A 57,671-nucleotide genomic window follows, 5' to 3' on the forward strand; every position below is an offset into this window, starting at 1 on the left:
CAAGCGAAGCCCTTGCGGCGGAGAAGGCGAAGCGGTCGAGGCGTGCGAAGAAGGCGGCATTGTCCGTGGGCGCAGTGAACGACGGGACTGCCTCGCAGACCGTCGATCCTGAGCATGAGGAGGCGGCACCGTGGAACGGCTGACGGCACCGACCCGGGACTTGCGCCAGCGCCCCAGTGCCCCCTCGCCCGCAGGGAGCGCAGCGACCGAGGACGAGGGCCAGCGATTCTTGGAGGGCATGAGCGCCAGCGAAATGTCCGACAAGAACCCTGCTGGCCGTCTTCCGTACGCCCCGGAGAACGAGCCCGACTCCCCAAGCAGCGCTGGTCGGGATCGGTCGGAGGGGGGTGCGGAAGACCCGGCCCTGTCAGCGGAGCAGCACCACGACTCCCAGGTGAACACCGGTCGTGGTGCTGCGCAGAGGGCAGGGTCGGCCGAGGTTCCGGTGGAGCCTCGGAACAGCCGTCGTCGAGAGGTCTCTCTCGACGTGCGGCTGACGGTGGCTGACCGCAATGCGATCCGCCACCGCGCCCGCGTGCTCGGCGTCAAGCCGAGCGCGTGGGGCCGTGCCGTCATGCTCGACGCGCTGGACTCTAGGTCCTCGAAGGTCGAGCGGTTGGAAAGCAGTGCCGGAGAGAAGGAGGCGGCGCCGCCCTCTCTTGTTCGCGCAGTCGAGCAGCTGCGCCGAGTTGGTGTGAACCTGAACCAGGCGTTGCGCAAGGGCGCTGCCGTCGATGACGGCCTCCTTCACGAGGTGATGGCTGCGGTGGACGAGGTGCGTGCCTCACTCGGCGATCGGACGCGGACATGAGCACCGTGAACGTCCGCCCCTCGACCAACGCTGCAGGAGCCGTTGGGTACATCCTCTACGGGCGTGACCCTGAGGTGCGAAAGGAGCTCCTCAAGGGCGGGTCGACACGTGCAGCCGCGTATGCGATGTCGATGATCGATGGTGGGGCGACTCCGGCGGAGTTCATAGCGTGTGCTGAGGCGCACGCCGCTGCTCATGGTCGGACGAACCAGCTTCAGAGCTATGTGCTGGCATTCCACCCGGACGAGTTCGACGTGACCTCGCAAGCTGACCTTGAGCGCATCCGGGACGTGGCCGTCGAACTTGCGGAACGCATGCATAGCGCTGACTACATGGTCGCGGTGCACTCGGACTCCGCCGGAGGTCACGGGCACGCGCACATCCTCGTCATCAACCACGACAACCTCACCGGTAAGAGCCTCCAGCGGTACACGTCGTGGAAGCACGGACTGCGCCAGCTGAACGACGAGCTGATGGCAGATGAGGGCCTGCGGGTGCTCCCCGATCCCGAGGAGCCGAAGCCCGGCTGGGAGCTGCGCCGCGAGGTATTCGCTCCGGGCGGGTTCGAGCAGGTCCTCGGTGACAAGGTCTACGACGCACTGACCGACTCACGCTCGTCGAATCGTGAGGCGTTCGAGCGCGTCCTCGCCGAGCACAAGGTCACGCTCGCGGTGACGAACCGCGACGGCTGGAGCTACAAGATGCGCCGGGACGACAACGGGAAGCTCGGAAGGAAGAAGGCCTCGGCGCTGACACCCGAGTTCACCGCCGAAGGTGTGCAAGAGATTTTCGACTACCACCAGCAGAAGGAGCAGGCTCATGGGGGCGTTGGACAGGGTCAAGCAGGCCGACGAGCAGCAGCGGACTACGGAGATGCTGGAGACCTTGATCTCGCAGCGCGACGCCGACAGGCAGCAAATCGCGAATCTGACGAAGACCGTCGCCGACCTGACCGGGTACGTGAAGATCATGGACGAGGAGCAGGCGACGCGACTGGATCGTCTGTCGACCTCGCAGCAGCACGAGCTGCCCTCCACGCTGCCGCTCGACGCCGAGTCGAAGAACAGGCTGAACGAGATCGAGAAGACAATCGAAATCATCGCGCAGCAGCTCGGCAGCAGCGAGGTCGTGAAACTGCCCGACGGGTCCTCGGTGACCAGGGCGGACCTGGCCGCGCACTCGATGACGAGGAAGATCAGCGAGGAGCTGAAGACGACGGCCTCGGCCTCGGCTGACCTCGCCGACGCCGTGCGCAAGCGCGGCAACGTCCGTATCGACACGGACAAGCTCACCGAACACGCCGTGAAGGTACTCGATGACCGGCTTGCGAAGGCCGTCGAAGCTCCCATCCAGAGGGTCGAGAAGACCGTCGCGGGGCTCGAAGGGCGTGTGAGCAAGCTCGGTACCGAGAAGCTCGCCGAGGTGACCGGCCGTGCCCACGAAGTGGTCAGCGCTGCTGGGCGGGCCGAGCGCCGGGTCGAGCAGCTCTCGGCGAAGGTCACCTGGGCGACGGTCGGGCGAATGTGCCTTGCACTCATCCCGTTCACCGTCGCGTTCATCATGCTCACGGGGATGGTCGGTGGGATCACGCAGATGCTCGGCCTCGGACCGCTGCTCGGATGGGCCTGGCACTCGTTCGCCGCCGCGAGCGTCTGGTGGACGAAGGGGCTCATTGCCCTCGCCGCCCTCGGCGGATGCGCTCTGTTCGGCTGGTTGCTCTGGTGGCTCGGCAAGAAGCTGTACGAGAGCTATCGAGGCTGGTAGTCGACGAAAAGTGAGTGCCCCGCAGCCGAAGCTACGGGGCACTCTGCTATCAGTCCAAGTCGGGGTCATCACCGAACAGCTCGGCATCGGTGTCGTAGTACCCGAGGAGGTCCCGCTGCTGATGGATCAGCTCGACGGTGGCCTTGTGCAAGGCGAGCAGGTCATGGAGATGGGCCTCCTCATCGCTCATCTCGGGGTCGCCGACCCACCAGCGAAACGACTCGGCGTGGCTGTAGGCGTTGGACTCCGCGCTCATGATCGCCCCCTCACAGGTCCCGGAAGATGAACACGGAGATCGCGTCGGCTCGGACGACCGTGTAGTCGTATTCGAGGTCGCGTGTCCAGGCATCCCAGTTGAAATAGCGCACAAGCTCTTCCGGCGCGTCTTCAGGGGTGACGCCGATCTCCTCGGCGAGGGTCTCGGCGTAGTCCCGGAAGCTGCCCCACGTACCGCAGAAGCGCTCCTCAAAATCGCTGACCGACGGAAGTTCTCCGGTGCCCTCGGCGACGTAGCTACCGGAGACCACCCAAGCGCGTAGAGCCTCGCGCTGGTGCTCGGGGACCGCGAGGAGGACACGAGCCCACTCGGCAGCCTCAGAGGGGCTCACCTCGCCCGAGACGGGAATGTTCTCGTGGTCCATGACCCACAGCTCCTCACAGCCGCTACGGACGCGGTGAGCACCGCCGTGGACGTCGGCAAGGGTGACTTCGTCGGCGTTCTCGGCGTCGAACCACTCGCCGACGAGGCGTCCTGAGTTGTGGCAGTGCAGGCAGCCGATCCAGGCTCGGGGTGTGGTGTCTGCGTTCGTTCGGGTGGTCATGGCGGGCCTCCTCCGTGGTCGAGGAGAGCGGCGGGCGCGACAGGCAGTCGTGCTCGGTGAATCGACGCGCTTACGCCACGTCGCCGCTCTCAAGAGGTCTCCCGGCCACGCTCCGCGTGGCTAGCCAATCGGGAGGGCTACCTCCAGTCGACGACGACCGACTCGGTCCTGAACCCCTTGCGCCCGCGTGGCTGCGGCAGGAGGGTGACGGTGGCAAGGGTGTCGATGGTCTGGCGACGGAGGTCGAGCGAGGCCTCCCGGAACGCCGTGGCGGGGTCCTCGACGCCCAGGATCGGCGACAGTGCACCCGCACGCCCCTGCATGAGCCTCTCGGCCTCCAGCTCCTGGATACGAGCTTCTGCGGCGTCCCGAACGCGCTTGAGGTCACGTGCCTCAATGATCTCGGCATCGTAGTCGGCCTCGGCTCGCAGAATGCGCGCCCTTTGATCGCTGATCGCCGCGTCGAGGCCTGCTGCGTGCGGCCCGCCGTCCGCGACCTCGACCATCGCCCTCGCGTCCTTGCGTGCAAGACGCTTGGCGACGACACTCGTGACGAAATCGTCGATGGCGGCGCCCGAGCGAACGATGTGGCCCGCGCACTTGTACCCGCGCGGTGCCCCGGTCACCTTCCGCCCGCACATCTGCCCGGTCTCCTCGTCGACATAGCCGCACCGGTAGAGCCCGCTGCCGAGGTGCTTGCGCTTGGTCGAGCCAGAGGTGTTCGTGACCCGCTCCGTGTCGTCGAGGACGTGCTGAGCCTTCCACCAGGCCTCGTCGTCGACGATCGGCTCCCACTGCCCTCGGATCGGCTCTCCGGCATCGTCGCGGAGGATCTGCGCCTTCCACATCCGGCGGCGCTTCCCGTCCGCCTGAGCGAACTTCGGTGTGTACGTGCTCAGCGCGGCGTAGCGCGGATTCCGCAAGATGCCGAGCACCGTCGAGGGCGGCCACGGACCGTCCTCGACGATGGGCCGGGGTTCGAGGCCCTGCTCCTCGCGGGCGGCGGCGCGCTCGACGCTCACGGTGTGCGTGTGCTTGGGAAGGGGCGAGAGCCCTTCAACCTCCTCGGTACCGCTGAGCGCCCGAGCAAGCGAGCGCAGTGACTCAGGTTGCTCGATCCTCGTGAACAGGTCGTAGATCGCCTTCACGGCCTCGGCTTCGTGGGAAATCACCTCGCCATCGACGGCATAGCCGAGCGGACGCATGCCCTTCGGAGCACGCCCCTGCATGGCGCGCTGCCTCTGCGCGGCGGACTGACGGGCGCTCTTGCGCTCCATCTCGGCTCGTGCCACGGCGGCCTTGATGCGGGCGTACATGCGGCCGCCATCAGTGGAAAGATCCGCGTCGCCGTTGGCAGTGACGAGGGCGAGGCCGCGCAGCTCAGCGGCATCGATCCAGTCCTCCAGCTGCCGGGGCTGCCTGGTGAGCCTATCGAGGTCGTAACAGATGATCGCGTCGAACCGTCCGAGCAGGTAGTCGGCGACCATACGGTCGTAGTCCGGGCGGATCGCGCTCCGGTCGGTGGCGCTCCTCGACTGGTCGACGTAGGTCTCGACGACCTCCCAGCGCCGGAACCGTGCAAGGTTCTCGCAGTCCTCACGCTGGCGATCGATGGCGAGCCCGTCCATCTCGCGATCCTGCGAAATGCGGAGGTAGATGGCAGCCTTGCGTGGTGCAGTGGAGCGCTCGTTCATGACTCAAGGCTACCGTTAGACATAAGCGCTGTACATCACTATGGGTGTCTCACTCTTACCTCATGACCATAGTTGTGTCCCAGCGGGGTCACTGGCTGGCATAACGTACCGACGAGCCCTAGTCGATCTGTCAGCGCTGTTCCGTTTGTCCAAATCTCGGCGAGAAGTGTACCTGCGTGTTGCGTTGCAACCACCGCGGAGAACGCAAGCCCGGCACGAGTCCAGGCCAGACTTCAGCGCTTCTTTCTAGCCTTCCTGGCATTGTGTTCGTTGTACTCGACGACCGCTGCTTGGATGTCCAATCCGTCGTCCAGTGCTTTCCGCGCGCGCTCCAGGGCTCGATTACTCAGACCCTGCCATGCGATGTTTCCCTTGGAAGTCGTCTTGCACCTGTAGCACGCCGGATCTGATTTGAGACCGAGGTGATGAACCACTGCGTAAGCCTGGTGCCGCGTCAGTCCGAGCTTCTCCCCCAGCTTGCTCAGCTTGAGCGAGTACCGGTCGAAAGTGTCGACCTCGCGGTATGCGGCAGCTTCTTCACCCTCACGCGCTGGTCGAACAGGCACCTCCCCTCGCTTGGGGTCGACCCTGAGGCTGATTTCCTGGACCTGATCCGAAGGACGTGGCGAACCGACGAGCTGCAGGCCAACCACCCCAGGGAATGCCAAGGTCCAGTCGGAGCTCTCTTTCAGCTCCCGCAAAGCGCGATTGATCTCCGCTTCGGTTGGCGGCTCGGTCTCCCCGCGAGCGGCACGGTCGAGGGACATGAGCGGCAACAGGCGCGCCCGCGCCTCGGCGCTGCGCCGCTTGCCGGGACGCAATAGCTCTGCGATTTGCTCGACCTCCTTGCCGACCACGAGGCCGACGTCGGTGGGCGGGGTGGCCGATACAGGGAGCACTCGCCCGGGCATCACGTCGGTGAGGTCCTGACCGGTGAGTCCGAGCAGCACCTTGCGGAAGATTGTCACAGCCGACCGCAAGTGCAGCCACAGCACGTCATCGCTCATCACAATGACGTCGTGGGTCGCCGTGTCCCGATCATTCTTAAGAGCGAGCAGCACGACTCGGTCCCCCTCGTCGATGATGCCCAACGACGTCTCCGCGACGGTGACGCACTTGCCGAGGTCGAAGGAACGGTCGCTTCCGGAGAACTTGACTTTCTTGCGCTGCTCATAGATCGCCGCCTTCAGCAGCATCTCGAAGGCGTGGGCGGCCATCATGACCGTCGCGTGCTCACGCCCTGTCGGACTCGGCCGATTGAATAGCTCGATGGCGAGGGTCAGCGACTCGACGGCGGTCTCGACGTACTGCTTCGTTTTTCGCGCGACCATGTGCAGGGAACCTACTCACTCCGCCAGCACTTGCTTGATCAGGTCGGCGATGTCGTCGCGCTGGACCTGATCTCGGAACGTGACCTTGATGTCATCGGTACTCATGAGCTCGAAGAACCGCTTCGCGGCCTCCATCTTGAGCTTCTCGCTACCACGGAGGTCAGAGCGCTTCTTGACGTCCTTGGTCTCGATGATGAAGTTCAGGGACAGCCCGCCGTCCTCCCGCTTGAGGACATACATGAAGTCAGGGCTCGTGGTGCCACCAAAGTACAGGGGCACGCGGATCGACCGACGCGGGATCTTTCCGAAGACGATCACCTCGTCGAGCGAGGAGTCACGAATGGTTTCGCGCTCCTTGTCGGAGTCGTAGACGATGGTGTCGTACAGGAATGTTTCGGGCACCTTCGCGTTGTCGTCGCGATGCACGCCGACGTTCCCCTGCGTGATGTTCTTCAGTGGGACGCCGTCGGCATCGGTGAGTTCGGTGCCGAGCACGAGGCCATCGATCTTCTCGTAGGAGAAGCGCTCGAAGTAGTGCTGCTCCATCCACTCTTCGAACCGCGCGACGAACTCCTGCAGTGTCGTCTTGTTGAAGAAGTCGGCCGGCAGCTTCGCCTTCGAGTCATGCCGCACGAGGCCCGCGTGGATGCGTTCGATGGGCAGCGCCGTCTGGGCATGGGCGCGCTTCAGCCACTCGCCGTACGGCACCGTCTCTGTTGCGTTGAACCGCGCCTTAACCTCCGTGCGGACCTTAAGGGACGAGTCTTCATCTTTCATGATGACGTCCTGAGCGAACCGTCCGAACGTCTGCTTGTAGACGCCTATGCCCAGCACCGAATCGATGCACTCGTCGATCTCGTCCGGGGCCAACTCGTCCAGAGAGAGGTAGTACTTGGCGTTTAGGGTCTCCCAGAGATCCTTGAGCTCGGCGTAGCGCTCAGGGCGGATGCCGACCTTCACCTTCTGCTTCTTCGGCAGGACCTTGTCGGGCTTGAGCCCACCCTTGTTGAACGCTGGGTAGGCAGCGAACAGCTCGTCTTCGCGTCCCGGGACGACGTTCTTGTCCGGGTCGACGAGGCCCTGCTGCAGGAGTTCGATGAAGAGCTCCGTCACGGACTTACCGAGTTCGTCAGCGACCTGCGCGAGCAGATCCTTCACTTCCGCACGGCCGGTCGCCGCGTCGGAGTTGATCTCGTTGACGAGCGAGGCCGCGAACTCCTCCTCGGTGTAGTCGATGAGGTAGGTGAGGTAAAACTGCTCGCCCGCGAGGCGGGTTCCTCGTGAGTCGACGGGGAGCCGGAGTCCGCGACCGACCTCCTGGAGCTTCGAGATGTCCGAGCCGGATGACCGAAGCTTCACGATCTGGAACACGTTGGGGTTGTCCCACCCCTCGCGCAGCGTCCACTTCGAGAACAGGAAGCGACGCGTGTTCGGCTCGCCGTTCGGGGTCTGGAAGGAGAGCATCGCCTCCTTGTTGCGGAGGATGTCGTCTACCTCGCGCTGGATGGCCTCATCGGAGGTCGAGTTGTCGGCAGAGAAGTACCCGCCATTCGTGGCCTCGACGTCGGCGAGGGAGGCCCTCAGGTATGCGACGTAATCCTTTGCGACAAGCGATGCGTCATCCTTACGGCTCTCGATCTCCCGCTTGAGCCGTGCAATGAGGAGTTCTTCGAAGCGCTGTCTGAGATGGCCCTTCGATCCGTCTTCGCCGCGATAGGAAGCGATCGAGTCGATGAAGAAGAGAGTGAGGGTCTTCACCTTCGAGGAGCGACGGAAGTTCTCCCACTCAGTCTCGAAGTGGTTGTCGAGCGCCTGCCGCATCATCAGGGCCTGGTATGTGTCGGAGTACACCTTCGCGGAGAGGATGTCCCCTACGGCCAGCGCCTGGCTGTTCGACAGCGTGACGCCGGACTTGATCGCAGGATTGTCCGTCTTGCCGATGCCCTCGATCGTGATGCCGGAGAACGCACCGTCAGCGAGACCGAGCGACTCGCCAGCGTCGAACGTGTACGACCTCCCGGTGGAGACGTCTTGGAGCGTCGCCTGCTTCGGCTTGCGCGCCGAGAGACCTGTGAGCTTGAGGCGCGTCGTGTCCTTGGTGGCGTCGTCCGGGTACTGGACCTGGACTCCCTTGACGAGCTGATCATTGAACGACTCGACGGCACCGAGGTTAAAGACGAGGTTGTTGTAGTCGGTCTTGCTCGTCTTCGCGAGCTCCGGGAAGGTCGCTCCGAACCGGAAGACTGCCTGCGGCTGGATCTCGTCGACGAGCGCCTGGTACGCCTTGTTGTCGCGCCGGAACCGGTGCGGCTCATCGATGATGACAATCGGTCGTGTCTCTCGCAGCGCCTCGTAGGGGACGCTGGCGGTGCCCATGACGGTTTGGTCGTAGTCCGCTGCCATCGTCTTCTTCGACAGGAGCATCCCGTCGGTCATGAGGAGAGCGGATATACGTCCAGGAGCGAGCCGTGAGCTCTGAGCAAAACTCACGATGGATTTGGGCATCATCTTGCGACCCCTGGACCGCTTCTGCGCGTCGAGCACGTCCAGACGTAGGTCCATCTGCTGGCCGTAGGCGTCGTCGAAGTACCTGCGAGCGTAATCCGACTGGATGAACGCCTTCGCGCCTTCCTTGATCGGCGTCGACGGCACGAGGACGATGAACTTCGTGAACCTGTAGAGCCTGTTTAGCTCGTACATGAGCTGCGTGTAGACCAGGGTCTTCCCGGTTCCGGTCTCCATCTTGGCGTCGACGCCGAGCACACCGTCGTCAACGCGGCTCCGCCAGGCCTTCGGGATCGCCGCGATGCCGTCGCCGACCCCAGACTGGATCTCCGCGATGTTCTCGCGGATCTGCGGGTCGGCCGGGTCGAAACCGACGTTGGCCTCGAGCGGCGTGCTCGTGTCGAGTTCGACGCCCTTGAAGACGTGGGTCAGCGCCGTCAGGGCACGCTGCTGGTGCTCCAGCGTCTGAAGTCGGATCTGCATCGGTCAGTACCGCTCGATCACGGTGACGGTCTGCCCCGACCGGAGCGATCGCAGGTTCTGCTTCAGCTCGTGCATGACCGAGAACGACACCGAGTAGCCGAAAATGACGAGTCGCTTGAGGTCGAGCTCACCGGCCTCGAGCTTCGCCACGAGAGCCATCGCATCCGCGCTCGACAGCCCGGGCTCGATGACGTACCCAGTGTCGTCGCACACCTGGAGCTCGTACTCGTCGAGCTCGACACAGGTGACCTCAGCAGTCAGACCGAAGCCGTCTTCGACCAGCCACGTCGCGAGTGCCACCTGGGCACCGGGCGTGCCGTCGAAAGCGAACTTCGACACGAAGTCATCTAGGAGCAGGGTCTCCTCGTTCGGATCGAACGACTGCATCTCGTCGAGAGTCTTGACACTCGGTTCCTGCAGACGGAAGAGCTTGAAACCTGTATCGATGGCAGCACCAGTCTCGTTCTTGACTTTGATCGCAGCCTTCGTGATTCTTGCTCGCCCGATTTCATCAATGGTGCGGTAGCCGGCGGCATAGGCCGCATCCCCACTGTCAATCACGTCAGGAATCTGCACCATGATGAACTTCCGCGAACCATCATCGAAGGCGTTCGCGCGCATGACCGCCTCAGCGGTTGTACCTGACCCTGAAAAGAAGTCCATGACTATATCCTGGGGCCCCGCCCCAAGTTGTACGACCTCTTCGAGAAGTGGTGTGGGCTTCGGATAGCTTGCGATATCACCCGCAAGAAGTTCCTTGACCTCCTGCGTCCCTACCTGTTGATTGAAGCCCTTATCATCCCAGATTGTGAAGGACTTCTTTGTTCGCTCAATCAGACCGTCCCGATTGAGGTAGTCCTTCACCGAGATGTCATACTCGCCGCGTCGAGCAACGAACTTCGCGACGAGACGATCTGTCTCAGCGAGGCATTTGACCTTCCCCCACATCCAGCGGCCATCCCGGCCATCGGACTTACGGGGTAGCACTTCATGCCACCCCGCCTGCTCCGCCAACGAGATCTCCTCAGATTCAGGATTCACGTAGATCGGAAAAAACATGTCCGGACGATCCTCACGCAACGAGGCTACGCCGCGTTGACGAAGACCTAGGAGACGATAGTTTCCGTTCTCATCCTCAAACTTGTATTCATCGCGTTGCGCCTGGGTGAGCCGCTTTCCCCCGATACCTGCAGTCGCAGCAGCCTTTGAGTAGATCAGGATGTAGTCATGGACAGGAGCAATAGATGTATTTGACTGTCGGCCACGCGGGTTATTCTTGACAGCCACTGTTGCGACGAACCCCTGCTCGCCGAAGACCTCGTCGCACAACGCCTTGAGGTTGGCCTGCTCGTTGTCATCGATACTGACGAAGATGACGCCGTCATCGGTGAGGAGTTCCTTCGCAAGATCAAGGCGTGGGTACATAAACGTGAGCCACGCTGAGTGCGAAGACTTACCCTGGAGCGCTATCACGCGCTGGGCTTCGTCCTCGTCAAGACCCACCTTCTCGACCAAGTCCTTCGCCGTGAAGCCGAAGTCGTCAACATAGACGAAGCCGTCAGAGCCGGTGTTGTACGGAGGATCGATGTAGATGCACTTGACCTTGCCGGCGTACGAACCCAGCAGATGCTTGAGTGCATCCAGGTTGTCCCCGACGATGTAGAGGTTCTCCGACCCGGCGTTCGTCGCCTCGGCGTTGTGCTCGACGTCAGGAACCACGACCGTCTCGGTCCGCGTCGATGTCAGATACTTGGCGTACGACTTCCCCAGGAACTTGAGCTCGTAGCCTTCGCGCGTCATCGACACGTCGGCCGAGCTCAGCGCCTCCTGAAGGCGGTCGAGCCTGAAGTCGCCGTCCTTGTCGAAGTACCCTGGCAAGGCCGCACGGAGACGCGTCAGCTCGAAGTCGTTCGGCCTCGCGGCCTCGTTCGCCTCGTGCGCATCCCTGATCACTTCTTACCCCCAGATGTAAGACCTGTCCTAAACTCCACCACGTCGCCGTCCTGCATGACGTAGTCCTTGCCCTCCAGGCGCGCCTTGCCGGCCTCGCGGGCGGCCTTGACTGAGCCCAGGTCGACGAGGTCCTGGTAGCTGATCACCTCGGCCTTGATGAAGCCCTTCTGGAAGTCGGTGTGGATCACGCCGGCGGCCTCGGGGGCTGTGGCGCCCTTGGGGATGGTCCAGGCGCGGCACTCCTTGGGGCCTGCGGTCAGGTAGCTCTGCAGGCCGAGGGTGTCGTAGCCGACGCGGGCCAGCACATCCAGGCCGGGTTCGGTGACGCCGGCCTCCTCCAGGAATTCGCGGGCCTCGTCCTCTTCCATCTCGGTCAGCTCGGCCTCGAACTTGGCGTCCAGGAAGATGGCCTCGGCGGGGGCGACGACGGCCCGCATCTTCTCCTTGAGCTCGTCATTGGCCAGTTCGTCCTGGTCGCAGTTGAAGACGTAGATGAAGGGCTTGGCCGTAAGCAGCATCAGTTCGCGCAGCTCTTCGGTGTCCATGCCGGAGGCGAAGATGGTCTGCCCGGAGTTGAGGACTTCCTGTGCCTTGAGCATCGCCTCCAGCTTGGGGCGCGTCTCCTTCTTGATCCGCGCCTCCTTCTCCACTCGCGGCACGGCCTTCTCCAGCGTCTGGAGGTCCGCGAGGATCAGCTCGGTGGTGACGGTGTCGATGTCATTGGCGGGGTTGACCCGGCCGTCGACGTGGGTGACGTCCTCGTCGACGAAGACGCGGGTCACCTGGCAGATGGCGTCGGCCTCGCGGATGTTGGCGAGGAAGGCATTGCCCATGCCCTCGCCCTGCGAGGCACCCTTCACGATGCCGGCGATGTCCACGAAGCTCACGGTGGCAGGCAGAAGCGCCTTGGAACCGTAGATCTTGGCCAGCTCGGCCAGGCGCGGCTCGGGCACACCCACCACGCCGACATTGGGCTCGATCGTGGCGAACGGGTAGTTCGCAGCGAGCACATTGTTGCGGGTCAGCGCGTTGAACAGCGTTGACTTGCCCGCATTGGGGAGACCGACGATTCCGATGGTGAGTGCCACGTCGCACAAGCCTAGTTGGTCGGATGCCCGGGGCACGAACCGGCTGGCTGCACCCGTCAGCAGGCTCAGCCCCGCAATTGCGCGTCCACAAGGCCGTTCACCACGCGTTCACCTTCTGGGCGGAGGGTGCCCCGGCTTTCACAAAAGTTAAATGGTCCATCTATTCTGATTGACGTCCTAAAGAATCTCGGGGGAGATCATGAACGAACATCCTGAACCCAGGCGCGCCCTGCCTGACGAGGGTCCACATCTGCGCAAGCCTCTGTTGGCACTCGGTGCCGGCCTCGCCGTCGCCGCCGTCGCCGGTGGCACCTTCTTGGCACTGCAGTCCGCGACGAAGCAGCCGGCAATGCCCCGGAGCGGGGATGCCCCAAGACGGCGACCCTGCTGGTCGATCCCGCGTGGGTGGACTCCGTATCGGAGGCCGCCGACGCGTGGGGCCGTTCGACGGACGACGACGGATGCCATCCCGTCGAGGTGACGCCGCAGCTGTCGGCCATCGTCGCCCGCGACGGCTTCGGTAGTGCCGACGGTTGGATCCCGGAAGACCTCAGCGTGCAGCAGGGCGCCACGGATGCCGGCCTGCGTCAGGTGAAGGCCACCACCCTGGGCACCTCTCCCCTCGTCCTGGTGAACACGCCCGAGGCGGGCGAGGCCCTCAAGGGCGGCCTGCAGGGTGAGACGCTGCGCCGAATGGTCACGCTCGACGAGACGTGGGCCAACCATGGTCACAAGGAGTGGGGCCGGTTCAAGCTGGTGCTGCCCAATCCGGACATCACCGCCTCGGGTGCCGCCGCCTTCGCCAGTCTGATGGGTCAGGCGGGCCGCGGCACGACGCCACCCACCAATCCCGTCACGGCCCCCCGGACCAGCGCAACATGGCCAAGGTGGAGCAGCGCATCGTGGCCCGCACCGAGCTGACCGACGTCCTCAACTCACTGGCCAGCGATCCCGCCGACGAGAACGGCCGAACCCCGGCGGGGCCCCGGACGGGGGTCACCACGCTGACTCTGGCGCTTCGCTCGGGTGGTCTGCAGGCCAGCTATCTGGACACCCGCACGGGCCTGACGATGGCCCTGGCCAATGCGACGGGTCATGACACGTTGAAGTCCTTCGCCACCTGGCTGGGTACAGGCGAGGGCAGCAGGGCCCTTGCGATGGGCGGTGTCACCACCCGGAGTGCGGCCCCTGCCCAGGATCGCGTCGCCGCGCTGGGTCTGCCGGTCAAGGCGCCCACCGTCGTCCCTTTGGCCGGCAAGGACCTGCAGGCGAGTCGGATGGCGCTGCAGGCCTTCTCCAAGCGGACCTCGGCCTTGATGGTGCTGGACACCTCGGGCTCGATGCAGGAGCCGTTGGGGCCCGGTGGCCCCCGTCGGATCGACGCCGTGACACGGCTGGCCCTGGGCAGCTCGGACAGCTGCCCGCCGGGCATGGCCAATGGTCTGATCACCTTCAACTCCAGCAATGACGCCGCCCAGAAGCCCAATGTGCAGACCGTCGTCCCCTTGGAGCGGGACACCACCAAGACGTGGGTGGCCGCCCAGCCCAAGTACCAGCAGGCGTTGATGACGATGCAGACCGGCGGTGGCACTCCCCTGTACGAGGCGATTGCGACGGCGTGGCGGCACAACACCACGAACTTCCAGGCGGGTCTGGACAACCGGATCTTCGTGATCACCGATGGCCGCAATGAGGATGCCAAGGGCAGCTTGAACTGGAAGCAGTTGATGAAGGCGTTGCCCAAGGAGCCGGACCCTGAGCGCCCCATCAAGGTGACCTATGTAGCGCTGGGCCCGGATGCGGACTTCGCTGCGCTGCAGAGGATTGCGCAGGCCACCGGCCAGACCGCGATGCGGGTCAATTCCGTCGACGAGCTGCAGACCAAGATGACCCAGCTGGTGGCCGGCTGATCCTCGGCCTTAGGACTCCCCGGTGGCTCACGCCGGGGTCTGCACGGCAGCTGAAGTCTCTCGGGCCGCGGTGGTTTCCGGCTTCGGGGCCACGCTGGGGGCCGGCTGGGTGGTCTGCGGGGGCGGTGCGCCTCCCGTGGATTCCTGCGGCGGGGCGGGCTGGCTCGCGGGCGGCCTGGTCACGGGGTCGGGCGCCACGGAGCTGGTCTCGGTTTCCGCCGGCCTGGTATTCGCCGGCTGGGTGTCCACCGGCTGGGGGTTCACCGGTTGCCGGTGCACGGGCCGTCGGGTGGAGGGCGCGGTCGCGGGCTGGGTCCAGCGCGGAGCCGTGGAGGTGGCCGTCGGTTCCGATCGGTTGTCCGCCTCGGTGTCCTTGGGCACGTAGCCACCGTTCCCGTTCGTCTCGGCCTCGCGAGTCCAACTCGGGCTGGGTGTCGGGGTCGGTGTCGGGGTCGGCTTGGGAGTGGGCTTCGGGCTCGGGGTGGCCTTCTTGCTGGCGACGGGGCTCTCGCTCGGCGTCGACGCCGGGATGGCGACGATGGGATCGTCGTGGCCGCCGCGGAGCAGCTCCGGGTGGGCTGTCCACAGGTATCCGCCGGTACTCATGGCCACTCCGGCCAATCCCAGCGCCCACGCCTGCCGGCGTCGGGCGGACACGGCCCGGGCGATCGCCAGCACCATCAGCGCAAGTCCGCCGAAGAAGAGCGGGAACCACAGCCCGGCCACCAATCCGGCGATGACGAGATAGGTCGCCAGCAGCGGGATCAGGATCTTGGGGCGCATCAGCCGACGCATGGTCCTCCTTGGTCAGGAAAATCGGGAGATGCACCTGGGTGCATCTCCCGATCTCGTCAGTACGTCAGCGCCACAGGCCCTTGGTGTCGATCACGACGTGATCGGCAAGGCGGGTACGGTCCAGGTTCTTGAAGACTGTGTGGTCCACCAGCAGGACCACGACGTCGGCCTGCTCCAGCGCCTCGTCAAGACCCATCAGGTCCACGCCACGGCCGGCCAGTGACTTGGGCAGCGCATCCACGTGCGGCTCGACGGCAATGACCTTGGCGTCGGTGAGTTCCTTGGCCAGTGTCTGCACGATGGCGATCGACGGGGACTCGCGCAGGTCGTCGATGTCGGCCTTGAAGGCCAGGCCGAGGCAGGCGACGACGGCACCGGGGCGCCCTTCGACGGCCTTGCGCACCTGCTCGACGACCCATGCGGGCTTGCCGTCGTTCACCTCGCGGGCGGTGCGGATCAGTCGGGCTTCCTCGGGGGTGGTGGAGACGATGAACCACGGGTCGACGGCGATGCAGTGTCCGCCGACGCCGGGGCCGGGCTGCAGGATGTTCACCCGGGGGTGCTTGTTGGCCAGTTCGATCAGTTCCCACACGTCGATGCCCAGCTTGTCGCTGATCAGCGAGAGCTCGTTGGCGAAGGCGATGTTCACGTCGCGGAAGGCGTTCTCGGTGAGCTTGGCCATCTCGGCGGTGGTGGCGTCGGTCTGGTGCAGGTCACCATCACCGCCAGCCTGCTGCGTGTACTGGACCCGAGCTTTCGCGTCGAGCTGCCCGCGCTGCGCCGACGTTCCGCATGGGAGCCCGGCCGGGTGCTGCACGTGCTGACGAACCACCTGCCGCAAACACGTTCGGGCTACACACTGCGCTCCAATGCGATCCTTCGCGCCCAGGCAGAGCTTGGCTGGCAGGTGGAGGCGGCCACCCGGATCGGCTATCCGGTGACGGTGGGCCATCTGGGCAATCCGGAGGTGCAGTACGTCGACGGCATTGCAGTGCACCGGCTGATTCCGTGGGTGATGCCCGCGGAGGAGGACGAGCGGCTGGCCGCGTATGCGCGGCTGCTGGACCGCGTCGCCGAGCACCGACGTCCCAGCATCCTGCAGACGCTGCAGCCCCTGATCGGCGTCCCGATCGACCACGTCGCCAAGGTTGACTTCGACGGCTTCAAGAACATGACCGACGCCCTGGGCGGCGTCACGCTGAAGACCGACGAGGGTCAGCAGACGATGAACGGTACGGAGGCCCTCAAGTGGGTACGCGAACGCAAGAGCCTGAGCCAGGGTGACATCAGCCGTGGCCAGCGCCAGATGCAGTTCATCCGCGCCGTGCTGATGAAGGGGCTGAGCAAGGAGACGCTCAGCAACCCCGCCGAGGTTGCCCGCTTCCTCGACGCCGGCACCCAGAACATGGTGGTGGATGATGCCTTGACCACCAACAAGATGCAGTCCATCGCGCTGAGCATGCGCAATGTTGGCAGCAACAGCATCAAGATGAACACGGCCCCGTGGACCGGTGTCGACACCGGCCCCTACGGCATGAGCATCGTCAACATGAGCGAGCCCCAGATGAAGGTGCTGGCCGAGCACCTGTCCAATGACACGATGGGCAGCTACGTGGACAACGTCTCCCCCAAGTCCGGCTTCGGCGGCTGAGACAGTCACTCGGGCCGCTGCAGATGCCCCATGGCGTCTGCAGCGGCCCTTGTCTGTCACTGGACGGACGCATCGCGACGCCTCACCCATATGCGCGAACACCTCGTAGTCTTGTGGAACATCGACGAAGGAGCTCCCATGTCCACACCCAAGAAGGCAGCCGGGGGCGTCGTGGGCGCCTTCCTCGTCGAGCAGGCCGGCCGGATTGCGCAGGACCCAGACGTTCACAAGGCCGTGGCCGAAGCGGCTCGGCCGGCGGCCGCCAGGATGGGTGAGGCCGCCAAGAGCGCCAAGGGCAAGGTGAAACTCCCCCACCGGGCGGATCCCTTCGCCCAGCTGGAGGCCTCCCTCGACGTCGTCGCCCGACTCGTCGAGCAGCACTCCCCCGGTGCAGACCCTGCCGCCACCGCCGAGTGGCGTCGACGGATCACGTCACTGCGCAACGCCATCCCGCTCGCCAAGGCAGACCAGGGCAAGGGCCGCAAGACCAAGCTGAAGGACCTGCAGGCCCGCCAGAAGGCCCTGCTGGACGAGGTCTACACCGCCGTGGTGGAGGCTCAGGCGCCTGCCCAATAGGCCTCAAGCGCACGCTTCAGGAACCACGGATCCTCCACGCCACACAGCTCGCGGGCCGAATGCATGCTCAGCAGCGGGATCCCGACGTCGACGGTGGTGATCCCCAGCCGCGTGGCCGTCAGGGAACCGATCGTCGAACCGCACGGCACCGCGTTGTTGCTGACGAAGGGCTGCGTGGGCACATCGGCCACCTCACAGGCCCGCTTCCACAGCGCTCCCCCCAAACCGTCGGTGGCGTAGCGCTGGTTGGCGTTGATCTTCAACAGCGGGCCCGCATTGAGCTGGGGATGGTTGTTCGGGTCGTGCAGGTGCACGTAGTTCGGGTGCACCGCGTGCCCGGCATCGGCGCTGATGCAGCTGGAACGGGCCATCAGGGCGCGCAGATCCGCACCCTCGACGCCCAGCCCGGCGGCGATCCGCACCAAGACGTCCTCCAGGAAGGGGCCGCAGGCACCAGACCGGCTGTTGCTGCCCACCTCCTCGTGGTCGAAGGCCGCCAGCACCACGACGTCGTCGCCGGGCTCCACGTCCAGGAAGGCCTGCAGGCTGGCGTGAACGCTGGACAGGTTGTCCATCCGTGAGGCGGCGAAGAACTCCTCGTCCGGCCCGAAGACGGCCGGGGCCTCCGTCGGGAAGGCAAACACGTCATGGTGGGCCAGGTCACTGATGTCGACGCGTGCCACCCGGCACAGGTACTCCTCGATGTCCAGCTTCGGATCGAGCGAGTAGAAGGGCATCAGGTGCTGCTGGCGGTCCAGGTGCAGGTTGTCATTGACGCTCCGGTCCAGGTGCGGCGCCAGTTGCGGAATCCGCGCGATGGGCCCGGTGCGGACCAGCGTCACGGTGCCATCGATGGCCACCAGACGCCCCGCCAGGCCCAGCTCACGGTCCAGCCACGAATTGTTCAGCCCACCGCCGTAGACCTCCATGCCCGCCTGCTGCCATCCCGCGGAATGCGTGGTGGGGTTGGGCTTCAGCTTGAAACTGGGGGAATCGGTGTGCGAGCCGACGATCCGGAAGCCGGACTCCGGGCCGTAGGTGTCCGGAACCATCCAGGCCATCAGGGCGCCGTCGCGGATCACGAAGCAACCGCCGCGCACCTCCTGCCACGCCTGCTTCTCGTCCAGCTGGGTGAAGCCGGCCCCCCTCAGTTGCTCCGCCATCGCCGCCACCGCGTGATAGCTGGTGGGCGAGGCGGTGATGAAGTCGGCGAAGGTACCGATGAAGTCGAGGGCAGCGTCACTGGGCATGTGTCCAGTATTTCAGGATGAACCAGGACTCTGCTACGGCAGACAGGGACCGTGTCGGAGGCCAAACATGCAGCCCAACATGAGCGGAGGACCAAACCCCCAGACCTCCACCCAGCAGCGCGGGAGCGCTGCAAGACTGGGGTCATGACCCGCCTGCTCGACCTGTCCGGAGACCAGCTGACCAGCCTGCGCGGCCGGTCCCTCGTCGAATCCATCCACGCGTGTGAGGGACGCGTCGTCGCCGCCGAGGTGATCGGGCTGATGATGCCGCTGTTGCACGAGGTCACCAACGCGGAACTGGTGGCCGCCATGGGTGCGGACCTGGTGATCCTCAACCTCTTCGACGTCGACGAGCCCTTCGTGCGTGGTCTTCCGGCCTGCCCACCGGACGAGGTGGTTCGGACACTGCAGCGGCTCACCGGCCGCGTGATCGGCATCAATCTGGAACCCGTGGGGGTTCCCGCGGGACGGCTGGCCACGTCGGACAATGCCCGACGGGCGGCCGAAATGGGCGTGCAGTTCATCGTGGTCACCGCGAACCCGTCGACGGGTGCCGACAATGCCTCCATCCAGTCCGCGATCCGCGCGGTGAGCCAGGCCGTGGGCGACGACGTGATGGTGGTGGGAGGCCGGATGCACGGATCGGGTGCACTGCAGGAGCAAGGCAGCCGGATCGTGGGGCCGGAGGACGTGCACGGCTTCGTGGAGGCCGGTGCGGACGTCGTGTTGCTCCCAGCCCCAGGAACGGTGCCCGGGATCACCGCTGACCATGTGCATGGACTGGTGGAGGTGGCCCATGACCTGGGTGCGCTGGTGCTGACCAGTATTGGCACCAGCCAGGAGGGTGCCGATGCCCAGACCATCCGCGCCATCGCCCTGGCCTGCAAGCAGGCGGGGGCCGACATCCACCATCTGGGCGACGGTGGCTATTCGGGCATCGCGGAGCCGCGGAACATCCACGACTACTCCATCGCCATCCGCGGTGTCCGGCACACGTGGCGACGGATGGCGGCCTCCATCAACCGCTGATGCCGGGGCGCCTGGGGAAAATTGTCAGAGGCGTCGTGCAGAGTGGTGGGCATGGAAACCACTGCCGTCATCATGCTGCTGGCCGGGTTGGTGCTGGGTCTGCTCGTGGGCGCCTTCGCCGCCCTCCAGGTGGCCCGCGCCAAGACGTCCGCGCTCGAGTCCGCGGGCCAGGCCGCGCTGGCCGAGGCCCGCACCGAGGCCGCCAGCGCCCGCGCCGAGGTGGCCAATGTGCGTGCCGACGCCTCCAAGGCGTGGAACCAGATGTCGGAGGTCCGTGCAGACCTGGAACGCGCCAAGGCGGAGACCGAGCGTGCCCGCACCGACGCGGCCCTGGTCCGCGCCGAGGTGAGCGATGCCGAGACCCAGGTGGCGCAGGCCAATGCCCTCACCGCCCAAGCGCTGAGTGAGAAGGCCGACGTGCAGGCCCGGCTGACCGGCATGACGGCGGAACGCGACGCCGCCGTTCGTCGCGCCGAGGAACTGGCGGCAGACCGTGAATCCATCGAGAACCGCTTCAAAGTGCTCTCCCACGAGACGCTGGAGAAGCAGGGCAAGCAGGCCGACGTGGTCGCCGAGGCGCGGCTGAAGGCCACCGCTGACCTGATGACACCGGTTGCGGAGAGCCTCAAGCTGATGAACGACCGCATCAACCAGGTGGAGCGCGAGCGTGCCAGCGCCACGGCAGAGATGCGCGAGCAGATCAACAGCGTCCTGGTGACCAGCGAGAACCTGCGCCGGGAGACCAACTCGCTGGTCAGCGCCCTGCGCAAGCCGCAGGTTCGCGGCACGTGGGGCGAGACCCAACTCAAGCGCGTCGCCGAGCTGGCTGGCATGGTGGAACGCTGCGACTTCGACCTGCAGACCTCCACCACCACCGAGGACGGCACACTGCGCCCGGACATGAAGGTGAACCTGGCCGACGGCAAGTGCCTCTTCGTCGACTCCAAGGTGCCGCTGAGCGCCTTCCTCGACGCCTACGAGGCCGCCGATGATTCCCTGCGCGACGCCCACCTGGCCACCTTCGCCCGGCACGTGCGCACCCACATCGACCAGCTGTCCAGCAAGCAGTACTGGAAGCTGGAGAAGAACACCCCGGAGTTCACCATCCTGTTCATGCCCAGCGAGGCCTTCCTGCAGGCAGCCCACGAACAGATGCCGGACCTGCACGAATACGCCGCCCGCAAGAACATCACCCTGGCAACCCCCAGCATCCTGATCCCGCTGCTGCGTGCCGTCGCCCACGGCTGGCAGCAGGCTGCCCTGGCCGAGTCGGCCGCCCAGGTGGCCGAGCTGGGCCGGGAACTCTACGAGCGCCTGGGCACCATGGGCGAGCATCTGGACCGGGTGGGCAAGGGCCTGACCAGCGCCGTCGGCGCCTACAACAAGGCGGTCGGTTCGCTGGAGTCCCGCGTCATGGTCACCGCCCGCAAGTTCAAGGACCTGCAGGTCACCTCGAAGCCCCTGACCTCTCCGAAGGCCGTCGAGACCAATCCCAAGCCGCTCACCGCCGCCGAGCTGACCGCCGGCCCGGAGCCGGAATCCCCTCGACAAGCTCGGGGAACGGAGATGGAGACGCCGGCCGAGCCCACCCTCACGCCGGCCGAGCCTGTCGAGGCCCCTGAGCTGCCCGAGCGCGCCCACCTCACCCGCCAACAGCCCACACTTGACGACCTGGTGGAAGACCAGTCCAGCGTCCTGCCGCTGGACGCGCGACGTCGCACTTCCTGAGCAAGGCAATAATGGGGCTGGTGAGCTCCCTTGCCGAACTGTCCGTCCTTGTTGATGACGCCGCCACCCGCCTCTACGGGGTGGCCAACCGCACCCCGCTGCAGCGCAACGCCCGGCTCAGCGAAGCCACCGGTGCCGAGGTCTGGCTCAAGCGCGAAGACCTGCAACCGGTCCGCTCCTACAAGCTGCGCGGTGCCTACAACCTGATCAGCACCCTGTCAGATGCGGAACGCCAAGCCGGCGTCGTGTGCGCCTCCGCCGGCAACCACGGTCAGGGCGTGGCATGGAGCTGCGCCAAGCTGGGCATCGAGGGCAAGATCTTCGTACCCTCCACCACCCCCCGCCAGAAGCGGGACCGGATGATCGCCCTGGGCGGCGAATGGGTGGAGCTGGTGGTCACCGGCGACACCTACGACGAGGCCGCCGCAGCCGCCAAGACCGTCTGCCAGGAGACCGGAGCCACCATGGTCCCCGCCTTCGACGACGTCCGCACCGCCGCCGGACAGGGCACCGTGGCCCGGGAGATCGTCGAGCAGCTCGGCCACACCCCGGACGTGCTCGTCGCCCCCGTGGGCGGTGGCGGCATGCTCGCCGGTTGCGCCGCCTGGTTGTCCAACCGCCCCGGAACCCACATCATCGGCGTCGAACCCGCCGGGGCCGCGTGCATGGCGGCAGCCGTCGAAGCCGGTGAGCCGGTCACCCTGAGCGGGATCGAGACCTTCTGCGACGGAGCAGCCGTGGCACGTGCCGGTGAGGTCACCTTCCCGCTGGTGCGCGACGCCGGGGTGGAGCTGGTCACCTCACCCGAGGGCGAGATCTGCACCGAGATGCTCGCCATGTACCAGACCGACGGCATCATCGCCGAGCCAGCCGGAGCCCTGGCCGCCTCCGCGCTGCGCTCCGCCAACGGCCAGGCTCCCGTCCAGGTCAAGCCCGGTCAGAGCGTCGTGGTGATCGTCAGCGGCGGCAACAACGACGTCTCCCGCTATGCCGAGATCGTTGAACGCTCCCTGATCCAGGAGGGCCGCAAGCACTACCTGCTGGTCAACTTCCCGCAGGAGCCGGGCGCGCTGCGTCGCTTCCTGGACGAGGTACTGGGCAGCGACGACGACATCACCTACTTCGAGTACGTGAAGCGCTCCAACCGGGAGATCGGCCCGGCCCTTGTGGGCATCGAGCTGGGTGACCCGGCCAGCTACCCGGACCTGATGCAGCGGCTGTCCGCGTCGGGCATCACCACCGAGGTGGTCAGCCCCGACTCTCCCTTCTACCGCTTCTTGATCTGAGCGGGTATCCGGAACACACGACGCCCGAGCTTGTCGAGGCCCCTCGACAAGCTCGGGAAACGAGGTGGCTGCGCCGTCAGTGGCGAGCGGCGTGCTTCGGGAGGTCCTTGCGCAGCTCGGGCGGCAGGGCGAAGGTCAGCGACTCCTCGATCAGGCGCTCCTCAACAGCCTTCGGGAATCCCTTGCCCTCCAGGTACTCCAGCACGCCGTCGACGAGCACCTCGGGAACCGAGGCACCGCTGGTGACGCCCACATTGTTGACGCCCTCCAGCCAGGCCTCGTCAATCTCGTCGGCATTGTCCACCCGGTAGGCGGCCTTCGCGCCAGCCTCCAGCGCCACCTCCACCAGACGCACCGAGTTCGACGAGTTCTGCGAGCCGACGACGATCACCAGGTCCGAGTGGGCGGCAATCTGCTTCACGGCCAGCTGACGGTTCTGGGTGGCGTAGCAGATGTCGTCGCTGGGCGGGCTCTCCAGCAGCGGGAACTTGGTCTTGAGCCGGTTGACCGTCTCCATGGTCTCGTCGACGCTCAGCGTGGTCTGGCTGAGCCAGACGATCGGCTTGTCGGTGGGCAGGTCCACGGAGTCGACGTCGTCGGGGGTCTCCACCAACGTCATGTGCTCCGGTGCCTCGCCCATGGTGCCCTCCACCTCTTCGTGGCCGGCGTGGCCAATCAGGACGATGGGCAGGTCCTGCTTGGCGAAGCGCTTGGCCTCGTGGTGCACCTTGGTGACCAGCGGGCAGGTGGCGTCGATGGTCTTGAGCTGGCGCTCGGCAGCCTCCGAGTGCACCATCGGGCTCACGCCATGGGCACTGAAGACGACGGTGGCGCCCTCGGGCACCTCGGTCAGTTCCTCGACGAAGATGGCGCCGCGCTGTTCCAGGGTCTCCACCACGTGCTTGTTGTGCACGATCTGCTTGCGCACGTAGACCGGGGCGCCGTAGGTGTCCAGCGCCTTCTCGACGGTGATCACGGCGCGGTCAACGCCCGCGCAATAGCCACGGGGAGCTGCGACGACGACGTGCTTGGCGGTTTCGCTCATGCACCCCAGTCTATGGGCCAGCCAACCCCTGGCGCCCGACGCACGTGCAGCACCCCGTCGCCCACGGTGCACGTCGGCGGGCCACCGTCGCCCCAGTTCACCCGTCGCCCCAGTTCACCCACCGCCCCACTCTGCACGTCGGCCATCCGCTGTGCCGCCCCTGCACGGCACGCCCAGTCGGACTCCGACGTGCACCGTCGCCGCCCGCACCCGGCTACGACGTGCACAGCCCGACGCCGACGTGCAGGGTCACCCGTCGCACTTTGCCGGGCGTCCCGCATCAAGTGCTGGCCCACTACCCATCCGTCACGCGGCGTCGGGAATCCCCCGCCGCAGGGCATCCTCAATCCGACGGCACAACACCGTGGGATACCTCACGTCGTGGTCATCCCAACGGATCTCCCGCCAGCCCAGGGCGGCAAGGTCATTGGCTCGTCGCTTCTCCTGCATCACTGCCCCCGACGGGGTCTGCCCCTTGGCCAGCAGGACGCCGTACTTCACCTGGCCGTCGCACTCGCCGTAGAGCATCTCCTCCTCCCAGGCGAAGTCCAGCCGAGCCAGCAGATGGCCGTTCCGGTCGAAGACCTCGCGCTGCAGGACGGGCATGGGCAGGTGGTGCCGCCACATCATCAAGCGACTCCGGGTCTCCAGCGGGCTCTCCGCACGGCCGTCGGCAAAGGCAAGGGCATCCCGGGCCATCTTGATCCCCGGCACCCGCCCGCAACGTCGGATCACCGCCTCGATGGCCGCTCGGCACTCCGTGGACTCCTTCCCCTGCCCGGCAGGATCCCGCAGGGCCGCATCCAGCAGGATCACGGCCGCGTCGAAACCCATGCCCCTCGCAAGGTCCACCACTGTTCGGGCCCTGCTGGTCACCACCAGGCCGTCGACGCACTCGATGTCCTCCGGGGGAAGCCGGACCATTCTGGTGTGCACCACCCCGTTGCGCTGACCTCCACCCTTGCTGCTGCGGGTGCGGATCACCTGCACCCGGGACGGCACGGCATGAGGCAGCTCGATGCCGTGCACCACCGCCGCCGAATGATGGCTGAGCACCGCATCCCTGAGCCCCGGCAGTGTCGCGTCGATCAGCTGCCGGTGCCTCTGCCGTGCATCGGGGGAGGCCGACGCCGCATAGGCACCGCGCCGGTCGCAGGTATTCGGAGGAATGCCCCTCGGCGAGCAGTTCCCGGGTGGTGCGTGTGTCCATGGCGTCATCCCACGCGGCGCCCCACGCCAACACAAGGCCTGCACGACAACGGACAACAATCGGACAACACCTCGTCGCCACTGTGCACGTCGGGCGTCGACTGTGCCGCCCCTGCACGGCCCGCCCAGTCGAACTCCGACGTGCACAGTGCCCGGTCGCTCCCGGCTCCGACGGGCACAGAGCTCGCCCGACGTGCAGCGTTCCAACCCGCGGGCTGCCCAGAACTGTCAGTGGCGCCGTCTACGCTGAAGGACATGGCAATGGAGAGCTCCCCCGAACAGCCGGTGGCACTGGGCCGGGTGGTCCAGGCGGTCAAGGGCTGGGTGGAGCGCTGCGGCGCTGTCTGGGTGGAGGCCCAGGTCATCCAGATCAACCGTCGGGCCGGCTCCTCGACGGTCTTCATGACCATGCGGGACACCCTGGCGCAGACCTCCGCGTCCATCTCCTGCTCGACGGCGGTGCTGGATGCCGCCGGCCCCCTCACCGAGGGCACCACCGTCACCGCGTGGATCAAGCCGACGGTCTGGAGCAAGAACGGGGCCCTGAGCTTCGAGTGCCGTGAGATGCGCATTGCCGGCGAGGGGCGTCTGCTGGCGCAGCTGGAACAGCGCAAACGCCTGCTGCAGGCCGAGGGGCTCTTCGATCCGGCGCGCAAGAAGCGGTTGCCCTTCCTCCCCCGCACCATCGGCCTGGTCACCGGCGCGGGCTCCGCGGCGGAACGCGACGTGCTGACCAACATTGCCCTGCGCTGGCCCGCCGCCCAGATCGAGGTCCGTCACGCCCTGGTCCAGGGGCCAAAGGCCGCCGAGGAAGTGATGGCCCGCCTCGCGGAGCTGGATGCGAACCCGGCAGTGGACGTCATCATCATCGCCCGGGGCGGCGGTTCGCTGGAGGACCTGCTGCCCTTCAGCGACGAGGGGCTGGTGCGCGCCGTCGCCGCCGCCCGTACCCCCGTCGTCACCGCCATCGGTCACGAACCGGACATCCCGATCGTGGACCTGGCAGCAGACCTGCGCGCCTCCACCCCCACCGACGCCGCCAAGCGCGTCGTGCCCGACGCCCGGGAGGAGTCCGAGCGCGTCACCCAGGCGATCGGCCGGATCCGCGGCGCCGTGGTGAACCGGGTCCGCGTGGAGCAGGAGCACCTCGACGCCCTGCGCTCCCGCCCGGTGCTGCGTGATCCGGCGGGCAGTTTCGACATCCACTACGACCGGCTGGAGAACCTGAGGCTGCGGCTCGACCACGCCATCGACCGCTCCCTGACCCAGCACGTCACCAGCCTGCAGCACGACCTGAGCCGGGTCCGGGCGATGAGCCCCAAGGCCACCCTGGAACGCGGCTACGCGGTCCTCGTCGACGGCGAGGGCGGCTCCGTGGCCTCCATCCACGACGTCGACCTGGACGACGACGTGATGGCCTACCTGGCCGACGGCAAGCTCACCCTGGGCGTGCGGGAGATCGATGACCCGACGGGCCAGGCCACCGCGAGCATGGACGACTTCGAATTCGACGAGGAGAACTGATGACCAACCCCACCCCCGAGATGCCCGGCACGTCGCCGGAGATCAGCCCCGAAGGGGCTGCTTCGCAGGCCCCGACCATTGGCTACGAGCAGGCTCGCGAGGAATTGGCCGAGGTGGTCCGTAAGCTGGAGTCCGGTGGCGTACCACTGGCCGACTCGATGGCCCTGTGGGAACGCGGCGAGAAGCTCGCCGCCATCTGCCAGCAGTGGCTGGACGGCGCCAAGGCCAAGATCGACGCTGCGCGCGCCCAGTCTGCCCAGTAGCCGCGCCAGCTCAGGGACAGCCGCACGAGGAGCGGTGCTCGATGTAGCAGTCCAGCCGCAGCGTGCGGGGCGGACGCCCTGGATCGGCAATGCGGTCCAGCGCCATCTTGACCGCCCTGCTGCCGATGGCGTGGAAGGGCTGGGACACAGCGGTGACGCCGAGCTCCATCAGTTCCGACCATTCCAGGTCGTCGAAGCTGACGAAGCCGATGTCACCGGGCGCCCTAACGCCCTCCACCTTGAGTGCTTCCATGAACCCCAGGGTCATGTTGTTGTTGCCGCACAGCACCCCAGCGGGCGGGTTCTTTCGGCGCAACAACTGCAACGCAGCCCGACGGCCACCCTCGACGGTGGAGCGACCGTCGACGATTGGGTCCTCATGCACCGGCAGACCCGCCCGGGCATGCGCGGCCCGGAAGCCGGCCTCGCGTTCGCGGGCACCAACACCAAGGCGTCCACCGGGTGCGCAAGCAGGGTGCGCACCGCCGAGACCTCCTTGACGGGATCCTCCCCCGAGACACCCATCCGCAGGGTCATGCCGGCTCTGGTTGCCTCGGCATCGAGGCCAGCAAGCATCTCCGCAAGGACAAGCATCTCCGCAAAGAAGGGACTGGCCGCGGAGGAACGACGACGCCCATGACACGCTGGCCAGGCTCCGCTCCGATGGCCTCCATCAGCCGTAGGTCCCGATAGCCCAGGGCCCTGCAGCCTCGAGCACCTTCGCCCTGGCGGCAGGCGCGACGTGCCGTGTCTGGTTCATGACGTGCGAGACGGTCGAGAGCGAGACTCCCGCAGCCTGTGCCACTTGGGTCATGGTGATCACTGCTACATTCAGCCCCTTGCCCAAGGGTTTGCGCAAGATCCTGCGCAAAACCGGCGCCGCGACGACCGCACTACGTACTGTCGTTCCACAACCAACGAAGGCGCCCGACCAGGAGAGTGATGCCACCATGACGAGTCCGCAAGACCATGGAGCGAAGACGGTGGTGGGCCTGCTCGCCCCCACGGCCATCCGGCTGGATGCCACGGCGCAGGACTGGGAGGACGCCGTGCGACAGGCCGGCGCCCTGCTCGAGTCCGAAGGGGTCGCGACGAGCGACTACACCCAGGCCATGGTGGACAGCATCCACACCAACGGCCCCTACATCGTCCTGGCACCCGGCTTCGCCTTCGCCCACGCACGCCCCTCCGAGGCCGTGCACCGCACGGGCCTGTCCTGGCTGCGGCTGGCAGAACCCGTCGAATTCGGGCACAAGCGCAATGACCCGGTGGAACTCGTCGTGGCGATGGCCGCCGCCGACAGCACCGAGCACCAGGCGGCCATGGCCCAGCTGGCCAAGGTGGTCAGCAGCAAGCCGACCATGGAGCGGCTGCGCACGGCGCCGGATGCGGAGGCAGTGTTGGCGATCCTGGCCGAAACCACCTCTCCGCGCACCACACCCGCACCGCAGCCCGCCAACCACGCGGAACAGCGGAGCACGAGGGGCCGCTCCCTCACCAAGGACCACATCATGACGGTGTGTGGCAATGGCGTGGGAACGAGCCTCTTCCTCAAGAACACCGTCGAGGGCGTCCTGCAGAAGTGGGGCTGGGGGCCCTTCATCACCGTCGAGGCCACCGACACCGTCTCGGCCAAGGGCAAGGCCAAGGAGTGCGACCTGATCATGACCTCGGGCGAGATCGGCAAGACCCTCGGTGACCTGGGCGTCCCGATGGTCATCATCGAGAACTTCACCAGCGAACAGGAAGTGGACGCGGCACTGCGCGAGATGTACGACATCTGAGCCTCGCCCCGTACGAACACTAGAAAGGTCCACCCATGAATTTCGTGATGGCGTTCGCCCAGTTCCTGGTGAACGAAATCCTCAGCGTGCCGGCATTCCTGATCGGCATCATCACCGCTGTCGGCCTGGCCGCCATGCGCAAGACCCGCGGGCAGGTGATTGGCAGCGCCCTGAAGGCGACGCTGGGCTTCCTGCTGATCGGCGCAGGTGCCGGACTCGTGGTCAGCTCGCTGGCCCCGCTCGGCATCATGATCCAGGGCGCCACCGGCGCCCACGGCGTGATCCCCACCAATGAGGCGATCGCCGGCATCGCCCAGGCCCAGTACGGCGGCATGGTCAGCTGGCTGATGATCCTCGGCTTCCTGCTCAGCCTGGTGCTGGCCCGTTTCACCCCCTTGCACTACGTCTTCCTCACCGGCCACCACATGCTGTTCATGGCGACGATGCTCACCATCGTGCTGGCCAGCGCGGGCTATGGCGCCCCCGTCGTGGTGAGCGTCGGTGGTCTCCTTCTTGCCATCCTGATGGTCAGCCTTCCGGCCCTGAGCCAGCCCTGGACCCGCCAGATCACCGGCGACGACACCATCGCCATCGGGCACTTCGGCACCGCCGGCTACATCGTCTCCGGCGCTGTCGGCAAGGCCGTCGGGAAGAAGAGCCGTTCCACCGAGGAGATGAACCTGCCCGAGTCGCTGCGCTTCCTGCGTGACTCGATGGTCTCCACTGCCCTGTCGATGGTGCTGATGTACCTGGTGCTGGCAGTCATGTTCCTGGTGCGCGGAGGCCGCGCCGCCGCCTTCAAGTCCTTCGAGAACGGCGCGACGGGCATTGGCAACTACCTGATGCAGTCCGTCACCCAGGGCCTGCAGTTCGGCGTCGCCGTCGCCGTGATCCTGTTCGGCGTGCGCACCATCCTTGGCGAGCTGGTCCCCGCCTTCCAGGGCATCGCCGCCAAGGTGGTTCCCGGCGCCATCCCCGCCCTGGATGCGCCGATCGTCTTCCCCTACGCCCAGAACGCGGTACTGATCGGCTTCATGGCGAGCTTCGTCGGTGGCCTGGTGATGCTGGCGCTGCAGAGCATCTGGCTCAGCCCAGCCTTCGGTCTGGCCCTGATCCTGCCCGGCCTCGTGCCGCACTTCTTCACCGGCGGCGCCGCGGGCGTCTACGGCAATGCCACCGGTGGCCGTCGCGGCGCCATTCTGGGCGCCTTCACCAATGGTCTGCTGATCACCTTCCTGCCCGCCCTGCTGCTGGGCGTGCTCGGCAGCTTCGGCGACGCCAACACCACCTTCGGCGATGCCGACTTCGGCTGGTTCGGCGCCCTGGTGGGCAGCGCGGCCAAGCTCGGGTCCGTCGCGGGCATCATCGCGATGCTGGTCATCGGCCTGGCTGTGATGGCCGCGGCCATCACCGTGCAGAAGAAGCTCGTCGAGACCGGTTGGGTCCCCGCCCCGTACCGGCTGGATGCCAAGAAGACCGGCGACGCGGGTCAGGCCCGCCCCGCCTCCGCCGGCAGCTACCCGAAGATCGCTCCGCCGCAGGGCGCGCCCAAGCCGCCCGCCTCCATCTGAGGCATCGGCCAGCACGCACAGACGCAGGGTGTGAGGATTCTCCTCACACCCTGCGTCTGTGTTCTTCGGGGCCTCAGGCCAGGGTCGAGGAGAAGGCCTCCACCCCCTCGTAGGGCACGTCACCACAGACGATCGTCGTCGACGGGCGCTTGCCCTCGACGGCGCGGACCAGGCAGTGACTGCGCTCGTCGCCGGTCAGGTAGCGCTTCCAGGTGCGCTTGACGCCGGAGGCCGTGGCCACCTCGGAGGTGCCATCCTCGACGCCTTCCCGGGTGACGGTGCTGACGAAACCGGGCTGGTTGGCGCCGACGCGCTGCTTCACCTCGAAGTAGACCTTCTCCGGGCTCAGGAAACCCAGCTGCAGTTCGTCATTGCCGTAGCGGGCGCGCACGGGCTTCCACGTCTCGGGCAGGTTGCTCGGGGCCAGGATGTCGTAGGGCGCCTCGGTGCGGGCATCGGCGACGACGGGCTTCCAGTCGGCCACCGGAACCTCCGGCTCGGCAGGGGTGCGGGAGAAGAAGTAGTAGATCGCCATCGCCGGGAGAAGGATCACGGCGAGGGAGATGATCATGTCGCGGCCCGTGGCCCTCTGGTTACGCACGCGCTGCATCCTACGTCAGTGCACGGGGGCATCATGTTCTCCATGCAGCAGTCCTGGTTCGACGACTCCGACGGTTTCGACATTGCCCTGCGCCGGCGGGAGTCATCCCGCGGGGAGGTCTTCGAGCTGATCGTCAACGGCATGTTCGCCATGGACAGTGTCGATGCCACCAGCGAGCTGGAGCTCGCACGGCTGGCCCCGCAGGCCTCACGCCGTGTGCTGGTGGGCGGGCTGGGGCTTGGTTTCACCGCCGGTGACCTGTTGGACCGGCTGCCCGACGTGGCGGTGACCGTCGCGGAGCTGTCGTCGGCGCTGATCGGTTGGGCGCGCGAGGGCATCGTCCCCGGCCTGGCCCGCGTCGCCCAGGACCCGCGAGCCACCCTGTGGCACGTCGACGTCGCCGAGGCCCTGCGCACAACCTCAGACTGGGACGCGATCCTGCTGGACGTGGACAACGGCCCCGGCTTCCTGATCCACGACAGCAATGCCGCGCTCTACGGTGGCAGCTTGCTGTCCGCGGCCCGCGATGCCCTGGCCCCCGGTGGCTTACTGGCCATCTGGTGCGAGAACGCCACGCCATCCCTGGACGCGGCCCTGCGTGAGCTGGGCGGGGATGTGTGGCAGGTGGAGGTGCCCGTCGAGCGCGACGGGCACCAGATCACCTACGCCATCCACTGCCTGCGTCGCTGAGGCCTCGACAAGCTCGGCCGTCGGGCGTATGCCGCGCGCTCGCCCGTCGGGTGTGCCACCAGCTCGCCGTCGGGCGTGTGCCGCACGCTCGGCCTGGCATCCGCTCGGGTTCCCGTCAGCCGCTCGGGTTCCCGTCATCCGCGTGTGTTGCAACCCGAGCGCCTTCCACAAACCCGAGCGCCTTCCACAAACCCGAGCGGACGACGCCTCGTGCGGGTCAGTCCTTGCCGGGGACCTCGATCCCGAAGGCCAGGGCGAGGTCCAGCAGACGCCGGGACCGCGCCAGCTTGGGCGTGTCGGAGGCGCTGCGGATCTGGTTGCAGCCGGCCTCGAAGTCGGCCAGGAAGGAACTGGCCCACTCGATGTCGTCGTGCGACGGGGAGAGCACCTCATTGACGATCGGGCACTGCTCCGGCGTGAGGCAGAGCTTGCCGCGCATCCCGAACTTCTGGGTGTTGTCCGCAGAATTGGCCAACTTGCCGCCCGTCGCACCCACGGCGGGTCCGTCGATCGGCCCCGGCAGCCCGGCGGCGCGTGACGCGATGGTCAGCTGCGAGCGGGTGTAGGCCAGCGCCATCTGGTCGTCGTCGATGCCGGTGTCGCGACGGAAGTCACCCAGCCCGAAGGCGATCCGGAAGGTGCCGCGGGACTGCGCGATACGGTCCAGCAGCATCATGGCGCGGGCCGTCTCGATCATCGCCACCACCTTCTGGTGGGGCTGCAACTTTTCCGCGGTCTTCTGCACGTGCTCGCTGGTCTCCACCATGGCCAGCATCACGCCGTGCATCCCGGGGAAACCGGCCAGGGCGTCCAGGTCTCCCTCCCACCACGCGGTGCCGAATCCGTTGATCCGCACCCAGGCCTCACCACCGCGCCGGAAGAAGTCGACGACATTCTCCCGTGCCTTCAGCTTGTCCGCGGCGGCGACGGAGTCCTCGACGTCCAGCACCACGGCATCGGCCTGGCTGGCGATGGCCGCGTCGAAGAGTTCCGGCCTGGAGGCGTTCACCAGCAGCCAGCTGCGGGCAATGTCCGGGCTGATCCGTTGCGAGGGCGTCGGCGTACTGGTCAAGGCTGTCTCCTTCGTCCACAGGCTTCCCGGCGGGGTGCCCTGGTGGTCACATTCTGCCCTGCGGATCAGAGACTGTCCTCCAACATCTCCGTCACCAGCGCGGCGATCGAGGAACGCTCGGAGCGGGTCAGCGTGACATGCCCGAACAGCGGGTTCCCCTTCAGCTTCTCGACGACGGCGGCGATCCCGTCGTGCCGGCCTACCCGCAGGTTGTCCCGCTGGGCGACGTCGTGGGTGAGCACCACGCGGGAGTTCTGCCCAATCCGGCTCAGCACCGTCAGCAGCACATTGCGCTCCAGGCTCTGCGCCTCGTCGACGATCACGAAGGAGTCGTGCAGGCTGCGGCCGCGGATGTGGGTCAGCGGCAGCACCTCCAACATGTCCTGGGCGATCACCTCGTCGATGACGTACTTGTTGGTGACGGCTCCGAGGGTGTCGAAGACGGCCTGGCCCCAGGGCGCCATCTTCTCGTTCTCGGTGCCGGGCAGGTATCCGAGCTCCTGACCGCCGACGGCGTACAGCGGGCGAAAGACGACGACCTTCTGGTGGAGCCGCTGCTCCAGCACTGCCTCCAGCCCGGCGCACAGGGCCAGGGCGGACTTGCCGGTGCCGGCCCGGCCTCCCAGGGAGACGATGCCCACCTCCTGGTCCAGCAGCAGGTCCAGGGCGACGCGCTGCTCGGCGGAGCGGCCGTGCAGGCCGAAGGCGGCCCGGTCCGTGCGGATCAGCTTCACCCGGCCATTGGGCATCTTGCGCGCCAGCGCAGAATTGCCGGTCTCCCCCAGCAACTTGAGGCCGGTATGGCAGGGCAGCTCGTCGGCCTCCAGCACCTCCACCTCGCCGGACTCGTAGAGCTGGTCCACCAGCGACGACGGCACGTGCAGCTCCCGCATCCCCGTCCAGCCGCTCTCGACGGCCAGTTCGGCGCGGTACTCCTGCGCCTCCAGCCCCATCACGGAGGCCTTCACCCGCATTGGAAGGTCCTTGCTGACCACCACGACGTCATTGCCCTCTGCGGCCAGGTTGATGGCCACCGCCAGGATCCGGGAGTCATTGTCGCCCAACCGGAAGCCGGCCGGGAGCCGCTCGGGGTTGGTGTGGTTGAGCTCGAGGTGCAGGGTTCCGCCCTGCTCGTTCACGTCGACGGGTTCGTCGAGGCGCCCATTGTCCACCCGCAGATCGTCGAGCAGCCGCAGCGCGGTGCGTGCGAAGTAGCCCAGCTCGGGGTGGTGTCGTTTGGCCTCCAGTTCCGCGATGACGACGATCGGGAGGACGACGTGGTGTTCGGCGAAGCGCAGGATGGCCCGCGGATCGCTGAGCAGCACGGAGGTGTCCACGACGTAGGTCTTCAGGCCGGTGGCGGCCGCTGCGGCGAGGACTGGCTCGGAGGGCTTGAGCACGAGAAGCTCCTTCACAGGTGAAGGGGTCGCCTCCCGTGGCAGCCGACCCCGGTCGATCGTCAGGGTGTCGGTGGTGCCGTGGAACGGAGCGGATGCCGTGAGGAGCAAGCTGCTCCCGGGCCAATCGTCGGTCCGTCCATGTCCCCCAAGCTACGACGCAGACGCCCCCACTTCCGGCTCGCGCGAGCCTCTTCACGCACTGTTCACCGCAACGTCAGACGGGGGCTGCCCAGGCGACGCCGGATCGTCGGGACAGCACTGGGACGGCGTGCGACTCCCCGCGGCGGACCCCCCAGCAGGCACGGGACCGGCCAGCGGCACACGAATCAATCGCTCTGCAAGTACTGCACCACAAGGACATTCGCCCAATTTGAGGGAATTTGGCTCCTATACTGTGTAGTAATTGGGTTCTGGGGTCACCGCCGATCCCTAGAGTGGACGTCATGACCATGCTGCCCCCGCACCTGCGGCTGGCCATCACACCGCTTGCCCCACCGGGCTCCGTCGTGGCCGGCGAGCATTTCCGATTCACCATTCTGACCGAGCACCTGATGCGTTGCGAGTACTCGCCGTCGGGGGTCTTCGAGGATCGCGCCACCCAGACAGTGGTCAACCGCAACCTGCCGACACCGGACTTCCGGGTGCATCGCGAGGGCGAACGGGTGCAGGTCTTCACCAACGCCTTCCACCTGGACTACTCCGGGGGTGAGTTCACTCCCACCAACCTGAGCGTCCAGGAACTCACGGGTGGCTACCACTCGGTGTGGCGCCCAGGAGAGGAGCCGGACAGCAAGTTCGCCGACTACCTCGGCCTGCGCACCCAGCTCGGTGGCACGGCCCGCACCCTGGACGCGGTGGACGGCGCCTGTGAGCTGGAGAAGGGCCTGGCCAATTCGCTGGGCATCACCAGCCTCGACGATTCGCACAGCCTCGCGCTGACCGACGACGGCTGGGTGGCACAACGCCCCGAGGGCAACCTGGACTTCTACGTCTTCGCCCACGGCCGCAACTATGGCGAGGCGGTGCGGGACTTCTACCGGATCTCCGGCCCGCAGCCCGTGCTCCCCCGCTACGCACTCGGCAACTGGTGGAGCCGCTACCACGACTACACCCAGGACGAGTACCAGCAGCTGGTCGAACGCTTCGAGGACGAGCGCTTGCCCTTCAGCGTCGCCGTGGTGGACATGGACTGGCACCTGACGGACATCGACGAGAAGTACGGGGCGGGCTGGACCGGTTACACCTGGAACACCGAACTCTTCCCGGACCACGTGGCTTTCCTGGCCTGGTTGCACGAGCACGGCCTGAAGGTCTCGCTGAACGTGCACCCCGCCGATGGCATCCGCGCCTTCGAGGAGGCCTATCCGGCCGTCGCGGAGGCGATGGGCATTGACCCGGCCTCTGAGCTGCCCGCGAGCTTCGACTTCGCCGATCCGCGCTTCATCCGGGCCTACTTCGAGCACGTCCACCACCCGATGGAGGCGGAGGGCGTCGACTTCTGGTGGCTGGACTGGCAGCAGGGCAGCCATTCCCGCATCCCGGGCCTGGACCCGCTGTGGATGCTGAACCACCTGCACTTCCTGGACTCGGGGCGCGACGGGCGCCGGCCGCTGACCTTCAGCCGCTACGCGGGGCCGGGTTCTCATCGCTACCCCGTGGGCTTCAGCGGGGACACGGTGATCAGCTGGGCGTCGCTGGACTTCCAGCCCTACTTCACGGCGACGGCCTCGAACATCGGCTACGGCTGGTGGAGCCACGACATCGGTGGCCACATGTTCGGCACCAAGGACGACGAGCTGGCCACCCGCTGGGTGCAGTTCGGCGCCTTCAGCCCGGTGAACCGCCTGCACTCGTCGAATGGCATCTTCAACGGCAAGGAGCCGTGGCGCTTCGGCCCCGTCGCCCGGCAGGTGATGGGTGACTTCCTGCGGCTCCGCCACCGGATGCTGCCGTGGCTGTTCACGGAGAATGTCGAGTCCTCCCGTGGCCTGTACCCGCTGGTGCGTCCCATGTACTGGAGCGATCCGGATGAGATCAGCGCCTACCAGTGCACCAACCAGTACTGGTTCGGGCGTGACCTGCTGGTCTGCCCCATCACGACGCCCGTCGTGTCCGGGACCCGCCGCGCGGCCGCGCGGATGTGGCTGCCGGAGGGATCGTGGACGGACCTGTTCACCAACCTCACCTACCGCGGTGGACGCGCCGTCACCATGCACCGGGCGATCCACCAGATCCCGGTCCTGGCCCGCGCCGGAGCCATCATCCCGATGACTCCCGAGGACGAGCTGGGCGTCCAGAACCCGTCGCGCCTGGAGCTGCACGTGGTGGCCGGCGCCGACGGCTCCTACACCCTCGTGGAGGACGACGAGCGTGCCCAGCCCCGCGAGGCCCGGACCCGGATCACGTGGTCGCAGACCACCGGCGATCTCGTGGTCCACCCCGCCGAGGGTGACCTCGACGTGGTCGCTGGGGTCCGGCACGTCACCGCACACCTGCACGGGGCCGGGGACGTCCAGGTCATCAACCTGGGTGAGGTGACGACGGCGGCCGGTGCCGCCGGCTGCTTCGACGGCGCCCTCGAGACCGACAACCAGACCGAGCAGCGCATCTTCGACTTCCTCGACGAGGCCGAGATCGCCATCTTCACCAAGGAACAGGCCCTGCAACTGGTCAAGCGCCACCCGACGCCGGGCTCCCGCTACGCCGCTCTGTGTGAACTGCGCGGCCTCGACCACGACACTCTCGCGGTGCTCCGCGAGCTCCTGCTGGCGGTGGAATGACATGAGTCCTTCCTCGCTGGCCCTGCTGACCCCTCAACGACTCCCCCTGGAAAGGCCAATGCTCATGCCCTGCTGTCCCGTACCCGTCGGTTTCTACATCGACTCGGCCGACCAGGCCGCCGCCGAACGGTGGCTACCCACCGGCATCTTCCGCGGCATCACGACGAACCCGACGATCCTGCGCGACGCCGGCCGCCACCTGTCCGAGTGTGCGGACATCTACTCCTTCGCCCGCGAACATGCCGCGGAGGAGGTCTTCTTCCAGACCTGGGGCGGCAACGCCGACGAGTTGTACGCCAATGCCCAGCGGCTGCTGGAGATGGCCCCCGAGTGCATCATCAAGGTGCCCACCACGGAGGCCGGGTCCCAGGCCACGGCCCGCCTGAAGCGCGACGGCGTTCCCGTCCTGATGACGGCCGTCTACTCCACCCGGCAGGCCCTGGTGGGCGCCGCGCTGGACGTCGAGTACATCGCCCCCTACTTCAACCGGATGTTCATGGCCGGCCGCAATGCCATGGGGGAGATCGGCCAGATGTGCCGCGCCATCCCCCAGGACGGCACCGGCCCGCTACTGGTGGCGGCCTCCATCAAGTCCGCACAGCATGTCGTGGCCCTCACGGACCTGGGCGTGCGCCGCTTCACCATCTCCCCGGACGTGATCGGCCAGCTCTTCGACGACGACCTGGCCCACAAGGCCGTCGACGTCTTCGAGGAGGACATGACCGACGTCCTCTGACCAACCGGACCCGGGGGAACGGGACGATTCCCTACCAGGCGACGAGGCCGTCCTGGTCGTACTCCCCCTGCGGCCACACGGCGCGCACGATCCCGGCTGCCGCGAGTGCCTTGCGGCAGCCGGGACACGGCTCGTCGGTGATGTATGCGGTGGCACCCTTGGTGTCACGAGTGGAGAAGAGCAGGGCGTTGACCTCGGCGTGGATGGCGATGCAGAAGCCGGGGCTGCCGGGGCGGTCGTAGTCGCCCAGCCCGGGCACCTGCTCATAGGTGAGCTGGCCGCGCGGGCATGCGCCCTCCAGACAGTCCGGACGGCCGGGGGCCGCACCGTTGTAACCCGTCGCGATGATGCGCCGGTCGATCACCAGCACCGCTCCCACCCGGCGTCGGGTGCACTTGGCGCGGGCGGCGACTGCTGTGGTGATGCCGAGGAAGTACTCGTCCCACCCGGGCACGATGGTGGAGACGGCCTGATCTGTCATGGGCACATCCTAGGGATCCCCCGTGACCGGGCCTCGGCCGGACCATTCCCCTGCCTCACAGCCGCTCGGGTTCCCCACAGCCGCTCGGGTTCCCCACAGCCGCTCGGGGTCCCCACAGCCGCTCGGGTTGCAACACACGCGGACCACTCAAACCCACGCGGACCGCTGGAACCGCCCCCAAGACCAGGGGCGAGGCCGCAGCGAGTCCGTGGTCAGCTGATCCCGAAGTCGTAGTCGTCGTAGGAGCGTGGGTCCTCGATCGGCTCGGAGTGGATCATCACGTGCAAGTCCGGGTATGCCTCCAGCAGGGCGTCGGTGATGTCCTCGACGAGGTCATGGGCCTGCTGCACGCTCCAGGCACCGGGCACCAGCAGGTGCATGTCCATGAAGCGACGGTGTCCCGACTCCCGGGTCCGCACCCCGTGGAACATGATGTTCTCCCCGGTGAAGGACTCAAGGATCTCGCGGATGCGACGGTTGTCCTCCTTGGGGAGGCTGACATCCATCAGGCCCATCCCGGACTCATGCATCAGCTTGCCTCCGGTGAACAGGATGTTGACCCCCACCGCGAAGGCGACGATCGAGTCCAACCGCGGCCAGTTGGTCAACCAGACCAGGCCGACACCCGCGACGACGCCGGCGCTGGTCCACACGTCGGTCATCAGGTGCTTGCCGTCGGCGGTCAGGGTCATGGAGCGGTACTGCTTGCCGGCACGCAGCAGCACCCACGCGACGCTTCCGTTCAGCACGGAGGCGACGACGGAGACCAGCAGGCCCACGCCGACATTCTCCAGCGGCTGCGGGTGCAGGAAGCGCTGCACGGCGGAGACCATGATCACGCCGGCGGCCACGAAGATCATCGCGCCCTCGACGGCGGCGGAGAAGTACTCGGCCTTGCTGTGGCCGAAGTTGTGGTCCTTGTCCGGCGGCTTGATGGCCACCCGCAGGGCAATCAGGGCGACGACGGCGGCCACCAGATTGACGACGGACTCGGCGGCATCGGACAGCAGGCCGACGGAGCCGGTGATCCGCCACGCAAAGGTCTTGAGGGCGATCGTCGCCACGGCTGCCGCGATGGACAGCCACGCGAAGCGGGTCAGGTCCACAGGTGCGCTGCTGCGCGTGTTGACGGGGGACGCCGCGGGGGCGGACTGGTTGCTCACATCGTCCAGTCTCCCACCAGCCTCGCCGGGCTGGAAGCCAAGCTCTGAGGGCCGGCTGGGTACGCTGGCGGCATGGCACGACGCACCTGGCTCGGGATCGGCGCCTCCCTGCGTCTGGGGCGCGAGGAGAGGCAAGGTCTGGTCCTGTCCGGAGGTGGCTCGAAGGCCAGTTTCCAGTTGGGCGCGCTCGCCTACCTGTACGAGGTGGTGGGCATCGAGCCGCAGGTCATCGTCGGCACCTCTGCCGGCTCGATCCTGGGGGCCATGCTCGCCCAGTCCGCGGACCGTGAGCAGCAGGTGGCCGCGCTGCGTGACCTGGACGCCCTGTGGCTGGACATGACCCAGCAGAGTGACATGTTCACCGAGCGCACCTGGTTCCGCCGCTTCCGTTCCCGAGGGCAGGACCTGGTGCAACTACTGAACCGGGACACTCGCAGCGGCTGGTTGAGCGGCGGTCTGCACAGGATCCAACTGCCCTTCGCGAAGGCAGCGGAGTCACCCGGATCCCCAGACGAACCGGGCTCGCCAGCCGAGGCGCAGGAGGAGCTCACCGGCCAGATGGAGACCCTGGCGATGGCGACGCTGGATCCCACCGCGGAGGGCCCGGAACTGACCCCCAGCCAGGTGATGGCGATCCTGGCGGGCCTGAGCCGTATGCGTGGGATGGGCAATGACCTCGGCGTGATCATGTCCGGCGCGGAGAAGACCCGTTCCATGTACATCCCGGGCCCGCTGCTGCGCGCCCTGCTGGGCGAGGGCGCCCTGTTCGACTCCTCCAGGGTGACCTCCTCCGGGATGACGGTGAGGATCGCCATGGTGAGCCTGGAGAGCGGTGAACTGCGCTTCATGCGCGAGGACGGCCGGCTGGTGGACCGCGACGACGTCGAACTGCCCGGCGAGCCGCATGACTTCTCCCGTGGGGTGCTGGCCTCCTGCTCCATCCCCACCGTCTTCACCCCGGTTCCGATGGATGGCGAGCACTTCGTCGACGGTGGTGTCCGGGAGAACCTGCCGGCGGAGATGGCGATCGGCCCGTTGGGCTGCACGACGACCTATGTGGTCACCTCCAATGCGCCGGGGGTGCGGGCCAGCGGCTCCTTCGAGGACAAGGACATGTTCCAGATCATGTTGCGGTCCACGGAGATCCAGTCCGACGAGACCGAGCGCGACGAGGTGGCCTATGCCAAGCTCGCCGGGGCCGTGGTGATCGAGCCGGAGTTCGATGTGCACGAGGCACTCGTGGTGGACCCCGGCCTGATCCGGATCAACCGGGACTACGGCTGGATCCGCGCCGCCGAGCAGCACCTGGGAGCGACGGTGGCCGAGCAGGCCCTCGACCGCAGCATCATCGCCGCGCGTCGACGTATCTGGGAGTTGGAGAAGAACCACCTGGACCCGGCCGTCCCCCACGACGAACGCGAACTGTTGCTGCTGGCACGGCTGAAATATGATCTCCGGGACCAGGTGCCCCGGCTGCGTCCCGAGCTGCTGCCCGAGGGCGCGGACCAGTGGTGGCAACGCTGGGAGGCCCACCCGGTGGCTCCGCAGGTGGACCCGCCCTGGCTGGTCTGACCCCGGCTCCTGCGGAATTTCGCGGGACCTGGCGCCTGTGAACCTTCCAAGGTCCTCCTGGCCAGGATCCTCCCGCGAAAGTGTCGGCCCGATCGCCCGTCTGGCCCCGTTCACACTGTGTTGACCCGGCCGGGTTAGGTTGGGGACGTGCGTACACCACGAGACATCGAATGCTGGCTCACTGACAAGGATGGGGTGCTGGTCCACGAGGACATCCCCATTCCTGGCGCCGCGGAACTCATCCAACGCTGGGTGGACACCTCGCAGCGCTTCCTGGTTTTGACCAATGACTCGTCGATGACCCCGCGGGACCTCAGCGCCCGGCTGGATCGCTCCGGCCTGACGGTGCCGGAGGAGAACCTGTGGACCAGCGCGCTGGCCACGGCGGCCTTCCTGCAGCGCCAGAAGCCGGGCGCGCGGGTCTACGCCATCGGCGAGGCGGGGCTGACGACGGCCCTGCACCAGGCGGGTTTCATCCTGACCAGCACGGACCCGGACTATGTGGTGCTGGGCGAGACGCGCACCTACTCCTTCGAGTCCATCACCCAGGCCATTCGGCTGGTCGTCGGCGGCGCAAAGTTCATCACCACCAACCCGGACACCACCGGCCCCAGCGCCCAGGGCCTGCTGCCGGCCACTGGTGCCGCGGCCGCCATGATCACCGCGGCCACCAACCGTCGCCCCTATGTGGTGGGCAAGCCCAACCCCATGATGTTCCGCTCCGCCATGAACAAGATCGAGGCACATGCGGAGACCACGGCGATGATCGGAGATCGGATGGACACCGACATCGTCGCGGGAATGGAGGCAGGCCTGTTCACCGTCCTGGTGCTCAGCGGCATCACGGGACGGATGGACCTGGAGCGCTTCCCCTACCGCCCGGACCTGATCGTCGAGAGCGTCGACGAGTTGAAGGACATGCTCTGAGCCCTCGACAGGATCGGGCATCGTCAACGGACCCCACCACCAGGTGAGGAGCTGCTGAATTCATCAGCGCCGCCTCAGGCAGTGACCCGTGGTCTCGCCCCGTCGGTTGTTAGCCTGTCCATACCCCCGAAGAAGCGTGCACCCCACACGTCAAGGTCTCCCCCGGCCAATCGCTCACGCATGTCCGAACGACCGAAGGAAACTTCTCGTGACCAGCACCAATCGCCGTACCTTCCTCGCCCTGGGGGCCGCGGGTGTCACCGCCACTGCCGTCGCCGGGTGTTCCGATGACGAGCAGCCCACGCCGTCGCCCACACCGGCCACCAGTCAGGATGCGACGCCGACGGTGACCCCGGGTGGGCTGAAGGAGGCCGTGCTCGCGGACAAGCCGCTGCTCTACCTGGATTTCCAGGATGACGCCGACGCGAAGAACCCGGCGGACCAGTCCGGGAACAAGCGCAAGGCCGTCCTGCACGGCAAGATGTGGTGGCCCAATGACGCGTTGTCCTTGGCCGCTCCGAATGCCGTCGGGCGTGCCTTCTACTCCGGCGTCAGCAATGACGAGGCCTGGATCGAGATCCCGGACGCCCGGACCTGGCTGGCCGAGGCTCCGAAGACCGGCCTGACGGTGGAGATGTGGCTCTGTCAGGACGAGCCCAACTTCAACCAGACCCTGTTCAAGCTGCACTCCACCAGCGACGAGACGGGCTGGTCGATCGGGCTTCGCCAGGAGGGCAATGGCCTGGCGGCCGAGGGCCCCGGATACAAGGCCGTCGAGCTGGACAGCGCCAAGCTGCCCAAGGCCTGGCACCACGTCGCGATGAGCATCGACGCCAAGGGTGCGGTGACGGGCTATGTGGACGGCAAGCAGATCGGCACCGGGAGCATCGGCCTCTTCGTCGGCAAGGTGAAGTCCGCCACCGTCGGCACCAAGGACGGCAAGGGTGCATCACTGTCCGGACAATGGTCCCACTACGCCATCTACGGCTCCCCGCTGAGTGCCGATCGAATCAAGGCCCACCACGACGCGGGTGTGCAGAAGGTTGACCCGGCCATCCGCGGCGTCGACTGGTGGTTCGGCGGACCCGCCTACTACAAGCAGTTCACCAATGCCGAGGTGCTGGCCGACGAGAAGCGCTTCCACGTGGCCGAGTGGTGGATGAATGCCTTCGACGAGGACTTGCCCACGGAGAAGAAGTACGCCGACGGCGCCGTCGTCGTGGACCCGCAGGTGACCCCGGAAGGGCTGCGAAAGGCGGGCATCTGGACCATCCGCACCACCGGCATGGACATGACCGGCAAGCCCGGCGCGGAGACCGTGGGTTGGCTGCCCGAGGACGAGGCGGACATGGCCACCGAGAAGATGGCCAAGATGGAGGAGAACCTCAAGAAGCACCCCAGGGGCTACCTGGCCTATTCCAACTTCGGAACCGGCGTGACCATCTCCTCCATCGACCGTTACCGGGTGCGGCCCCTGGTGGACCGCCCGAACCTGCACCAGGTGTCGGCGGACCTGTACTCCTACTGCTTCAGCCCGAAGGTCTGCCAGCAGGTGGAGGACGCCTGGGGCGTGCCGAAGGAGATTGCCCGACGGGCCGCCATCCACGGCATGACCGTGGAACGCTGCCGCGCCTTCCTGACCCGGCCGCGGCCGGTCTGGGGCCTGGTGGCCCTGGGTCATGGTGGCGTCACCGCGCCCGGCGAGCCTGGCTGGTCCTCGGTGCCCAGCGCCGACGAGGTGGAGGGCGCCATGATGTCCTGCATCCTCGGCGGGGCTTCGGGAATCCTGCTCTTCCCGCAGACCTTCCCGGACTCCAAGAAGGCCCCGGTGTGGAATGCCAAGACCGCCTACAAGGCCGGCGACACCGTGCGAGACCCCAAGGAGACGCACCGCTTCTGGTACGCCCGGGTGGAGCCCAAGCAGGGCGTCGACCCAAACACGGTGACCGACGACACCTGGCTGAGCTGGCGCCCCGGCGTCTTCGGCGTGCGGGACAAGGACCACTTCGCCCGGGGTGTCAGTGACCGCGTCGAGCAGGTCAAGGCGCGGCTGCAGACCCATGCGCCGGTCTTCAACGCCCGTTCGGTCCACAAGACCTTCAACGACAAGCTGTACACCCGCTACTGGCCCACCACGCCGGACGGCAACAGCTACCTGTTGGCGATGCAGAAGATCGAGCACTACTCCGGCGAGTACCAGCTGCAGCTGCCCGAGGGCGTGGACGCCAAGCAGGTGGAGGTGGTGGACGCGGACCGCACCCTGGAGGTCAAGGACGGGGTCTTCACCGATTCCTTCGCCCACGAGTGGGAGCACCGCCTCTACCGCTGGAAGGCCTGAGGCTGGCGCCCGTCCCCGTCGGCCGAGCCTGTCGAGGCCACGGGGGCGGGCCACCCGGCGTCACCGCTAGACTGGCCGACGCGCCCCTATAGCTCAGTTGGCAGAGCAGTGGACTTTTAATCCATGGGTCCTGGGTTCGAACCCCAGTGGGGGCACCACGCGTCACCCGTCGACGAGGGAGCAGCCCGTGCGCGGATTCTTGGTGGTGCTGGCCATGGGGTTGGTCCTGCTTGCCCTCGCGGCGCTGCGGGACCGGCACACCCGTCGGCTTGCCGAGGCGCAGCTGGGGATTCCGCTGGAACACCTTGGGGCAACGCCAGCCAGTACGCCCGATGAGTCCCAGCAGGCCGCCCTCGACGCCTTTCGCACCGCCCAGCCACGCTTCGACGCTCCGCTGGCCGATGAGCGATTCGCCAGCTGGGCCTCGCCCGCCACCCTGGAACTGACCGATGTGGACCTGCTGTGCTGCGCCGAGGGCGTCGGCTCCCGGCGGGAACTGATGGACAGTCTGGCCGTCGCACGACGTACGGGCCGACACCTCGTGGTGGTCTGTCCGGCCCCCGAGGAGAGCCTCGTCGGCCTCCTGGCCAGTGCTCCATCTGGGACTGCGCGCACGCCGCTGTTGGTCGCGGACCCACAGACCTGCAGTGAGCTGGCCCAGGCCACAGGCGGCCGTCCGGCGACGCGTGCGGACCTGCAGTCCGGAGCCGCCCCATCCGGCCATGGCAAGGCGCGACGGCTGGTTGCCGATGCCACTGGTTGCTGGGTCCAGGGCCCCGACGAAAGCTGAACCTCAAGTTTCGGTTGACCGTGCATCTGTGTGTCTCTCAGACGTCCCTTCCCAAAGTCTCAGGTGCCGAGAATCGTGCACCCATGATTCGAACAAGGGAACATCTATGCCGACTGGCATACAGGTCGGGGCAAGGCAAGACCCCTTCAGCGGTCATTCGAATCACAACGATGTAATTCCATTCCTGAAGTTCCGCTGGATCCGGCGGCGATTCACTTGCCAGGCAGTCATTGCCGTTCCCGAAAGGATTGGCCCTCCAGCGGAGGATCTCCCTACAGTCCGGTCCGTGGCACCGGCCACGGACGTGGGGAAGCGTCCATGCCGGTGCCATCCACCAGTCCACGCGGTTGGGGAAGAACCGCCGGAAGGAAATTCTCGTGTCTGCACTGCGTTTGGCGCGGTTGTCGGCGGCCTCGGCCGTCACGGCCGGCATGCTCTTGGGCGGTACCCAGCTCGTCGTCGGCCAGATGGCCCAGGCCCGCAACACCGCCATGACCTCGTCCGTCGTCCTCAACGTCCGCTCCAGCCCCGGACTGGGTGCCCCCGTCGTGGGCGTCCTCTCCCGCGGCGCTCGGGTGACCGCCATCGGCTCCTCGGTCAATGGTTGGACCCCGGTGCGCTTCCAGGGCCACAAGGCCTGGGTCTACACCAGCTATCTGCGCACGGCGCGGGAAGTCACCTCCTCAACCGCCACGGCCGCCACCAGCGGACGCGCCTTCACGACGGAGGCGCTCAATGTGCGCACCGGCCCGGGCATCGACAACCGGGTACTGACGGTGCTGGCCAAGGGTTCCCGGATCAACCTGACCGGACGTCGCGACGGCGCCTGGCTGCAGATCACCCTGGATGGCCAGAGCGCCTGGGTGAACAATGCCTGGATCAGCACGACTGCCGGCTCCAGCTCCACCGTGGCCATCAGCGGCAGGGCACGTGCCACCGCTGACCTGATGATCCGCACCACCTCCAATGCCTCCTTCCGCAGCCTGGGTGACATCCCGCGGGGAACCATCCTGCAGCTCACGGGCAAGCGCACGAATGGCGTGGCGCAGATCCTGTGGCAGGGAAGGCCCCGCTGGGTGAATTCGCAGTACCTGGCGGGCGTCGGAAGCACCAGCACCACGGCCGGGGTCAGGGCCCCGGCGACAATCGGGGTGCGCTACACGACGACGAGCCTGAGCATCCGCCCTGCATCCACCGGACTGCGCTACCTCTACAACGTGCCCACCGGTACGGCCTTGCGGGTGACCGGTGTCGTGGAGAACGGCCGCGCCCAGGTGGTTGTCCAGGGTGCCGTGCGCTGGGTGACGGCGATGTACCTGTCCGGCAACAATCCCGCGGGCAGCGCCCCACTGGCGCGCACCCTCTACTCGGGTGGCGACCTGAACACCGGCGGGTCGGTGGGGCTCAACTCGCTGACCTCCAGCGCCAAGACGGTCGTCGGTGTGGTGCGGGCCAACTACCCCGCCATCAGCACCATGTACGGCGTGCGCAGCGATCCCCTGCCGGACCACCCGTCGGGCCACGCCGTCGACGTGATGCTGCCCAACTACCGCTCCAATGCGGACCTGGGCTGGCAGATCGCTCGGTACATGCGGGCCCACGCCAGTGAGCTGAACATCAAGTACGTGATCTACCGCCAGCAGATCTGGTCCGTGGCCCGCAGCAATGAGGGCTGGCGGCCGATGGCGGACCGCGGCGGCGACACGGCCAACCACATGGACCACGTGCACATCACCGTGAACTGAGCCCAAGCAGAATTCAGAACAGATGCAGGGCAGGGTGCCACCGCAACCATTGCAGTGGACCCCTGCCCTGCATCTGTTCTGTCCTCGCCCGTCGGCCTTCAGGATGCCCTCGCCGATTCCCTGCGAGAGTTGCGGGTAAGCGTTCCTTGAGCGGTGCGGTCCCGCGGGAGTGTGCTCGTTCATGCCATCCGCATCGCATGTATCCGCAACTCTCGCAGGGAGTGGGTGGTGGGCCCCGGAGGGCAGTGGAGCGGGTCGGGCCCGATGGGTCAACCCGCTGGTTTTGAGCCGAGCCGCAGACCCCCTAGACTTGCCCGGTCGGGTCCCCTTCGTCTAGCGGCCCAGGACACCGCCCTTTCAAGGCGGCAGCGCGGGTTCGAATCCCGTAGGGGATACCAAGGAGAAGCCCCTGACCAGCAGCAATGCTTGTGTCAGGGGCTTCTTCCCGTCCACGGACCCGGCGGGCTCAGCGCGCCGGGTAGGCCTTGGGCAGGCGCATGCCGCGTTCGGCCATCACCTCGCGCAGGACGTCCGGGTAGTCGGTGATGAGTCCGTCAATCCCCATGTCCACCAGCGCGGCCATCGTGTCGCGGTCATCGCAGGTCCAGGGGATGACCCTCAGGCCACGGGCGTGTGCCTCGGCCACCATGGCCGGGGTCACATAGAGGGAGAAGTTCGGATCCGAGATCTTCCCGTTCTGAGGCATCCCGTAGACAGGCGAGAGCGCTGTGACGCCCTCGATGGACGCGGCCGCCTTCACGAAGTCTCCCCCGAAGTCATCGGCTTCGATGCCACCAAGCCATGGCGAGGCACCCTCCTCGCCCACCTGCAGGAAGTCGTGGTTGGTCAGGGCAACCAGCGGCATCCGGGGATTGATCCGGTGCATCTCCATCAGCGCGCCCCAGTCGAAGCTCTGGACAGTCACCTGACGCTGCAGGCCGGACTTCACGATCTCGTCGTTGACGGTACGGACGAAGACCTCGCGCGGCGCGGTCTCCTGCGGGGCGCCAGCCTCCACCTTGGTCTCGATGTTCATCATCACCTGCCGGGCCTTACGCTGCTTGACCAGGGCGAAGACGTCCTTCAGCTCGAGCATCGGGGCGATGGTGGCCTTCTGCCGCTCGAAGCCAGGCTTGGGCTGGTACCCGCATTCCAGGGTCTTGACCTGTGCCAACGTCAGGTGGGTGATGAACTTGCCGACGTAGGGAAACTGGGGGTCCCCCGTGAAGGCGGGGGCGGTGTCGCGGCAGACGGTGCCGTTGATCCTGCGGTCATGGGTGACGACGACCTTGCCGTCCTCGGTGACCTGGGTGTCGAGCTCGAGCGTGCTCACGCCCAGGTCCAGGGCGGCGGAGAAGCTGGCGATGGACGACTCGGTGTTGAGGCCGACGCCACCACGATGGGCCTGCAGGTCGAACTGGGTCTTGACTGGCGCGAGGTGACGAGCAGCCGGGTTGGGCCGACAGAGCCGCGGTGAGGGTGTGCTTCAGCATGCTCCCAGCACAGCACCGAAGCCAGCTGGCCATCCGCCCACCAGCACCCGTCGAATCAACATTTCTGCGAAGGTTCACGGTCTGATCACCCGGGGCCGTGCTTCATCCAGGCCGGGCGCGCACGCCCTCTCACCCCAGTGGGATCACCGGACGGGCTGGAACTGAAAGGTGCCCCACGCCACGAGGGCGTGGGGCACCGCGAGCCAATGGTGAGGGGCTCAGTTCTCGTCGCGCACAGCGGCAGCCGCGGCGCCGGTCACGACGCCCATGCCCATGACCAGGGCGGAGACACCGTAGGCCAGCACGGAGGTGAACAGCGAGGCGCGCACGAAGTTGGCCTGCATGACCTGCTCGCGGGGGCCAGCCAGAGCCTCGGCCTTCTCGGTGTCACCGGCACCCAGGGCGCCCATGTACTCGTCGCTCAGTTCGGCGAAGGTCTTGCCGCCACCGATGTGCTCGGCGTGGGAGCCGACCACACTGGCCTGCTCGAAGGCCGTGAGGGGGCCCGCAACGAGCTTGCCACCGAGCTTGGCGGAGTCGGGGTGCACCTCGATGCGCTGGTCCTTGAGCTGCTTGGTGATCATGCCCCAGGCGGCCGCACCACTGGCGACGAGGACGGGGCTGGCGGCGGTCAGGATGGCGCGGGAGAGGGACTTGCTCATGGGAGTTCTGCTTTCGTCTGGGGTCACGTGCTGACACCCTTACAAGTTGACCATTCATCCAAATATTCCCGACAGGGACTCCAAGCTGTGGACTTCGGCGTTCCCCCCGTCGAGACCCGGTATGAGTGCCACCATGGAGGCGTCAGACCGACACCTTCGAAAGGCTCCACCAATGGACCACCTCGCAGACATCCGGAAGTACTCCCCCACAGCCAAGGCCGAGGTCGTCGCGGCCATGGAGAAGACCTACCGTCTCGTCCTCAGCAAGCCCGATTCCTCGATGGTCAGCTTCAGTGACCCGGCCGAGCTCGCCACCGTGCGCGAGAACTTCGTGAAGAAGAAGCTGGGCATCACGGGCGACGACGCCGCCCTGGACGCCGAGATCAAGAAGATCGGCGAGAAGATCCCCGGCCGCAAGAACCGACTGACGGTCTACTACCTGCTGGCCGAGCACCATGGGAAGCTCGCGCTGTTCGCCTGAGCACCCCACGCATGACAAACGCCGGGAGTACCTGCAATCCCCCGATCAACAGGTATTCCCGGCGTTCTGAGCGCCCGACCATCGCCTCCCCCGAGGCGGCTGGCGCACCGCGCCTTGGGTCCATCGTCACCCGCACAGGCTGTGAAAACAAGTTAACGGTTAACACGGCGCCGAAAACCTCGAACATCCAGCGGCCCGACACACCCCGAGTGTGAGCCCAGCCATAAAACCCCTAGTCAGAGCGATGCAAGATCCACCGTTGGCCTCGATTTCACTTTTGCCCCCAGTTCACGCTATATTTTTCGAGCTGCCTGAAACGGGCAGTCGGCCGGATCGGAAACGATCCAGCAGGGCCGCAAGGCCCCGTAGCGCAGTTGGTTAGCGCGCCGCCCTGTCACGGCGGAGGTCGCGGGTTCGAGTCCCGTCGGGGTCGCGAAAGCGGTGATGGAAACATCACCGCTTTTGTGTTGATGGATCCTCGCCGATCCAGACGCACGTTGAGGATGCGCTTCCACCGCGCCTCAACACTGGCCAGGTAGCTCAGCTGGTAGCAGCGTTCGCCTGAAAAGTGAAAGGTCACCGGTTCGATCCCGGTCCTGGCCACCACTCAGCCCGCTCCCTCACCGGAGCGGGTTTTTGGTGCCCGACCACCCCCACCCACGGCCCGACGTCGGCTCCACACCACCTTCCCGTCCTCTCTGCACGCCTTGGCGCGGCCTTGCACCCCCTGCAGATGCGGCATGGCCAGACCCTGACGTGCACAGTGGCGGGCCAGCCGCCCGCTGCCGGTATGACCCCCGCAGAGAAGGGTCAGCCGGTGTAGGCAGCCGTCCAGCGGGCCACCTCGTCGAAGTAGCGCCCACGCACGGCCTCGGCGCTCAGGGCCAGGTCATGCAGCCCCCCATCGATCCGCACCATGGTCACGTGGTTGCCCAGCCGCACCGCCCTGGCGGCGATCTTGTCCACGTCGAGGACGGCGTCCGCCCGCAGCAGCGCCTCGTCCCAGGTGCGACGGAAGTCGCTGCGGGCGCTGGTCAGCACCAGCACGGGACAGTCGATGGACAGCCCAACGGCAACCCGATCATGTCCCGCCAGCACCGCCGCCAGCCAACCCACTCGGATCTGGAAGTCGTTGACACCCTTCAATTCGCGCACCATGGTCCACTCACCGTCGAGCTCCGCCTCGATGGTGCGGGCGTAGAGGCCGTTGTTGGGCAGTGGGAGCACCGTGGTCGGGTACGTGGTCCTTAGCCGCTGCAGGACCGGTGCCGTGATGGCTCGCCGCAGTGGTGAGCCCTGCAGGTCCAACCAGGGCGAGTTTAGGACCAGCCCGGTGAGCTCACCCGGACGCGCATCGGCCCACAGGGCGGAGATCAGGCCGCCCGTCGAGTGCCCCATCAGGCAGACCTCGTCGTGGGACTCGCGCAGCACGGCCATGGCGGCATCGAGTTCCTCGAAGTAGTCCTCGAGGCTGGTGATGAAGCCGGGCAGCTGCCCCGGACGCAGGCTGCGGCCATAGCGACGCAGGTCCACCGCGTAGAAGTCGAAGCCCATCTCCTCGACGGCCTCGGCCAGGTGCGGCTGGAAATAGTAGTCATTCCAGCCATGCACATAGAGCAGCGCGCGACGGGTGGTGGGCTCACGGCGACGCACCAGCGTCGCCGACACAACAGCAACTTCCTCCGGCTCACCCGGTGCGGGTTGTGCCGAAGGAAGTTGAAGAGTCAGTTGTTGATGACCCGGAAGGAGACGGTCATCGTCCCACTGGTGTGACATCGCGGTCAGACCGCGCGACGGGGGTCCTGATCCTCGTCGTCGTCCAGCTCGTCCTCGTCGAGGTCGACCCCATATGCCGCGGCAAGGTCCGCGTAAGGGTCTTCCTCTTCATAGCTGTCATGGGATGTGCTCTTGATCCCGAGCTCTCGCTCCAGAGATGCCACATCCATGTTGACCGGGCGATACTTCAGATCCCTTGCAACCTTGGTCTGCTTCGCCTTTGCACGGCCGCGCCCCATGTCGGGTCGACCCCCTCGCTTTGTCCCTCGCGGATTTACCGCGGCAATGTGTGTTCAAACTTTCGTGAGACACAGGCTACCGGACTCACGGGCCCCAACCAAAAGACACAGCCACCAACGGTCCGCCTGTTCGGACGGACCGTTGGTGGCTGCACCGCAAGTCAGCGGGATTCAGCCCGCGCTGGGGTGCTCCCCAGTCATCGTGACGCGCTCCTGGGCAGCCTCGGAGGCCTCCACCCGCCCCAGCACCCAGTTGGCCACGCCACGGGCGTCCAGAGCCGCCCTGGCGGCATCCAGACTGGCCTCGGGGAGCACGGCCACCATGCCGACGCCCATGTTCAAGGTCGCCTCGATGTCGCTCTGGCTGACCTTGCCCACCTGCTGCACCAGCTGGAAGACGGCCGGCGGCGTCCACGAGGAACGCTCCAGCGTGACGCTGAGGTGGTCCGGGATCACGCGGGCCAGGTTGTTGGCCAGGCCACCACCGGTGATGTGGCTCATCGCGTGCACCTCGGTGGCCTTGAGCAGGTCCAGCACGTCGAGGGCGTAGACCTTCGTCGGGGTCAGCAGCGTCTCGCCGAGCGTGCCGCCGAGCTCGGACACGTCCCGGTCCAGCTTCCACCCGGCCTCCTCGAGCAGCACGTGGCGCACCAGCGAGTAGCCATTGGAGTGCAGGCCCGAGGACGCCATGGCCAGCACCACGTCGCCGGCCACGATCCGGTCCGCGCCCAAGATCTTGGACTTCTCGACCACGCCGGTGGTGGCACCGGCGATGTCGTACTCGTCGGGAGAGAGCAGGCCCGGGTGCTCCGCGGTCTCGCCTCCCAGCAGCGAGCAACCCGCCACTTCGGCGGCCGCGGCGATGCCCTTGACGATGTCGGCGATCCGTTCGGGAACCACCTTGCCGCACGCAATGTAGTCGGTGACGAAGAGCGGCTCGGCGCCGCAGACCACCAGGTCGTCGACGAGCATGCCCATCAGGTCGAAGCCGATGGTGTCGTGCTTGTCCATGGCCTGGGCAATGGCCACCTTGGTTCCCACACCGTCCGTGCTGGTGGCCAGCACCGGGTGGTCGTAGTTCTTGAAGGCACTCGCGTCGAAGAAGCCGGCGAAGCCACCCAGCCCTCCCAGCACCTCGGGGCGCTTGGTGCGGGCGACGTGTGCCTTCATCAGCTCGACCGCGCGGTCACCGGCCTCGATGTCGACTCCGGCGCGGGCATAGGCGGACTGGCTCATCAGCATTCCTTCTTCTTGAGGGGAGCATTGCGCAGGTCGGCCAGGGGCAGGTCCTGGTCACCGACCGGGTAGACGCCGTCGAAACAGGCACAGCAGAGGTTCTCCTTGGGCATGTGCGTGGCCTTCACCAGCCCGTCCAGGGAGATGTGGCCCAGCGAGTCCGCACCGATGGACTTCGCGATCTCGTCGATGGTCATCCCGGGTGCGATCAGTTCGTCGCGGGTGGCGAAGTCGATGCCGTAGAAGCACGGCCACTCCACCGGCGGGGCGGAGATGCGCACGTGCACCTCCTTGGCGCCGGCCTGGCGCAACATCGCCACCACCTGGCGCTGGGTGTTGCCACGAACGATCGTGTCGTCCACGACGACGATCCGCTTGCCCTTGACCACGTCGGGCAGCGGGTTCAGCTTCATCCGGATACCCATCTGGCGCATCGCATTCGACGGTTGGATGAAGGTGCGCCCCACATAGGCATTGCGGACCAGACCGAGCCCGTAGGGAATCCCCGAACCGGCGGCAAAACCAATGGCGGCGGGGATCCCGGACTCCGGCGTGGGAATCACCAGGTCTGCGTCGACGGGAAACTCCTTGGCCAGCAACTTGCCGATCTTCACGCGCACATTGTGGATGCGTCGGCCCTGCAGCAGGGTGTCGGGGCGGGAGAGGTAGACGTACTCGAACAGGCAGTGCTTGGGTGCCGGCGCGGCGAACTGCTGCGAGGAGATGGTGCCGTCCGCGGTGATGGTGACCAGCTCGCCCGGCTCCACGTCGCGCAGGAAGGTGGCACCGACGATGTCCAGCGCCGCGGTCTCGGAGGCGACGACGATGCCAGCCCCTTCCGGCAGCTGCCCCAGCGCCAGCGGGCGGATGCCCTGCGGGTCACGCGCCGCGTACAGCACGCCCTCGTCCATGAAGGTCAGGCAGAAGGCGCCGCGCAGTTGCGGCAGCACCTCCAGAGCGGCCTCCTCCAGAGAGTGGTCGTCGTAGCTGGCCAGCAACGCGGACAGGATCATCGTGTCCGACGAGGAGTCCATCCGCTTCTTGTGCGGCACCTTGTCCTGGCCGATGCGCTCGGCCAGCAGGGCCTCCAGCTCGTCGGTGTTGGTGAGGTTGCCGTTGTGGCACAGGGCCAGCGAACCATCACAGGTGGCGGCCAGGGTGGGCTGGGCATTGCCCCAGATGCTGGCACCGGTGGTGGAGTAGCGGGTGTGGCCGACGGCCAGGCCTCCCTGCAGGGTGTTCAGGGTGGGCTCGTCGAAGACCTGGCTGACCAGGCCCATGTCCTTGAAGACCATGATCCGGTTGCCATTGCTCACGGCAATGCCGGCAGACTCCTGGCCGCGGTGCTGCAGCGCAAAGAGGCCGAAGTAGGTGAGCTTTGCCACCTCTTGCCCGGGAGCTTGTACGCCGAACACGCCGCAGGCATCCTGCGGGCCTCGGTCGTGCGGGTCGATCTCGTGGGTCAACAGTCCATCGGGGCGAAGTGGCACGGAGTCACCCTATCGCGGGTCGGTTGAGGGCGCGCTCAGCGACGACCGGACCGCCACCGCTCCAGCGTCTGCTCCACGTCCAGCAGGCCGGTGATGATGGTGCGCCCGGCGATGGGCGTCAGATTGGTCTGCTTGATCCGGACATTCAGGTCCTCGACGATGGCCCGCGCCGTGGCCTCGTCGCGGACGTCGGCCAGGGTCTCGAGGATGTCCTGCTTCTCCCGTCGAACTGCCAGCGGGCCCGGCATCGCGCCACGCAGGTCCTCCTTGGCCAGCTTGCGCCGGGCCCACCAGTCGGGATCCTCGCCCGGCCGACCCAGGTCCGTCAGCGGCTTGCCCTCGCCGGGCAGATTGCTGAACTCGCCCCGCTCCGTGGCCTCACGGATCTGGCGGTCGATCCAGCTCTCGAAGCGCAGTGGTTCTTCGGGCATGACCCCATGGTAGAACCGGCCCAGGACACACTTCGGGCCCGCAGCCAATGACTGCGGGCCCGAAGTCCACCCGACGGACCCCCCGAACCCATCAGGCATCTTCCCCCTGAAATCTCGCGGCCTGGTTCCCCTCGACCGTTTCGTCGCGATGCCCCAAGTCTGCCCAGAGAGGGGGCCAGTAGAGCAGTTGAACCGTCAGACACAGAGATCCATTCAGCCTCCAGACAGAGAGGATGTCCGATATGTCCCTCACCACGGGACATAACGGACATCCTCGGCCTTCAGCCGCGAAAAATCAGCGCGCCAGCCGAGCCAACAACAAGGCCTCCGCCAAACACGCCTTCTCCAAGTCATTGATGTCCTGGGACTCGTCAATGCCGTGCGGACGGCCATCGGGATCGGCGACGGCCGTGACCAGCACCTGCGAGGCGGGGAAGGCCTTCTGGAAGTCGGAGATCATCGGGATGGAACCGCCGCAGCCCACCTGCACCGGCTCGACGCCGTCCCAGGCGTCTCGGAAGGCGGCCTGGGCCAGCTCTGCCAGCGGCCCCTCGAAGGGGACGACGCCCGGATCGCCGGTCTCGCCCTTGGTGACCGCGACCTGAGCACCCCACGGGGCGTGGCTCTCCAGGTGCCTGGCCAGCGCGTCCAAGGCGGAGGCGGAGTCATCACCGGGGGCGACGCGCAGGCTGACCTTGGCCCGCGCCACCGGGGCCAGTGTGTTGGACGCGTCGGCGACCCGGGTGCAGTCGATGGCCAGCACGGTGCACGACGGCTTGGTCCACAACCGGCTCACCGCGGAACCGTCGCCGATCCACTGCACACCGTCGAGGACTCCCGTGTCCGCACGCAGCCGGTCCTCCGGGTAGTCCAGGGCGGGTCCCTCGGCGGACTTCACGCCCTCGACGGCCACATTGCCCTGCTCGTCGTGCAGCGTCGCCAGCAGCCGACACATGGAGGTCAGGGCATCCGGCACGACGCCGCCGAAACCACCCGAGTGCAGCGCATGGTCCAGGGTGCGCAGCTCCACGACGCAGTCGCAGACGCCGCGCAGGGTGGTGGTGAAGGACGGCTGGCCGGCCTCCCAGTTGGTGGCATCGCAGATCACGAAGACGTCACTGACCAGCTCGTCGTGGTACTTCTCGATCAGACGGGCCAGGCTCGGGGAGCCGATCTCCTCCTCACCCTCGATGAACAGGGTCACGCCCACCGGCGGCTTGCCGTCGAAGGCGCGCAGGGCAGCCAGGTGGACCGCGACGCCGGCCTTGTCGTCATTGGCGCCGCGGGCGTAGAGGCGGCCGTCGCGCTCGGTGGGCTCGAAGGGCTCGGTGCTCCACAGGGAGAGGTCGCCGGTGGGCTGCACGTCATGGTGCGCGTAGAGGCAGATCGTCGGCTGTCCCTCAGGAGCCGGGAAGTGGGCGATGACGGCCGGCTGTCCGCCCTCCTGCACCACCTTCACGTCCTCGCAGCCGATCTCCCGCACCAGCTCGGCGACGGTCTCGGCGCTGCGGCGCACCTCGTCGGCCTTCTCCGGCAGCGAACTGATCGACTGGATGCGGATCAGGCTCTCCAGGTCCTCCCGCATCCGGGGCAGAACGGCGTCGACGGCGGAACGAAGGGCGGTCTCATCGGTGCTCATACTCGCGATGCTATCCACCCTCGACGGCCAGCGGAACGGGCAGGGCGGGCCAGGGCGCCGCTTCCTCCAGCTCGACGGACAGACGAAGCAATGTCTCGTCATGGCCCAGCTCCCCGGTGAACATCACGCCGATGGGCAGCTCGATGCCGTCGATCCTCTCGCGGTGCAGCGGCAGGCTGATCGACGGACGCCCACACAGGTTGGCTGTGCTGGTCCACGGCGTGAAGCGGGTCTGGTCCCAGAAGTCCCGCTCCGGGTCATCGTCATTGCGCAGTTGGCCGATCCGGGCCGGCGGCTGGGCCAGCGTCGGGGTCAGGATGACGTCGAAGCCCTGCCAGGCGACGGCCGTGTCCCTGCTCAGCAGCTGGGCGCGCTGCACTGCGGCGGCATGCGCGACACCGGTGACGCTGCGCCCGTGCTCGCGCAGCCACCTGGTCAGCGGACGCAGTTCCTGTTCACGGTCCGCGGGCACGGGGGCGCCCAGCGCCATCACGGACCACAGGTCGATGAAGGCGGCCCACCGGTCGGGCGCATAGGGCGCGGGAGCCTCCGCCACGTGGTGCCCCAAGCCCTCCAGCACGGCGACCGCCTTGTCCACGGCGCGCAGGCAGGCGGGATGGACCTCGGTGTCCACATTCGAGGGTCTGGTCAGCACCCCGATCCGCAGCCGCTGGGGCGGCACCCAACACCGGGCCAGGAAGCTCGTGTGTGGATCCGGCAGGAGGTAGCCGTCGCCCGGCCAGTGGGCGCTCAGCACGTCGATCCCGGCGGCGGTGTCGCGCACGGTGCGGGACAGCACGCCATGGGTGGACAACGCGACGCCGTCGGTGCCGTGAGGCCCGGGAGAGACGCGGCCGCGCGACGGCTTGAGCCCCACCAGCCCGCAGATGCTGGCGGGGATCCTGATGGAACCGCCTCCGTCGCTGCCGTGGGCGATGGGGGCCAGCCCGGCGGCGACGGCCGCGGCGGCGCCCCCGGAAGAACCACCCGCCGAGCGGCTCGGGTCCCAGGGAGTGCGCGCCGCAGGCTGGTCATCGGGTTCGGTGTAACAGGGCAGCCCGAACTCCGGGACCGTGGTCAGGCCGGTCATCACCGTCCCGGCGCCCCGCAGGAGCTGGGTGACACCGTCGTCGAGTGTGGCCGTCTGCCCGGCGAAGACGCGCGACCCCACGGCCCACGGCATTCCCTGCACCATCGTCAATCCCTTGATCGGGCAGGGAACGCCACGCAGCGGACTGCCCTGAGCGGTCCGCGGGTGGGCGTCCAGGGCCGCGGCGGAGGTGAGTGCCTGCTGGTGCGCCAGGTGGATGAAGGCGCCGATCGTGGGGCCGAGGCCTTCGCTGCGCTCCAGCGCGTCGACGGTGACCTCCAGAGCGCTCACCTCCCCGCCGCGGATGGCCCCCGCCAGGTCCAGTGCCGACAGCTCGTGGATGCGCGTCATGGGATGCACTGTGCCACGCAGCACCCACGCCGTGGCCCCGGGCCAGTGGCATGGACACCTCCCATCACGGGGCAAGCCATGGAAGGATTGAGGCTGTCCGTACCCCTTGCTGAAAGGCCCTGAGAATGTCCATCTTCTCCGCCGTCGACATGGCGCCCCGCGACCCGATCCTGGGCCTCACCGACGCCTACCTGTCCGACACCAACCCGAAGAAGGTGAATCTGGGCGTCGGCGTCTACCAGGATGCCGACGGCAAGTTGCCGGTGCTCGAGTGCGTACGCACCGTCGAGCAGCAGATGGGAGCGGATCCCAAGCCCCGCGGCTACCTGCCCATCGACGGCCACAAGGCCTTCACCGCCGAGGTCGCCAAGCTGGTGCACGGCCCCGAGGCCGCCGCCTCAGGCAAGCTGGTCACCG

At 67.0% G+C, this 57,671-nt stretch carries 52 protein-coding genes, 4 tRNA genes and 1 pseudogene (2 of these 57 cut by a window edge); 29 read left to right on the forward strand and 28 right to left on the reverse strand.

Going from position 1 to position 57,671, the window contains the following annotated elements; all coding sequences use genetic code 11:
- The 4 genes and pseudogenes from EDD41_RS06355 to EDD41_RS06370 all read left to right on the forward strand — a co-directional run.
- Positions 1-143, forward strand: the 3' end of a protein-coding gene (locus tag EDD41_RS06355; protein WP_123575320.1) for a hypothetical protein. 181 nt of this gene lie to the left of the window's left edge; the window shows 143 of its 324 coding nt (coding positions 182-324); its start codon lies beyond the left edge, outside the window; the stop codon is at positions 141-143.
- A 110-nt stretch (positions 144-253) separates the two neighbouring features.
- On the forward strand, positions 254-811 hold the full coding sequence (locus EDD41_RS18135; protein ID WP_425454349.1) for a plasmid mobilization protein: 558 nt from the start codon (positions 254-256) through the stop codon (positions 809-811).
- A 131-nt stretch (positions 812-942) separates the two neighbouring features.
- A pseudogene (locus EDD41_RS18140) lies at positions 943-1,290 on the forward strand (relaxase/mobilization nuclease domain-containing protein); the annotation flags it as partial.
- 340 nt (positions 1,291-1,630) lie between these two features.
- Positions 1,631-2,575 carry a hypothetical protein gene (locus EDD41_RS06370; protein ID WP_123575321.1) on the forward strand — a complete coding sequence of 315 codons (945 nt, stop codon included), beginning with the start codon at positions 1,631-1,633 and terminating at the stop codon, positions 2,573-2,575.
- Between the two features lie 49 nt (positions 2,576-2,624).
- Here EDD41_RS06370 and EDD41_RS06375 read toward each other — a convergent pair whose 3' ends face one another.
- The 7 genes from EDD41_RS06375 to ychF all read right to left on the reverse strand — a co-directional run bounded on the left by EDD41_RS06375 (position 2,625) and on the right by ychF (position 12,450).
- Positions 2,625-2,831: a hypothetical protein gene (locus tag EDD41_RS06375; protein WP_123575322.1), complete on the reverse strand. Its 207-nt coding sequence runs from the start codon at positions 2,829-2,831 to the stop codon at positions 2,625-2,627.
- A 10-nt stretch (positions 2,832-2,841) separates the two neighbouring features.
- On the reverse strand, positions 2,842-3,396 hold the full coding sequence (locus tag EDD41_RS06380) for an antirestriction protein ArdA (protein ID WP_123575323.1): 555 nt from the start codon (positions 3,394-3,396) through the stop codon (positions 2,842-2,844).
- 137 nt (positions 3,397-3,533) lie between these two features.
- Entirely contained in the window at positions 3,534-5,090 is a 1,557-nt protein-coding gene (locus tag EDD41_RS06385) for a recombinase family protein (RefSeq protein ID WP_123575324.1), read from the reverse strand.
- Between the two features lie 233 nt (positions 5,091-5,323).
- Positions 5,324-6,421 (reverse strand): DUF3644 domain-containing protein, encoded by a 1,098-nt coding sequence (locus EDD41_RS06390; RefSeq protein ID WP_123575325.1) that lies wholly within the window; start codon positions 6,419-6,421, stop codon positions 5,324-5,326.
- Between the two features lie 15 nt (positions 6,422-6,436).
- A complete protein-coding gene (locus tag EDD41_RS06395) occupies positions 6,437-9,409 on the reverse strand; it encodes a type III restriction-modification system endonuclease (protein WP_123575326.1) in 2,973 nt (990 codons plus the stop codon).
- A gap of 3 nt (positions 9,410-9,412) precedes the next feature.
- A complete protein-coding gene (locus EDD41_RS06400; protein WP_123575327.1) occupies positions 9,413-11,362 on the reverse strand; it encodes a site-specific DNA-methyltransferase in 1,950 nt (649 codons plus the stop codon).
- Positions 11,359-12,450, reverse strand: coding sequence for a redox-regulated ATPase YchF (gene ychF / locus EDD41_RS06405; RefSeq protein WP_123575328.1), 1,092 nt, complete (start codon positions 12,448-12,450; stop codon positions 11,359-11,361). The genes EDD41_RS06400 and ychF overlap by 4 nt, the downstream gene beginning before the upstream one ends.
- A 405-nt stretch (positions 12,451-12,855) precedes the next feature.
- On the opposite strand from ychF, the gene EDD41_RS06410 reads away from it, so the two are divergent.
- Entirely contained in the window at positions 12,856-13,371 is a 516-nt protein-coding gene (locus tag EDD41_RS06410) for a substrate-binding domain-containing protein (protein WP_170165263.1), read from the forward strand.
- On the forward strand, positions 13,338-14,360 hold the full coding sequence (locus EDD41_RS06415) for a vWA domain-containing protein (protein ID WP_170165264.1): 1,023 nt from the start codon (positions 13,338-13,340) through the stop codon (positions 14,358-14,360). The genes EDD41_RS06410 and EDD41_RS06415 overlap by 34 nt, the downstream gene beginning before the upstream one ends.
- 27 nt (positions 14,361-14,387) lie before the next feature.
- On the opposite strand, the gene EDD41_RS06420 is transcribed toward EDD41_RS06415, so the two are convergent.
- Together EDD41_RS06420 and EDD41_RS06425 are read right to left on the reverse strand one after the other, a co-directional pair.
- On the reverse strand, positions 14,388-15,155 hold the full coding sequence (locus EDD41_RS06420) for a hypothetical protein (RefSeq protein ID WP_123575331.1): 768 nt from the start codon (positions 15,153-15,155) through the stop codon (positions 14,388-14,390).
- A gap of 64 nt (positions 15,156-15,219) precedes the next feature.
- Positions 15,220-15,837: a nucleotide sugar dehydrogenase gene (locus EDD41_RS06425; protein WP_281273097.1), complete on the reverse strand. Its 618-nt coding sequence runs from the start codon at positions 15,835-15,837 to the stop codon at positions 15,220-15,222.
- A gap of 24 nt (positions 15,838-15,861) precedes the next feature.
- Between EDD41_RS06425 and EDD41_RS06430 the strand changes: the two genes are divergently transcribed.
- On the forward strand, positions 15,862-16,806 hold the full coding sequence (locus tag EDD41_RS06430) for an LCP family glycopolymer transferase (protein WP_245995552.1): 945 nt from the start codon (positions 15,862-15,864) through the stop codon (positions 16,804-16,806).
- 138 nt (positions 16,807-16,944) lie between these two features.
- Positions 16,945-17,382, forward strand: coding sequence for a hypothetical protein (locus EDD41_RS06435; RefSeq protein ID WP_123575334.1), 438 nt, complete (start codon positions 16,945-16,947; stop codon positions 17,380-17,382).
- Here the strand turns inward: EDD41_RS06435 and EDD41_RS06440 are convergent.
- Positions 17,364-18,632, reverse strand: coding sequence for a M18 family aminopeptidase (locus EDD41_RS06440; RefSeq protein ID WP_123575335.1), 1,269 nt, complete (start codon positions 18,630-18,632; stop codon positions 17,364-17,366). The two genes, EDD41_RS06435 and EDD41_RS06440, sit on opposite strands and share 19 nt — an antisense overlap.
- Before the next feature lie 144 nt (positions 18,633-18,776).
- On the opposite strand from EDD41_RS06440, the gene EDD41_RS06445 reads away from it, so the two are divergent.
- From EDD41_RS06445 to ilvA, 3 genes are read left to right on the forward strand one after another with little or no spacing between them, the layout of a single operon-like run.
- Positions 18,777-19,661, forward strand: a complete 885-nt coding sequence (locus EDD41_RS06445) for a DUF7916 family protein (protein ID WP_123575336.1) — start codon at positions 18,777-18,779, stop codon at positions 19,659-19,661.
- A gap of 51 nt (positions 19,662-19,712) precedes the next feature.
- The gene (locus EDD41_RS06450; RefSeq protein ID WP_123575337.1) at positions 19,713-21,389 is read left to right on the forward strand and encodes a DNA recombination protein RmuC; all 1,677 of its coding nucleotides are present in this window, start codon (positions 19,713-19,715) and stop codon (positions 21,387-21,389) included.
- 20 nt (positions 21,390-21,409) lie between these two features.
- Positions 21,410-22,675 carry a threonine ammonia-lyase IlvA gene (gene ilvA, locus EDD41_RS06455; protein WP_245995553.1) on the forward strand — a complete coding sequence of 422 codons (1,266 nt, stop codon included), beginning with the start codon at positions 21,410-21,412 and terminating at the stop codon, positions 22,673-22,675.
- A 76-nt stretch (positions 22,676-22,751) separates the two neighbouring features.
- On the opposite strand, the gene EDD41_RS06460 is transcribed toward ilvA, so the two are convergent.
- Positions 22,752-23,720 carry a 4-hydroxy-3-methylbut-2-enyl diphosphate reductase gene (locus tag EDD41_RS06460; RefSeq protein ID WP_123575339.1) on the reverse strand — a complete coding sequence of 323 codons (969 nt, stop codon included), beginning with the start codon at positions 23,718-23,720 and terminating at the stop codon, positions 22,752-22,754.
- A gap of 306 nt (positions 23,721-24,026) precedes the next feature.
- The gene (locus EDD41_RS06465; RefSeq protein WP_148060491.1) at positions 24,027-24,776 is read right to left on the reverse strand and encodes a hypothetical protein; all 750 of its coding nucleotides are present in this window, start codon (positions 24,774-24,776) and stop codon (positions 24,027-24,029) included.
- Between the two features lie 408 nt (positions 24,777-25,184).
- Between EDD41_RS06465 and xseA the strand changes: the two genes are divergently transcribed.
- On the forward strand, positions 25,185-26,453 hold the full coding sequence (gene xseA / locus EDD41_RS06470) for an exodeoxyribonuclease VII large subunit (protein ID WP_123575341.1): 1,269 nt from the start codon (positions 25,185-25,187) through the stop codon (positions 26,451-26,453).
- Positions 26,454-26,473: 20 nt separating this feature from the next.
- Positions 26,474-26,716, forward strand: coding sequence for an exodeoxyribonuclease VII small subunit (locus EDD41_RS06475; protein ID WP_211336706.1), 243 nt, complete (start codon positions 26,474-26,476; stop codon positions 26,714-26,716).
- A 10-nt stretch (positions 26,717-26,726) separates the two neighbouring features.
- Here the strand turns inward: EDD41_RS06475 and EDD41_RS06480 are convergent, their stop codons facing one another.
- Both EDD41_RS06480 and EDD41_RS17950 read right to left on the reverse strand, forming a co-directional pair.
- Positions 26,727-27,359, reverse strand: coding sequence for a substrate-binding domain-containing protein (locus tag EDD41_RS06480; protein WP_170165265.1), 633 nt, complete (start codon positions 27,357-27,359; stop codon positions 26,727-26,729).
- Positions 27,360-27,389: 30 nt separating this feature from the next.
- Positions 27,390-27,728, reverse strand: a complete 339-nt coding sequence (locus tag EDD41_RS17950; protein ID WP_342769264.1) for a LacI family DNA-binding transcriptional regulator — start codon at positions 27,726-27,728, stop codon at positions 27,390-27,392.
- Here EDD41_RS17950 and EDD41_RS06490 point away from each other — a divergent pair.
- On the forward strand, positions 27,667-28,500 hold the full coding sequence (locus EDD41_RS06490; RefSeq protein WP_123575344.1) for a PTS sugar transporter subunit IIAB: 834 nt from the start codon (positions 27,667-27,669) through the stop codon (positions 28,498-28,500). The two genes, EDD41_RS17950 and EDD41_RS06490, sit on opposite strands and share 62 nt — an antisense overlap.
- Positions 28,501-28,535: 35 nt before the next feature.
- Positions 28,536-30,071, forward strand: a complete 1,536-nt coding sequence (locus EDD41_RS06495) for a PTS ascorbate transporter subunit IIC (protein WP_123575345.1) — start codon at positions 28,536-28,538, stop codon at positions 30,069-30,071.
- A gap of 73 nt (positions 30,072-30,144) precedes the next feature.
- On the opposite strand, the gene EDD41_RS06500 is transcribed toward EDD41_RS06495, so the two are convergent.
- On the reverse strand, positions 30,145-30,672 hold the full coding sequence (locus tag EDD41_RS06500) for a DUF4245 domain-containing protein (protein ID WP_170165266.1): 528 nt from the start codon (positions 30,670-30,672) through the stop codon (positions 30,145-30,147).
- 42 nt (positions 30,673-30,714) lie between these two features.
- On the opposite strand from EDD41_RS06500, the gene EDD41_RS06505 reads away from it, so the two are divergent.
- Complete coding sequence (locus tag EDD41_RS06505) at positions 30,715-31,362, forward strand: spermidine synthase (RefSeq protein ID WP_170165267.1); 648 nt, start codon at positions 30,715-30,717, stop codon at positions 31,360-31,362.
- 217 nt (positions 31,363-31,579) lie between these two features.
- Here EDD41_RS06505 and EDD41_RS06510 read toward each other — a convergent pair whose 3' ends face one another.
- Together EDD41_RS06510 and phoH2 are read right to left on the reverse strand one after the other, a co-directional pair.
- Entirely contained in the window at positions 31,580-32,434 is an 855-nt protein-coding gene (locus EDD41_RS06510) for an HpcH/HpaI aldolase/citrate lyase family protein (RefSeq protein ID WP_211336599.1), read from the reverse strand.
- Between the two features lie 65 nt (positions 32,435-32,499).
- The gene (phoH2, locus tag EDD41_RS06515) at positions 32,500-33,834 is read right to left on the reverse strand and encodes an RNA 5'-3' helicase PhoH2 (RefSeq protein ID WP_123576894.1); all 1,335 of its coding nucleotides are present in this window, start codon (positions 33,832-33,834) and stop codon (positions 32,500-32,502) included.
- Between the two features lie 443 nt (positions 33,835-34,277).
- On the opposite strand from phoH2, the gene EDD41_RS06520 reads away from it, so the two are divergent.
- Positions 34,278-36,614, forward strand: a complete 2,337-nt coding sequence (locus EDD41_RS06520; RefSeq protein WP_211336601.1) for a glycoside hydrolase family 31 protein — start codon at positions 34,278-34,280, stop codon at positions 36,612-36,614.
- 64 nt (positions 36,615-36,678) lie between these two features.
- Positions 36,679-37,350, forward strand: a complete 672-nt coding sequence (locus tag EDD41_RS06525) for a transaldolase family protein (protein WP_170165268.1) — start codon at positions 36,679-36,681, stop codon at positions 37,348-37,350.
- Positions 37,351-37,381: 31 nt separating this feature from the next.
- Here the strand turns inward: EDD41_RS06525 and EDD41_RS06530 are convergent, their stop codons facing one another.
- Together EDD41_RS06530 and EDD41_RS06535 are read right to left on the reverse strand one after the other, a co-directional pair.
- Positions 37,382-37,831, reverse strand: a complete 450-nt coding sequence (locus EDD41_RS06530) for a deoxycytidylate deaminase (protein WP_123575348.1) — start codon at positions 37,829-37,831, stop codon at positions 37,382-37,384.
- Between the two features lie 212 nt (positions 37,832-38,043).
- The gene (locus EDD41_RS06535) at positions 38,044-38,994 is read right to left on the reverse strand and encodes a cation diffusion facilitator family transporter (RefSeq protein ID WP_245995554.1); all 951 of its coding nucleotides are present in this window, start codon (positions 38,992-38,994) and stop codon (positions 38,044-38,046) included.
- Between the two features lie 72 nt (positions 38,995-39,066).
- On the opposite strand from EDD41_RS06535, the gene EDD41_RS06540 reads away from it, so the two are divergent.
- From EDD41_RS06540 to EDD41_RS06570, 7 genes are all read left to right on the forward strand, one after another.
- Complete coding sequence (locus EDD41_RS06540; protein WP_123575349.1) at positions 39,067-40,566, forward strand: patatin-like phospholipase family protein; 1,500 nt, start codon at positions 39,067-39,069, stop codon at positions 40,564-40,566.
- Between the two features lie 147 nt (positions 40,567-40,713).
- The gene (locus EDD41_RS06545; RefSeq protein WP_094765697.1) at positions 40,714-41,493 is read left to right on the forward strand and encodes an HAD-IIA family hydrolase; all 780 of its coding nucleotides are present in this window, start codon (positions 40,714-40,716) and stop codon (positions 41,491-41,493) included.
- Positions 41,494-41,701: 208 nt separating this feature from the next.
- Positions 41,702-43,831: a LamG domain-containing protein gene (locus EDD41_RS06550; RefSeq protein ID WP_094765698.1), complete on the forward strand. Its 2,130-nt coding sequence runs from the start codon at positions 41,702-41,704 to the stop codon at positions 43,829-43,831.
- An 82-nt stretch (positions 43,832-43,913) separates the two neighbouring features.
- A tRNA-Lys gene (locus EDD41_RS06555) sits at positions 43,914-43,989 on the forward strand.
- A 29-nt stretch (positions 43,990-44,018) separates the two neighbouring features.
- On the forward strand, positions 44,019-44,621 hold the full coding sequence (locus EDD41_RS06560; RefSeq protein ID WP_094765699.1) for a hypothetical protein: 603 nt from the start codon (positions 44,019-44,021) through the stop codon (positions 44,619-44,621).
- Positions 44,622-44,998: 377 nt separating this feature from the next.
- On the forward strand, positions 44,999-46,366 hold the full coding sequence (locus EDD41_RS06565; protein WP_123575350.1) for an SH3 domain-containing protein: 1,368 nt from the start codon (positions 44,999-45,001) through the stop codon (positions 46,364-46,366).
- A 322-nt stretch (positions 46,367-46,688) separates the two neighbouring features.
- Positions 46,689-46,764, forward strand: a tRNA-Glu gene (locus tag EDD41_RS06570).
- 68 nt (positions 46,765-46,832) lie between these two features.
- On the opposite strand, the gene EDD41_RS06575 is transcribed toward EDD41_RS06570, so the two are convergent.
- Both EDD41_RS06575 and EDD41_RS06580 read right to left on the reverse strand, forming a co-directional pair.
- Positions 46,833-47,777 (reverse strand): glycerophosphodiester phosphodiesterase family protein, encoded by a 945-nt coding sequence (locus EDD41_RS06575; protein ID WP_123575351.1) that lies wholly within the window; start codon positions 47,775-47,777, stop codon positions 46,833-46,835.
- A 300-nt stretch (positions 47,778-48,077) separates the two neighbouring features.
- Positions 48,078-48,521 carry an aromatic ring-opening dioxygenase LigA gene (locus tag EDD41_RS06580; RefSeq protein ID WP_123575352.1) on the reverse strand — a complete coding sequence of 148 codons (444 nt, stop codon included), beginning with the start codon at positions 48,519-48,521 and terminating at the stop codon, positions 48,078-48,080.
- 172 nt (positions 48,522-48,693) lie between these two features.
- On the opposite strand from EDD41_RS06580, the gene EDD41_RS06585 reads away from it, so the two are divergent.
- From EDD41_RS06585 to EDD41_RS06595, 3 genes are all read left to right on the forward strand, one after another.
- A complete protein-coding gene (locus EDD41_RS06585; RefSeq protein WP_094765703.1) occupies positions 48,694-49,002 on the forward strand; it encodes a DUF2853 family protein in 309 nt (102 codons plus the stop codon).
- 359 nt (positions 49,003-49,361) lie between these two features.
- Positions 49,362-49,435 (forward strand) — tRNA-Asp (locus tag EDD41_RS06590).
- Between the two features lie 96 nt (positions 49,436-49,531).
- Positions 49,532-49,608 (forward strand) — tRNA-Phe (locus tag EDD41_RS06595).
- A gap of 204 nt (positions 49,609-49,812) precedes the next feature.
- On the opposite strand, the gene EDD41_RS06600 is transcribed toward EDD41_RS06595, so the two are convergent.
- From EDD41_RS06600 to EDD41_RS06630, 7 genes are all read right to left on the reverse strand, one after another.
- Positions 49,813-50,778 (reverse strand): alpha/beta hydrolase, encoded by a 966-nt coding sequence (locus EDD41_RS06600; protein WP_123575353.1) that lies wholly within the window; start codon positions 50,776-50,778, stop codon positions 49,813-49,815.
- 5 nt (positions 50,779-50,783) lie between these two features.
- Positions 50,784-51,017, reverse strand: a complete 234-nt coding sequence (locus EDD41_RS06605) for a DUF3073 domain-containing protein (protein ID WP_094765705.1) — start codon at positions 51,015-51,017, stop codon at positions 50,784-50,786.
- A 171-nt stretch (positions 51,018-51,188) separates the two neighbouring features.
- Positions 51,189-52,256: a phosphoribosylformylglycinamidine cyclo-ligase gene (gene purM, locus EDD41_RS06610; protein WP_094765741.1), complete on the reverse strand. Its 1,068-nt coding sequence runs from the start codon at positions 52,254-52,256 to the stop codon at positions 51,189-51,191.
- Positions 52,253-53,743, reverse strand: a complete 1,491-nt coding sequence (purF, locus tag EDD41_RS06615) for an amidophosphoribosyltransferase (protein ID WP_094765706.1) — start codon at positions 53,741-53,743, stop codon at positions 52,253-52,255. Before purF ends, purM begins: the two co-directional genes overlap by 4 nt.
- 35 nt (positions 53,744-53,778) lie before the next feature.
- Complete coding sequence (locus EDD41_RS06620; protein WP_170165269.1) at positions 53,779-54,174, reverse strand: DnaJ family domain-containing protein; 396 nt, start codon at positions 54,172-54,174, stop codon at positions 53,779-53,781.
- Between the two features lie 295 nt (positions 54,175-54,469).
- Positions 54,470-55,813 (reverse strand): dipeptidase, encoded by a 1,344-nt coding sequence (locus tag EDD41_RS06625; protein WP_123575354.1) that lies wholly within the window; start codon positions 55,811-55,813, stop codon positions 54,470-54,472.
- A gap of 10 nt (positions 55,814-55,823) precedes the next feature.
- Positions 55,824-57,254: an amidase gene (locus EDD41_RS06630; protein WP_123575355.1), complete on the reverse strand. Its 1,431-nt coding sequence runs from the start codon at positions 57,252-57,254 to the stop codon at positions 55,824-55,826.
- A 125-nt stretch (positions 57,255-57,379) separates the two neighbouring features.
- Here EDD41_RS06630 and EDD41_RS06635 point away from each other — a divergent pair, with 125 nt between their 5' ends.
- Positions 57,380-57,671: the 5' end (the start) of an amino acid aminotransferase gene (locus tag EDD41_RS06635; protein ID WP_123575356.1), read on the forward strand. It continues 911 nt past the right edge of the window; 292 of the gene's 1,203 nt are visible here — the first part of the coding sequence; its start codon is at positions 57,380-57,382; the stop codon falls past the right edge of the window.

This window comes from Luteococcus japonicus, from assembly GCF_003752415.1.
GTDB lineage: Bacteria > Actinomycetota > Actinomycetes > Propionibacteriales > Propionibacteriaceae > Luteococcus > Luteococcus japonicus.

Coding starts and splice junctions, on each gene's coding strand:
- EDD41_RS18135 (WP_425454349.1), top strand. CDS start 254: ATGTCCGACAAGAACCCTGCTGGCCGTCTTCCGTACGCCCCGGAGAAC.
- EDD41_RS06370 (WP_123575321.1), top strand. CDS start 1,631: ATGGGGGCGTTGGACAGGGTCAAGCAGGCCGACGAGCAGCAGCGGACT.
- EDD41_RS06375 (WP_123575322.1), bottom strand. CDS start 2,831: ATGAGCGCGGAGTCCAACGCCTACAGCCACGCCGAGTCGTTTCGCTGG.
- EDD41_RS06380 (WP_123575323.1), bottom strand. CDS start 3,396: ATGACCACCCGAACGAACGCAGACACCACACCCCGAGCCTGGATCGGC.
- EDD41_RS06385 (WP_123575324.1), bottom strand. CDS start 5,090: ATGAACGAGCGCTCCACTGCACCACGCAAGGCTGCCATCTACCTCCGC.
- EDD41_RS06390 (WP_123575325.1), bottom strand. CDS start 6,421: ATGGTCGCGCGAAAAACGAAGCAGTACGTCGAGACCGCCGTCGAGTCG.
- EDD41_RS06395 (WP_123575326.1), bottom strand. CDS start 9,409: ATGCAGATCCGACTTCAGACGCTGGAGCACCAGCAGCGTGCCCTGACG.
- EDD41_RS06420 (WP_123575331.1), bottom strand. CDS start 15,155: ATGCGTCGGCTGATGCGCCCCAAGATCCTGATCCCGCTGCTGGCGACC.
- EDD41_RS06425 (WP_281273097.1), bottom strand. CDS start 15,837: ATGGCCAAGCTCACCGAGAACGCCTTCCGCGACGTGAACATCGCCTTC.
- EDD41_RS06435 (WP_123575334.1), top strand. CDS start 16,945: ATGTCCACACCCAAGAAGGCAGCCGGGGGCGTCGTGGGCGCCTTCCTC.
- EDD41_RS06440 (WP_123575335.1), bottom strand. CDS start 18,632: ATGCCCAGTGACGCTGCCCTCGACTTCATCGGTACCTTCGCCGACTTC.
- EDD41_RS06445 (WP_123575336.1), top strand. CDS start 18,777: ATGACCCGCCTGCTCGACCTGTCCGGAGACCAGCTGACCAGCCTGCGC.
- EDD41_RS06450 (WP_123575337.1), top strand. CDS start 19,713: ATGGAAACCACTGCCGTCATCATGCTGCTGGCCGGGTTGGTGCTGGGT.
- EDD41_RS06460 (WP_123575339.1), bottom strand. CDS start 23,720: ATGAGCGAAACCGCCAAGCACGTCGTCGTCGCAGCTCCCCGTGGCTAT.
- xseA (WP_123575341.1), top strand. CDS start 25,185: ATGGCAATGGAGAGCTCCCCCGAACAGCCGGTGGCACTGGGCCGGGTG.
- EDD41_RS06475 (WP_211336706.1), top strand. CDS start 26,474: ATGCCCGGCACGTCGCCGGAGATCAGCCCCGAAGGGGCTGCTTCGCAG.
- EDD41_RS06490 (WP_123575344.1), top strand. CDS start 27,667: ATGACGAGTCCGCAAGACCATGGAGCGAAGACGGTGGTGGGCCTGCTC.
- EDD41_RS17950 (WP_342769264.1), bottom strand. CDS start 27,728: ATGGCCGTGGGGGCGAGCAGGCCCACCACCGTCTTCGCTCCATGGTCT.
- EDD41_RS06495 (WP_123575345.1), top strand. CDS start 28,536: ATGAATTTCGTGATGGCGTTCGCCCAGTTCCTGGTGAACGAAATCCTC.
- EDD41_RS06505 (WP_170165267.1), top strand. CDS start 30,715: ATGCAGCAGTCCTGGTTCGACGACTCCGACGGTTTCGACATTGCCCTG.
- EDD41_RS06520 (WP_211336601.1), top strand. CDS start 34,278: ATGACCATGCTGCCCCCGCACCTGCGGCTGGCCATCACACCGCTTGCC.
- EDD41_RS06525 (WP_170165268.1), top strand. CDS start 36,679: ATGCCCTGCTGTCCCGTACCCGTCGGTTTCTACATCGACTCGGCCGAC.
- EDD41_RS06530 (WP_123575348.1), bottom strand. CDS start 37,831: ATGACAGATCAGGCCGTCTCCACCATCGTGCCCGGGTGGGACGAGTAC.
- EDD41_RS06540 (WP_123575349.1), top strand. CDS start 39,067: ATGGCACGACGCACCTGGCTCGGGATCGGCGCCTCCCTGCGTCTGGGG.
- EDD41_RS06580 (WP_123575352.1), bottom strand. CDS start 48,521: ATGAGCAAGTCCCTCTCCCGCGCCATCCTGACCGCCGCCAGCCCCGTC.
- EDD41_RS06585 (WP_094765703.1), top strand. CDS start 48,694: ATGGACCACCTCGCAGACATCCGGAAGTACTCCCCCACAGCCAAGGCC.
- EDD41_RS06600 (WP_123575353.1), bottom strand. CDS start 50,778: ATGTCACACCAGTGGGACGATGACCGTCTCCTTCCGGGTCATCAACAA.
- EDD41_RS06605 (WP_094765705.1), bottom strand. CDS start 51,017: ATGGGGCGCGGCCGTGCAAAGGCGAAGCAGACCAAGGTTGCAAGGGAT.
- EDD41_RS06620 (WP_170165269.1), bottom strand. CDS start 54,174: ATGCCCGAAGAACCACTGCGCTTCGAGAGCTGGATCGACCGCCAGATC.
- EDD41_RS06625 (WP_123575354.1), bottom strand. CDS start 55,813: ATGAGCACCGATGAGACCGCCCTTCGTTCCGCCGTCGACGCCGTTCTG.
- EDD41_RS06630 (WP_123575355.1), bottom strand. CDS start 57,254: ATGACGCGCATCCACGAGCTGTCGGCACTGGACCTGGCGGGGGCCATC.